The organism is Streptomyces sp. NPDC004065 (assembly GCF_044903565.1).
Classification (GTDB): domain Bacteria; phylum Actinomycetota; class Actinomycetes; order Streptomycetales; family Streptomycetaceae; genus Streptomyces.
The window spans coordinates 112,511-167,561 of the sequence record NZ_JBJDQT010000002.1 but is presented as its reverse complement, the minus strand read 5'-3'; the positions used below and the strand labels follow the sequence as shown (position 1 = coordinate 167,561).

54 protein-coding genes and 2 pseudogenes (2 of these 56 cut by a window edge) are annotated in these 55,051 nt (G+C 75.5%); 28 read left to right on the top strand and 28 right to left on the bottom strand.

Annotated features, from left to right (window positions below):
- Positions 1-315: the 5' end (the start) of a cytochrome P450 gene (locus ACI2LW_RS04685; protein WP_404729954.1), read on the bottom strand. It extends 1,263 nt beyond the left edge of the window; only the first 315 of its 1,578 coding nucleotides appear in the window; the start codon lies at positions 313-315; its stop codon lies off the left edge, out of view.
- Between the two features lie 97 nt (positions 316-412).
- Here ACI2LW_RS04685 and ACI2LW_RS04680 point away from each other — a divergent pair, with 97 nt between their 5' ends.
- On the top strand, positions 413-1,027 hold the full coding sequence (locus ACI2LW_RS04680) for a TetR/AcrR family transcriptional regulator (RefSeq protein ID WP_404729673.1): 615 nt from the start codon (positions 413-415) through the stop codon (positions 1,025-1,027).
- A 90-nt stretch (positions 1,028-1,117) separates the two neighbouring features.
- A complete protein-coding gene (locus ACI2LW_RS04675) occupies positions 1,118-1,861 on the top strand; it encodes a DUF2470 domain-containing protein (RefSeq protein WP_404729672.1) in 744 nt (247 codons plus the stop codon).
- Here ACI2LW_RS04675 and ACI2LW_RS04670 read toward each other — a convergent pair.
- From ACI2LW_RS04670 to ACI2LW_RS04655, 4 genes are all read right to left on the bottom strand, one after another.
- A complete protein-coding gene (locus ACI2LW_RS04670) occupies positions 1,829-3,037 on the bottom strand; it encodes a lactonase family protein (protein ID WP_404729671.1) in 1,209 nt (402 codons plus the stop codon). The two genes, ACI2LW_RS04675 and ACI2LW_RS04670, sit on opposite strands and share 33 nt — an antisense overlap.
- A gap of 352 nt (positions 3,038-3,389) precedes the next feature.
- On the bottom strand, positions 3,390-4,484 hold the full coding sequence (locus ACI2LW_RS04665) for a hypothetical protein (RefSeq protein WP_404729670.1): 1,095 nt from the start codon (positions 4,482-4,484) through the stop codon (positions 3,390-3,392).
- A gap of 87 nt (positions 4,485-4,571) precedes the next feature.
- On the bottom strand, positions 4,572-5,825 hold the full coding sequence (locus ACI2LW_RS04660; protein ID WP_404729669.1) for an aromatic acid exporter family protein: 1,254 nt from the start codon (positions 5,823-5,825) through the stop codon (positions 4,572-4,574).
- A 141-nt stretch (positions 5,826-5,966) separates the two neighbouring features.
- Positions 5,967-6,461 carry an FBP domain-containing protein gene (locus ACI2LW_RS04655; protein WP_404729668.1) on the bottom strand — a complete coding sequence of 165 codons (495 nt, stop codon included), beginning with the start codon at positions 6,459-6,461 and terminating at the stop codon, positions 5,967-5,969.
- A 265-nt stretch (positions 6,462-6,726) separates the two neighbouring features.
- Between ACI2LW_RS04655 and ACI2LW_RS04650 the strand changes: the two genes are divergently transcribed.
- Together ACI2LW_RS04650 and ACI2LW_RS04645 are read left to right on the top strand one after the other, a co-directional pair.
- Positions 6,727-8,043, top strand: coding sequence for an ROK family protein (locus ACI2LW_RS04650; protein ID WP_404729667.1), 1,317 nt, complete (start codon positions 6,727-6,729; stop codon positions 8,041-8,043).
- A 16-nt stretch (positions 8,044-8,059) separates the two neighbouring features.
- The gene (locus ACI2LW_RS04645) at positions 8,060-9,271 is read left to right on the top strand and encodes a cysteine desulfurase-like protein (RefSeq protein ID WP_404729666.1); all 1,212 of its coding nucleotides are present in this window, start codon (positions 8,060-8,062) and stop codon (positions 9,269-9,271) included.
- A gap of 187 nt (positions 9,272-9,458) precedes the next feature.
- On the opposite strand, the gene ACI2LW_RS04640 is transcribed toward ACI2LW_RS04645, so the two are convergent.
- The 3 genes from ACI2LW_RS04640 to ACI2LW_RS04630 all read right to left on the bottom strand — a co-directional run bounded on the left by ACI2LW_RS04640 (position 9,459) and on the right by ACI2LW_RS04630 (position 11,470).
- Positions 9,459-10,268, bottom strand: a complete 810-nt coding sequence (locus ACI2LW_RS04640; RefSeq protein WP_404729665.1) for an SAM-dependent methyltransferase — start codon at positions 10,266-10,268, stop codon at positions 9,459-9,461.
- 123 nt (positions 10,269-10,391) lie between these two features.
- A complete protein-coding gene (locus ACI2LW_RS04635; RefSeq protein ID WP_404729664.1) occupies positions 10,392-10,646 on the bottom strand; it encodes a DUF397 domain-containing protein in 255 nt (84 codons plus the stop codon).
- Positions 10,647-10,648: 2 nt separating this feature from the next.
- On the bottom strand, positions 10,649-11,470 hold the full coding sequence (locus ACI2LW_RS04630) for a helix-turn-helix domain-containing protein (RefSeq protein ID WP_404729953.1): 822 nt from the start codon (positions 11,468-11,470) through the stop codon (positions 10,649-10,651).
- Positions 11,471-12,061: 591 nt separating this feature from the next.
- Between ACI2LW_RS04630 and ACI2LW_RS04625 the strand changes: the two genes are divergently transcribed.
- The 3 genes from ACI2LW_RS04625 (at position 12,062) to ACI2LW_RS04615 (ending at position 14,112) form a co-directional block, all read left to right on the top strand.
- A complete protein-coding gene (locus ACI2LW_RS04625; RefSeq protein WP_404729663.1) occupies positions 12,062-12,481 on the top strand; it encodes an ATP-binding protein in 420 nt (139 codons plus the stop codon).
- Positions 12,482-13,251: 770 nt separating this feature from the next.
- Entirely contained in the window at positions 13,252-13,764 is a 513-nt protein-coding gene (locus tag ACI2LW_RS04620) for a DUF6624 domain-containing protein (protein WP_404729662.1), read from the top strand.
- An 84-nt stretch (positions 13,765-13,848) separates the two neighbouring features.
- Positions 13,849-14,112 (top strand): hypothetical protein, encoded by a 264-nt coding sequence (locus tag ACI2LW_RS04615; protein WP_404729661.1) that lies wholly within the window; start codon positions 13,849-13,851, stop codon positions 14,110-14,112.
- Between the two features lie 265 nt (positions 14,113-14,377).
- Here ACI2LW_RS04615 and ACI2LW_RS04610 read toward each other — a convergent pair whose 3' ends face one another.
- Positions 14,378-15,406 carry an SDR family oxidoreductase gene (locus ACI2LW_RS04610; protein ID WP_404729660.1) on the bottom strand — a complete coding sequence of 343 codons (1,029 nt, stop codon included), beginning with the start codon at positions 15,404-15,406 and terminating at the stop codon, positions 14,378-14,380.
- A 171-nt stretch (positions 15,407-15,577) separates the two neighbouring features.
- On the opposite strand from ACI2LW_RS04610, the gene ACI2LW_RS04605 reads away from it, so the two are divergent.
- Together ACI2LW_RS04605 and ACI2LW_RS04600 are read left to right on the top strand one after the other, a co-directional pair.
- On the top strand, positions 15,578-15,856 hold the full coding sequence (locus tag ACI2LW_RS04605) for a helix-turn-helix domain-containing protein (protein WP_404729659.1): 279 nt from the start codon (positions 15,578-15,580) through the stop codon (positions 15,854-15,856).
- On the top strand, positions 15,853-17,766 hold the full coding sequence (locus ACI2LW_RS04600; protein ID WP_404729658.1) for a helix-turn-helix domain-containing protein: 1,914 nt from the start codon (positions 15,853-15,855) through the stop codon (positions 17,764-17,766). Before ACI2LW_RS04605 ends, ACI2LW_RS04600 begins: the two co-directional genes overlap by 4 nt.
- Positions 17,767-17,834: 68 nt before the next feature.
- On the opposite strand, the gene ACI2LW_RS04595 is transcribed toward ACI2LW_RS04600, so the two are convergent.
- The 4 genes from ACI2LW_RS04595 to ACI2LW_RS04580 form a co-directional block, all read right to left on the bottom strand.
- A complete protein-coding gene (locus ACI2LW_RS04595) occupies positions 17,835-18,806 on the bottom strand; it encodes an SDR family NAD(P)-dependent oxidoreductase (RefSeq protein WP_404729657.1) in 972 nt (323 codons plus the stop codon).
- Positions 18,807-19,233: 427 nt separating this feature from the next.
- Positions 19,234-20,490, bottom strand: coding sequence for an aromatic acid exporter family protein (locus tag ACI2LW_RS04590; RefSeq protein WP_404729656.1), 1,257 nt, complete (start codon positions 20,488-20,490; stop codon positions 19,234-19,236).
- Between the two features lie 340 nt (positions 20,491-20,830).
- Positions 20,831-21,487, bottom strand: a complete 657-nt coding sequence (locus tag ACI2LW_RS04585) for an HAD family hydrolase (protein ID WP_404729655.1) — start codon at positions 21,485-21,487, stop codon at positions 20,831-20,833.
- 69 nt (positions 21,488-21,556) lie between these two features.
- On the bottom strand, positions 21,557-22,594 hold the full coding sequence (locus tag ACI2LW_RS04580; RefSeq protein ID WP_404729654.1) for a PHP domain-containing protein: 1,038 nt from the start codon (positions 22,592-22,594) through the stop codon (positions 21,557-21,559).
- 128 nt (positions 22,595-22,722) lie between these two features.
- Between ACI2LW_RS04580 and ACI2LW_RS04575 the strand changes: the two genes are divergently transcribed.
- Genes ACI2LW_RS04575 through ACI2LW_RS04565 form a run of 3 tightly spaced genes read left to right on the top strand, consistent with a single transcriptional unit; the run spans position 22,723 to position 24,840 of the window.
- A complete protein-coding gene (locus ACI2LW_RS04575) occupies positions 22,723-23,532 on the top strand; it encodes an SDR family oxidoreductase (RefSeq protein WP_404729653.1) in 810 nt (269 codons plus the stop codon).
- A gap of 10 nt (positions 23,533-23,542) precedes the next feature.
- Positions 23,543-24,559, top strand: coding sequence for a DNA topoisomerase IB (locus tag ACI2LW_RS04570; RefSeq protein WP_404729952.1), 1,017 nt, complete (start codon positions 23,543-23,545; stop codon positions 24,557-24,559).
- A gap of 44 nt (positions 24,560-24,603) precedes the next feature.
- Positions 24,604-24,840, top strand: a complete 237-nt coding sequence (locus ACI2LW_RS04565) for a hypothetical protein (RefSeq protein WP_404729652.1) — start codon at positions 24,604-24,606, stop codon at positions 24,838-24,840.
- Between the two features lie 108 nt (positions 24,841-24,948).
- Here ACI2LW_RS04565 and ACI2LW_RS04560 read toward each other — a convergent pair whose 3' ends face one another.
- Positions 24,949-26,217: a ricin-type beta-trefoil lectin domain protein gene (locus ACI2LW_RS04560; protein ID WP_404729651.1), complete on the bottom strand. Its 1,269-nt coding sequence runs from the start codon at positions 26,215-26,217 to the stop codon at positions 24,949-24,951.
- A 135-nt stretch (positions 26,218-26,352) separates the two neighbouring features.
- Positions 26,353-26,898: a VanZ family protein gene (locus tag ACI2LW_RS04555; protein ID WP_404729650.1), complete on the bottom strand. Its 546-nt coding sequence runs from the start codon at positions 26,896-26,898 to the stop codon at positions 26,353-26,355.
- A gap of 248 nt (positions 26,899-27,146) precedes the next feature.
- Here ACI2LW_RS04555 and ACI2LW_RS04550 point away from each other — a divergent pair, with 248 nt between their 5' ends.
- From ACI2LW_RS04550 to ACI2LW_RS04525, 6 genes are read left to right on the top strand one after another with little or no spacing between them, the layout of a single operon-like run.
- Positions 27,147-27,329 carry a hypothetical protein gene (locus ACI2LW_RS04550; protein WP_404729649.1) on the top strand — a complete coding sequence of 61 codons (183 nt, stop codon included), beginning with the start codon at positions 27,147-27,149 and terminating at the stop codon, positions 27,327-27,329.
- A complete protein-coding gene (locus tag ACI2LW_RS04545; RefSeq protein ID WP_404729648.1) occupies positions 27,326-27,778 on the top strand; it encodes an MrpF/PhaF family protein in 453 nt (150 codons plus the stop codon). The genes ACI2LW_RS04550 and ACI2LW_RS04545 overlap by 4 nt, the downstream gene beginning before the upstream one ends.
- Entirely contained in the window at positions 27,771-28,118 is a 348-nt protein-coding gene (locus ACI2LW_RS04540; RefSeq protein WP_404729647.1) for a Na(+)/H(+) antiporter subunit B, read from the top strand. The genes ACI2LW_RS04545 and ACI2LW_RS04540 overlap by 8 nt, the downstream gene beginning before the upstream one ends.
- Positions 28,115-28,855, top strand: a complete 741-nt coding sequence (locus ACI2LW_RS04535) for an MnhB domain-containing protein (protein WP_404729646.1) — start codon at positions 28,115-28,117, stop codon at positions 28,853-28,855. The genes ACI2LW_RS04540 and ACI2LW_RS04535 overlap by 4 nt, the downstream gene beginning before the upstream one ends.
- 16 nt (positions 28,856-28,871) lie before the next feature.
- Complete coding sequence (locus tag ACI2LW_RS04530; protein ID WP_404729951.1) at positions 28,872-29,222, top strand: sodium:proton antiporter; 351 nt, start codon at positions 28,872-28,874, stop codon at positions 29,220-29,222.
- Positions 29,222-31,003, top strand: a complete 1,782-nt coding sequence (locus ACI2LW_RS04525; RefSeq protein WP_404729645.1) for a complex I subunit 5 family protein — start codon at positions 29,222-29,224, stop codon at positions 31,001-31,003. Before ACI2LW_RS04530 ends, ACI2LW_RS04525 begins: the two co-directional genes overlap by 1 nt.
- Before the next feature lie 20 nt (positions 31,004-31,023).
- On the opposite strand, the gene ACI2LW_RS04520 is transcribed toward ACI2LW_RS04525, so the two are convergent.
- Complete coding sequence (locus tag ACI2LW_RS04520; RefSeq protein ID WP_404729644.1) at positions 31,024-31,686, bottom strand: DUF4230 domain-containing protein; 663 nt, start codon at positions 31,684-31,686, stop codon at positions 31,024-31,026.
- A gap of 211 nt (positions 31,687-31,897) precedes the next feature.
- On the opposite strand from ACI2LW_RS04520, the gene ACI2LW_RS04515 reads away from it, so the two are divergent.
- Positions 31,898-32,869 (top strand): ribose-phosphate diphosphokinase, encoded by a 972-nt coding sequence (locus tag ACI2LW_RS04515; protein ID WP_404729643.1) that lies wholly within the window; start codon positions 31,898-31,900, stop codon positions 32,867-32,869.
- Positions 32,870-32,887: 18 nt separating this feature from the next.
- Here ACI2LW_RS04515 and ACI2LW_RS04510 read toward each other — a convergent pair whose 3' ends face one another.
- A complete protein-coding gene (locus tag ACI2LW_RS04510) occupies positions 32,888-33,268 on the bottom strand; it encodes an anti-sigma factor antagonist (protein WP_404729642.1) in 381 nt (126 codons plus the stop codon).
- A 291-nt stretch (positions 33,269-33,559) separates the two neighbouring features.
- Positions 33,560-34,510: an NADP-dependent oxidoreductase gene (locus tag ACI2LW_RS04505; RefSeq protein WP_404729641.1), complete on the bottom strand. Its 951-nt coding sequence runs from the start codon at positions 34,508-34,510 to the stop codon at positions 33,560-33,562.
- A gap of 71 nt (positions 34,511-34,581) precedes the next feature.
- Here ACI2LW_RS04505 and ACI2LW_RS04500 point away from each other — a divergent pair, with 71 nt between their 5' ends.
- The gene (locus tag ACI2LW_RS04500) at positions 34,582-35,529 is read left to right on the top strand and encodes a GlxA family transcriptional regulator (protein ID WP_404729640.1); all 948 of its coding nucleotides are present in this window, start codon (positions 34,582-34,584) and stop codon (positions 35,527-35,529) included.
- Between the two features lie 127 nt (positions 35,530-35,656).
- Positions 35,657-36,049 carry a VOC family protein gene (locus ACI2LW_RS04495; protein WP_404729639.1) on the top strand — a complete coding sequence of 131 codons (393 nt, stop codon included), beginning with the start codon at positions 35,657-35,659 and terminating at the stop codon, positions 36,047-36,049.
- A 599-nt stretch (positions 36,050-36,648) separates the two neighbouring features.
- Here ACI2LW_RS04495 and ACI2LW_RS04490 read toward each other — a convergent pair.
- Positions 36,649-36,948, bottom strand: coding sequence for a DUF4235 domain-containing protein (locus ACI2LW_RS04490; protein WP_404729638.1), 300 nt, complete (start codon positions 36,946-36,948; stop codon positions 36,649-36,651).
- Between the two features lie 80 nt (positions 36,949-37,028).
- Complete coding sequence (locus tag ACI2LW_RS04485; RefSeq protein WP_404729637.1) at positions 37,029-38,048, bottom strand: glutathione S-transferase family protein; 1,020 nt, start codon at positions 38,046-38,048, stop codon at positions 37,029-37,031.
- Between ACI2LW_RS04485 and ACI2LW_RS04480 the strand changes: the two are divergent.
- Positions 37,983-39,189: pseudogene (locus ACI2LW_RS04480) on the top strand (cation diffusion facilitator family transporter). The gene ACI2LW_RS04485 and the pseudogene ACI2LW_RS04480 sit on opposite strands and share 66 nt — an antisense overlap.
- Before the next feature lie 86 nt (positions 39,190-39,275).
- On the opposite strand, the gene ACI2LW_RS04475 reads toward ACI2LW_RS04480, so the two are convergent.
- Both ACI2LW_RS04475 and ACI2LW_RS04470 read right to left on the bottom strand, forming a co-directional pair.
- Complete coding sequence (locus tag ACI2LW_RS04475; RefSeq protein ID WP_404729636.1) at positions 39,276-39,725, bottom strand: nitroreductase family deazaflavin-dependent oxidoreductase; 450 nt, start codon at positions 39,723-39,725, stop codon at positions 39,276-39,278.
- 511 nt (positions 39,726-40,236) lie between these two features.
- Positions 40,237-40,872 (bottom strand): LysE family transporter, encoded by a 636-nt coding sequence (locus ACI2LW_RS04470; RefSeq protein WP_404729635.1) that lies wholly within the window; start codon positions 40,870-40,872, stop codon positions 40,237-40,239.
- Between the two features lie 576 nt (positions 40,873-41,448).
- Here ACI2LW_RS04470 and ACI2LW_RS04465 point away from each other — a divergent pair.
- From ACI2LW_RS04465 to ACI2LW_RS04450, 4 genes and pseudogenes are all read left to right on the top strand, one after another.
- Positions 41,449-42,669 (top strand): cytochrome P450, encoded by a 1,221-nt coding sequence (locus ACI2LW_RS04465; protein ID WP_404729634.1) that lies wholly within the window; start codon positions 41,449-41,451, stop codon positions 42,667-42,669.
- Between the two features lie 12 nt (positions 42,670-42,681).
- Positions 42,682-42,888 (top strand): ferredoxin, encoded by a 207-nt coding sequence (locus ACI2LW_RS04460; RefSeq protein WP_404729633.1) that lies wholly within the window; start codon positions 42,682-42,684, stop codon positions 42,886-42,888.
- A 228-nt stretch (positions 42,889-43,116) separates the two neighbouring features.
- The gene (locus ACI2LW_RS04455) at positions 43,117-43,578 is read left to right on the top strand and encodes a nuclear transport factor 2 family protein (RefSeq protein ID WP_404729632.1); all 462 of its coding nucleotides are present in this window, start codon (positions 43,117-43,119) and stop codon (positions 43,576-43,578) included.
- A gap of 29 nt (positions 43,579-43,607) precedes the next feature.
- Positions 43,608-44,132: pseudogene (locus ACI2LW_RS04450) on the top strand (flavoprotein); the annotation flags it as partial.
- Positions 44,133-44,302: 170 nt separating this feature from the next.
- Here the strand turns inward: ACI2LW_RS04450 and ACI2LW_RS04445 are convergent.
- Positions 44,303-45,160: a hypothetical protein gene (locus ACI2LW_RS04445; RefSeq protein ID WP_404729631.1), complete on the bottom strand. Its 858-nt coding sequence runs from the start codon at positions 45,158-45,160 to the stop codon at positions 44,303-44,305.
- A gap of 582 nt (positions 45,161-45,742) precedes the next feature.
- Here ACI2LW_RS04445 and ACI2LW_RS04440 point away from each other — a divergent pair.
- On the top strand, positions 45,743-48,598 hold the full coding sequence (locus ACI2LW_RS04440; protein ID WP_404729630.1) for a ricin-type beta-trefoil lectin domain protein: 2,856 nt from the start codon (positions 45,743-45,745) through the stop codon (positions 48,596-48,598).
- Positions 48,599-48,605: 7 nt separating this feature from the next.
- Here ACI2LW_RS04440 and ACI2LW_RS04435 read toward each other — a convergent pair whose 3' ends face one another.
- The 4 genes from ACI2LW_RS04435 to ACI2LW_RS04420 form a co-directional block, all read right to left on the bottom strand.
- Entirely contained in the window at positions 48,606-49,187 is a 582-nt protein-coding gene (locus ACI2LW_RS04435) for a universal stress protein (protein WP_404729629.1), read from the bottom strand.
- A 29-nt stretch (positions 49,188-49,216) separates the two neighbouring features.
- Positions 49,217-50,467, bottom strand: coding sequence for an SLC13 family permease (locus ACI2LW_RS04430; RefSeq protein WP_404729950.1), 1,251 nt, complete (start codon positions 50,465-50,467; stop codon positions 49,217-49,219).
- Positions 50,468-50,631: 164 nt separating this feature from the next.
- Positions 50,632-51,387: a DUF4232 domain-containing protein gene (locus tag ACI2LW_RS04425; protein WP_404729628.1), complete on the bottom strand. Its 756-nt coding sequence runs from the start codon at positions 51,385-51,387 to the stop codon at positions 50,632-50,634.
- Between the two features lie 172 nt (positions 51,388-51,559).
- Complete coding sequence (locus ACI2LW_RS04420; RefSeq protein WP_404729627.1) at positions 51,560-53,002, bottom strand: serine/threonine-protein kinase; 1,443 nt, start codon at positions 53,000-53,002, stop codon at positions 51,560-51,562.
- Between the two features lie 41 nt (positions 53,003-53,043).
- On the opposite strand from ACI2LW_RS04420, the gene ACI2LW_RS04415 reads away from it, so the two are divergent.
- Positions 53,044-53,598: an RNA polymerase sigma factor gene (locus ACI2LW_RS04415; RefSeq protein WP_404729626.1), complete on the top strand. Its 555-nt coding sequence runs from the start codon at positions 53,044-53,046 to the stop codon at positions 53,596-53,598.
- Positions 53,599-53,605: 7 nt separating this feature from the next.
- Here the strand turns inward: ACI2LW_RS04415 and ACI2LW_RS04410 are convergent, their stop codons facing one another.
- Positions 53,606-55,051, bottom strand: partial view of a SpoIIE family protein phosphatase gene (locus ACI2LW_RS04410; RefSeq protein ID WP_404729625.1) — the 3' portion only. The gene runs 927 nt beyond the window's last position; the window shows 1,446 of its 2,373 coding nt (coding positions 928-2,373); the start codon falls outside the window, past its right edge; its stop codon occupies positions 53,606-53,608.

Genomic DNA, 55,051 nt, shown 5'->3' with positions numbered 1-55,051 from the left:
CCCGGCGACCGGCCTGAGGTTGGCGACGCCGAGTCCCACGTGCTTGGCGAAACGGGTCTCGTCGGCGAGGTCGGCGGCCGGCCGCGCGCCCCAGACGAACACGAACTCCTTGCCGAACGCCTTCCGGCGGAAGACGGGGCCGAGTTCCCGGGCGTGGCGCATCGAGTCCTGCAGCGGAGTACGGGGGCGGGCGCCGAGCACGTCGCCGAGGAAGGGGAGGCGGTGCCGCGGATGGGGGATGCGGTGCAGTTCCGGCCAGCCCTGCTCCGCGTCGCGGAAGCCCTTCGGCAGCCCGGCCGTCGTCGTCTGCGCCATGAGGCGATCTCCCATACCCGCAGCGTGTTGTACGTGGGTTCAACAACGCGCCTCAGTGTGATCCGGTTGCTGAGCGCACGTCAAGTAGAGTGCGGGCATGGCCGCGAACCCGGGGGAGCAGCGCACCCGCCGCCGCCTCAGCACCGGCGAGCGCAGGGAGCAGCTGCTGTCGGTCGGGGCCCGGCTGTTCTCCGAGAGTCCCTACGACGACGTGTGGATCGAACAGGTCGCGGAGCGGGCGGGAGTCTCCCGGGGGCTGCTCTACCACTACTTCCCGACCAAGCGTGACTTCTTCGCCGCGGTGGTGGAACGCGAGAGCGAGCGGATGCTGCGGATGACCGCGGCGGTGCCCGGAGTGCCGGTGCGCGAGCAGCTGGCGGCGGCCCTGGACACGTACCTGGAGTACGTCGAGACCCACGCGCACGGCTACCGCGCCTTCCACCGCGCCGACGCGGCGGGCGACCAGGCCGTGCGCCGGGTCTACCGGCGGGCCCTGGCCGCCCAGGAGCGGCAGATCCTCGCGGCCCTCGCCGAGGACCCCGAGTTCGGCCCCCTGACGGCCGGCCGCCGCCCCGACCTGGAACTGGCCGTCCGCGGCTGGCTGGCGTTCACCACCGCGGTCTGCCTGGAGTGGCTGCGCGCGGGCAGGCCGGCCCGCGAGCAGGTCCGTGACCTGTGCGCCCGGGCGCTGCTCGGCGTGCTCGCCCCCTGAGGCGGCGCCCGTCCCGTGGAGGGGGGCGGTTGGCGTGCGCCCCGATCTTCGATAGGTTAGGCAAGCCTTACCTAATGAGGAGGTTCGGGGATGGATGACAGCGACACCTTCGGCGGCACCGGGACGGCGGCGCCGAGCGCGGCACAGCGCGCCCGCTCGGTGCTCGCCACCGCGTGGTCCTGCGCGGTGACCGCGGCCGGCGCACGGGAGGAGTACGCCGGTGCGCACACCGTCACCGAGGACGGGCGGATCCTGCTGCGCGCGCCCGACGACAGCGCCCTGACCACCGCGGCGCTGTGCGCGCCGCGCGGCGAGCCGTCCGCCGTGCTGGAGTTCGCCGACGTCGCACCCGTCCCGGTGCGCCACCGGATCCGGGCGCGGCTGTGGCTCGCCGGGTGGTTCGTCCCCGAGGACGGTGGGGACGGGCACCTGGCGCTCCGCCCCACGCGCATCGTGCTGCGCGAGGCGACCGGCGCGGTCACGGTGCCCCCCGCCGAGTTCGCCGCCGCCACGCCCGACCCGCTGGCCGGGGCGGAGGCGCGCCTGCTCACCCACCTGGCCGACGTCCACCCCGACGCGGTGCAGCGTCTCACCCGGCTTGTCGCGCCCGGCAGCCTGCACGGAGCGGTGCGGGTACGCCCGCTCGCCGTCGACCGGCACGGGCTGACGCTCCGCATCGAACGGGCCCGCACCCATGGCGACGTGCGCCTGCCCTTCCACGCGCCCGCCGACGACGTCGGCCTCCTCACCGAGCGGGTGCACGTCCTGCTCGCCCGGGCGAGCGCCCCCTGTGCGCGCGCCCTACAGCGGCAGCGCGCAGACGGCGACCGGTGAGGCGAACGGCCCGCCCGCCGGCCGCAGTGCCCCGCTCGCCCGGTCCACGTGGAAGACCGTGACCGTGCCGGACTTCTGGTTGGCGGCGAACAGCAGGGTGCCGTCCGGCGAGAAGGCGATCTGCCGGGGGAAGTCGCCCCCGACGGCAACCGTGTCCAGCAGCCGGAGCCGGGCGCCGTCCGCCTCGACCGCGAAGCGGGCCAGGCTGTTGTGCCCCCGGTTGGCGAGGTAGGCGAACCTGCCGTCGGACGTCACCAGGATCTGGGCAGGATAGTTGGTGCCGCCGCCCGAGCCGGTGGGCTGCGGCGCGCCGACGGTGAGCCGGCCGGTCGCGGGCTCGTAGGCGCAGACGGCCACCGTGTCGTCGACCTCGTTGGCGAGATAGGCGTACCGGCCCCCGGGGTGGAAGGTCAGGTGGCGCGGACCGGCCCCGGGACGCGTCCGCGCCCGGGAGACCTCGCCGAGCCGGCCCCGGCGGGTGTCCAGCCGGTAGGTGTGGACGGTGTCGGTGCCCAGGTCCACGGCGAGGACATGGCCGCCGTCCGGGCTGGTGACGACCTGGTGGGCGTGCGGCCCCTGCTGTCCCGGCCCCGGCGGGCCGGTGTGCGTGACGAGGCCGGTGCGCTCGCCGAGCGCGCCCGAGCCCTCGATCGGGTGCACGGACACGCTGCCGGACTGGTAGTTCGCGGTCAGCAACCAGCGCCCGGAGGGGTGCACGGACAGATGGCACGGGCCCGCCCCGCCGGTGCCGCGGGTCCCCAGCACCTTGCGGTCGGCCGTCCGTACGGCGGTCACGGCCCCCCGCGCGCTCTCGTCGACCGCGTACAGGGTGCGGCCGTCCGGGTGCACGGCGAGATACGACGGGTCGGCGACGCCGGTGAGGGTGCCCCGCCCGGTGACGGTGCCCGCCACCGGGTCGTACTCGGCCAGGCCGATGCCCTCGCCGCCGCCCTCGACGGAGGTGTAGGTGCCTATGTACAGCGGGCGGGGGCCGGACGGCGCGCGCGCCGCGTCCCGCGTGCTCGCACCGGCCTCGGGAGCCCGCGGCGCGGTGTCCGGCGCGGACTCGCGCCGGCACGCCCCGAGCGCCGGGACCGCCGCCGGTACGGCGGCCGCCGCCACCGCCCCGACGAAGCGGCGCCTGCTCCAGCCCTCCCGGGGACCTCGCTTGTCCATGCCCGCACCTCAGGTAGTCCGCCGTCACGGTCGTGACCGCCACCTTGACCCGGACCGCCCTCCCGGGGCAACAACGGACGACCTTGGCGTGGCAACGACGGACGACCTGCGTGACGACACGACCTGCACGTGACGACACGACCTGCACGTGACGACAAGGGACGGCCTTCGCGTGGCAACGACGGACGCCCCTCCCGGGCGACAGGCGACAACGGACCATCTTTCCCGGGCAACACGGTTGCGCTCACCGCGAGGCCGGGGACCGCGACCGCGACACCGACGGCGCGGACCGCGGCGCCTGCCGCGCCTCGCCGTCGAGCGGTGCCTCTCCGCCGCCCGGGCCCGGTGCCGCCTACCAGTCCCCGTCCTCCACCGGCTTGCCCGGCGCGTCCTTGAGGGGCCGCACCTGGTGCGCCGACGGGGCCTGCCACGGCTCGTGGTCCTCGCCGAGCCAGTCACCGACCGGCTTGACCCCGGAGAGCGTGCCGGAGGGGTCCAGGTCCTCGGCGTCCTGGTCGTAGTAGTCGAACCAGGGCAGACCCGCCCGGGTGTACGCGGCGCGGTCCACCGGCGACGGCGGAGGAGCCTCCCCGGTGATGCGGCGCCACTCCGGCGGCGTCACCAGGTGCACGAAGACGCGTCCGGCGGGCTTGCCGGCCCAGTCGCGCAGCGGCCGGTCGTCCCGGTACACCTCCTGGCGCATGGAGCCGCCCACGCCGAGCCCCATGGCCGCGGCGGCCCGGGGACGGGCCGCCGGCGCGCCGGGCGCGGGGGGCGGCGCGCCGAAGGCGGCGGGTGCGGGGGGCGGCGCGCCGTAGCCGCCGGGCGCCGCACCCGGCGCGGGCGGCGCCGCCAGGGGGAAGCCGGTGCCGCCGGCCGGGCGGGCCGCCGCCTGCCGCCGCAGCCGCTCCTCCTCCCGCCACCGGGCGAGCGCCGCGTCGTTCAGCGGGAACGTCTGCAGCTGTACGCCGCCCCACACCTCCTCGCCGGTGACCTGAGCCTCGACCGTCGCGCCGAGGCCGAGCGGCACGGCCACGAACTGGCGGACGGTGCCCTTGCCGGAGTTGATCCCGTCCAGCCAGGGCTGGCGCGGCAGCACCACGTAGTTCTGCGGCTTGCGCCGCAGGCGGTCGCTCCAGGGCCGGCCCGAGACCGCGCACACCTTGCCCACCCCGACCTGCAGGGCGGCCGGCTCGGTGGTGCCCGCGAAGCTCAGCCACATGGCCTCCCGCAGATACACCGGCAGCATCACCCCGCCGCGGGCCCGCCACTGCTCGGGCACCGTGTCCGCGTAGTCCGCCACGCGCCGTACGGGGAACTCGCCCAGCCCCGGCGGCAGCGGATGGGTGCCCGACTCCGGCAGCCGCAGGGTGCGCACGAACCGCACCGCCACCCCGCCCGGCAGCCGCAGAGTGTTCCCGTCGATCCGCACCGTGGTGTCCGTCATGCGCACGTCCCCCTCCGTCGTGGAACCCCGGTGCGGTGGCGCGCACCCCGCCCGGGCGAACGGGCACCGGGCGCGCGCCCGGTCCCCTCACCGAGAACGCCGCTCGAGGTACTGCCGGTTCCGTGCCGCGCCGACCGGCGCGCCGAGCCGGTCCGCCAGCCGGGTCAGCCGCGGCAGGCGCTCGAACTGCTCACGGGTGTGCCGGTCCAGCTCCTCCAGCAGCCGCTGCGAGCGGTGCTCGATGTCCATCTCGTCGAGGATGCGGTTGACCTCGGTGAGCACCGCGCCGTGCAGGTGCCAGTTGCCGGCGTCCTGCTGCACCTCCTCCAGCAGCAGCTGCGCCAGCTTGTCCCGGGTGGCCCCGGCCTGGCGCAGTTCGGCGGCCAGCCGCTCCTCGGCCGACTCGGCGCTCAGGCTGACGTCCGCGGTCACCAGCACCGCGTAGCTGACCACGGCGTCGGAGATCTCGCACAGCAACTGCTGCACCAGGGCGCCGGTCTGCGGCGAGAACAGCGGCTCGGGCGCGCGCTGCTTGGCCAGGTCCGTGAAGGTGCGCGCCAGCACCCGCAGCACGACCGTGCAGATCTCCAGCGTGTCCAGCCCGGTGCGCAGCACCACCCGGTTCAGCAGCCCCTCGCGCACCCGCGGGTTGAGCTTGAGGCTGTCCTCGGCCTGCCGCAGGGCGCTGTCCACGTCGGCGATGTCGTGGTCCAGGCGGCGCGCCTCGTGCAGCCGGGCGGCCGCCTGCTCCACCGGCAGGCCGCCGGTGATCTCGTCGCCCATGTGCAGCATCAGCTGCCGCATCCGGCGCGCCAGCCCCTCGATCGACTCGCCCGCCTGCTCGGTCCACACCGGCGGAGCCAGCAGGATGTTGCAGGCCAGGCCGACCGCCGCGCCGATCAGCGTCTCCACGATCCGGGCCCAGGCCGTGCTGCCCACGGTGGTGACGCCGAGGACCAGCATCGCGCTGATCGCCACCTCGGCCACGAACTCGTCCACCCGCACCAGGTGCCCGACGGCCAGCCCGGCCAGGATCACCAGCGCCAGACTCCACCAGGTCAGCCCCACCAGCAGTGAGAAGGCGATGGCCACGATCACGCCGGCCACCACGGAGTTCACCCGGCGGATGCTCGTCTTCAGGGTGGCGAACAGGGTGACCTGGACGACCAGCAGGGCGGTCAGGGGAGCGGTCAGCGGGGCGGGCTCGGGGCTCAGCCACTTGGCGATCACATACGCGATCGTCGCGGCGACCGTCGACCGCAGCGCCTGTACCACCAGGGGGTGACGGTGCCGTTTCACCAGCCCCATGAGGGACGAGGCCCACTTGTGTACAACGTGCATCTCTTCCGCTCTTCCCCGTTCACCGCCAGGCCGAACGTGCGGGTGTGCCGCGGCGTGCCGGAAGCACCGGGCGGGCGGAGGAGCGGGCGCGCGAGGAGTGCCGGGCGTACCGGGAGTGCCCGGCGTGCCGGGGGCGCCCGGTCAGGCGCCCAGCTTGTCCAGGAAGGCGGCCAGGTTGCCGGTCGCCCGGGCGATCTGCTCCTGAAGGGTCAGGCTCTCCTCGAAACGGGCGCCCGAGTCGGGCACCTTCTTGCCGCGCACGTACAGGGAGCAGGCCAGATCGCTGCACATGTACACGCCGACCGAGTTGCCCTCGCGGCCCGCCGCGCCCGCCTTGCGCGCGGTCATCAGCGACACCCCGCCGCCGCGGTGGGTGGTCAGGCACACCGAGCACAGACTGCGGTGCAGGAAACCGCGCTGGGAGGGCGGGAAGCGCAGCGCCACGCCCACCGGCCGGCCCTGGCGCTCGGTCACGAGATAGCTGCGGTCCGGGGCGCCCGGATCGCGCCAGCCGAGGAAGTCGAGATCGTCCCAGGGCCGCTCGCCCAGGTCGCGCGGCACGGCCAGGCGCTTGGCCTCGCCCTTGGAACAGTTCACGAAGGAGGCGCGGATGTCCTGCTCGGTCAGTGGTCTCATGAAAGCCTCCGGGGGAGTGCGTCGGTGCGGAAGGCGGAAAAGGAAGCGAAACCTAAGGGCATTAGCTTCAAAGCTAGGGTAGGCAGCTTGGCGGGCCGTGGGCCAACGGATTTCCGCCGCCGGGTCCCCGTGTGATGACGGAAAGCGGCTCAACGGAAGACTCACGGCTTAATTTATTGCGTGGTCTAAGTGAGGGAGGAAGTCGCGCACACGTGGCTCGCGACGGTATGTTGCAGCTCGGGAAGACGGTTGACAGGGGAGCCACATGGCGGGGCGGAACGGGCGCACGGTGCGCGATCTCAGGCGGGGCAACCGTACGGCCGTACTGCAGCGGCTGTACTTCGACGGTCCGCTCAGCCGCTTCGAACTCGGCCCGGCGACCGGCCTGAGTTCCGGCTCGGTCAGCAACGTGGTGGCCGACCTCGTCGCCGACGGCCTCGTGGAGGAGGCGGGCAGCGTCGACTCCGACGGAGGCCGCCCGCGCACCCTGCTGCGCGTCGCCCCGGGCAGCGGCCACATGATCGGCGTGGACGTCGGCGAGACCCGGGTGCGCGTCGAACTGTTCGACCTCGCCCTCACCGAGCTCGCCCGCACCCAGCGCCCGCTGGAGTCCCAGGGGTACGACGTCGGTGTGATCACCGGCCACGTACGGGACGGCATCGCCGAGGTGCTCGCCGCCGCCGGTCTCGCACCCGAGCTGCTCCTCGGCGTGGGCATCGGCGTCCCCGGCATCGTGGAGCGCACCCCCGACCGCGGCGCCGTGGTGCACGGGCAGACCATCGGCTGGGACGCCGTGCCCCTGGAGGCCCTGCTGCGCGCCGGCACCCAGCTGCCGGACGGCGTGCCGTACTTCATCGACAACGGCGCCAAGACGCTCGGACAGGCCGAGATGTGGTTCGGCGCCGGACGCGGCGCCGGCAACGCGGTCGTGGTGCTCTTCGGCTCCGGTGTGGGCGCCTGCCTGGTCACGCCCGAGGTCGAGCGCGGCCGGGCCGTCGAATGGGGCCATCTGACGGTACGGGTGCGCGGGCGCCGCTGCCGGTGCGGCGCGCTGGGCTGCCTGGAGGCGTACGCCGGCGCCGAGTCGCTGCTCGCCCGCTGGAGCGAGGGGGGCGGCAACCCGCCGCGGGACGCCGACGAGGAGACCGCGCTCACCGCCATGCTGGCCGCCGCGTACCCGCCCGAGGGCGCCGCCGCCGACCCGGTGGCGCTCGCCGTGCTCGAGGAGACCGCCGAGTACCTGGGCGCCGGCCTGTCGGACCTGATCAACCTCTTCCAGCCCGAGCGGATCCTCATCGGCGGCTGGGCCGGCCTCCAGCTAGGCGCCCGCTTCCTGCCCGCGGTGCGCCGGCACGCCACGGCCTACGCGCTGCGCCACCCGGCGCGGAAGGTGCGCATCGACCTCGGCCGCCTCGGCCCGGACGCCGTCACGGTCGGCGCCGCCATCCTCCCGCTCGCCGACTTCTTCGCCCGCGGCGGCCACCGCGCGGAACCCGCCCCCGAGGCCCGGCTCCCGGCATGGCAGGCTGCGCTGGAGGAGCGCAGATCGCCGAGCGCGCCGGGCGCCGGCGCGGTCCAGTGAGCCCGAGGAGTCCCAGGTGAGTCATGACATCGACGCCGTACGCGCGCAGTTCCCCGCGCTCAAGGCGGGCTGGGCCCACTTCGACGGCCCCGGCGGCAGCCAGACGCCCCAGCCGGTGATCGACGCGGTCGCCGACGCGCTGGCCGGCCCGCTGGCCAACCGGGGACAGTGCACGGAGGGGGAGCGCAACGCCGAGGAGTGCGTCGGCACGGCCCGGCGGGCCATGGCCGACCTGCTCGGCGCGGAGCCCTCCGGCATCGTCTTCGGGCGCAGCGCCACCCAGCTCACCTACGACTTCGCCCGCACCCTGGCCCGGACCTGGGCGCCCGGCGACGAGGTGGTCGTCACCCGGCTCGACCACGACGCCAACATCCGGCCCTGGGTCCAGGCCGCCGAGGCGGCCGGCGCCGTCGTGCGCAGGGCCGCCTTCGACCCGGCCACGGGCGAGCTCACCCCCGGCGACATCGCCGCCCAGCTGTCCGGCCGCACCCGGCTGGTCGCGGTCACCGCCGCCTCCAACCTGATCGGCACCCAGCCCGACCTCCCCGCGATCGCCGCCCTGGCCCACGACGCGGGCGCCCTGCTGTACGTGGACGGCGTGCACCACACCGCCCACGCCCCGGTCGACCTGGCACGGCTCGGCGCGGACTTCTTCGTCTGCTCCCCGTACAAGTTCCTCGGACCCCATCTGGGCGTGCTCGCGGCCCGGCCCGAGCTGCTCGGGACCCTGCGCCCCGACAAGCTGCTGCCCTCCACCGACGCCGTGCCCGAGCGCTTCGAACTGGGCACCCTGCCCTACGAGCTGCTGGCCGGCACCCGCGCCGCCGTGGACTTCCTCGCCGGCATGGACCCCGGGGCGCGCGGCACCCGGCGCGAACGGCTGCTCACCTCCCTGGCGTCCCTGGAGGAGCACGAGGACGCGCTGCGCCGCCGCATCGAGGAGGGCCTGGCCGGTTTCCCGGAGATCACCGTGCACTCGCGCGCGGCCCGCCGCACCCCCACGCTGCTGCTCACGATCCAGGGCCGGGACACCGCCGACGCCTACCGCCATCTGGCCGGACGGGCCGTCGCCGCGCCGTCCGGCTCCTTCTACGCCCTGGAGGCGTCGCGCCACCTCGGCCTGGGCGACACCGGCGGCCTGCGCGTCGGCCTGGCCCCGTACAACACCGACGAGGACGCCGACCGGCTGCTGGAGGCACTGGCCGACTTCCTGCGGACGCAGCACTAGGCGGCTGGGGGAGCGCGGCGTCGGGAGACGGCCGGGCGTCCGACGGCCGCATCGGCGGCCGGGATCGGGCGGCCGCCTCGGCAGCCGGGGATCGGGCGGCCGCGTCGCCCGCCGCGGCTCGGGGCCGGGCGCCGGGGACGGGCCCGCCGGAACGGGCTGGGCCGGCCCTCGATGCCCGGCCGCTCCGTCAGGGTTTGCGGGCCACGCCGCCGTAGATGTCCGTGGGCTCGGGTGCGCTGCCCGGCTCAGGGCGCCACAGGGGGCAGGAGACGATGCCGGGCTCGAGCAGTTCCAGGCCCTCGTAGTAGGCGGCCAGCTGTTCCGGGCTGCGCAGGACGTAGGGGACCGCGCCGGTGTCGTCGTAGCCCTGCTGGGCCTCCTTGAGGGACTGGTCGGTGTCGGTGCTGTCGTAGTGGACGAAGTAGCTGCCGGGGCACAGCGCCGCCTGCAGCCGGCGGACGATGGACTTCGCCTCCTCGTAGTCCTGGACATGCCCCAGGATGCCCATCAGCATCAGGGCGACCGGCCGGCCGAAGTCCAGGATCTTGCCCGCCCGTTCAAGGATCACCTCGGGCTCGTGCAGGTCCGCGTCGAGGTACTCGGTGACCCCCTCCGGCGTGGAGGTGAGCAGCGCCTCGGCGTGACGCAGCACCAGCGGGTCGTTGTCGACGTAGACGATGCGTGCACCGGGGGCGACGCGCTGGGCCACCTGGTGGGTGTTGTCGTAGGTGGGCAGCCCGGTGCCGATGTCGAGGAACTGGCGCACGCCGCACGCGCCGGCCACGTGCGTCACGGCCCGGATCAGGTACTGGCGCGAGGCGCGCGCCATGGTCTCGATGGTCGGCGCGTGCTCGCGGTAGGCGTCGCCCGCGATGCGGTCGACCTCGTAGTTGTCCTTTCCGCCCATCCAGTAGTTCCAGATCCGGGCCGAGTGCGGCACCGTGGTGTCGATCTTGGACAGGGCGTCCTGGTCGGTGGTGGGCCGGTCGTCTGCCATGGAGGTCTCCTGCCGTGCGTCACGCCGTGTGACTCCACGCTAGCGTCAACATCCGTTTCAGTGGCGTGAGTTGGGAATGCCGGGAGCGGGACGGCCGCGGGGCCGCCGCGCGAGGGGTGCTTTTCAGTCGACCAGGAAGTCCGCCAGGCCCGCCTTGGCGCCCCGGAGGAAACTGATCATCTCGTCGCGGGTGTAGACCAGGGCCGGTCCGTCGGGGTCGGTGGACTGGCGGAAGGCGACGCGGCCGTCGGGCAGCCGCTTGGCCTCGACGCAGGAGCCGCCGTTGGTGCCGCTCCAGGGCTTGTGCCAGCCCTCGCTGCCCAGGTCGCCGGCGGGCATGCCGTTGCGGACGGGGCCGTTGGCCGCGGTGAATTCCATGATCACAACTCCTTGCGCAGTTCGCTGAGGATCTCCCTGGTCCGTGCGACCGGCTCCGCCTGCACGGACATCCGGTCCAGTACTTCGAGATAGGCGACGACGTCCTCGGGGCGGTCGTAGTAGACCGAGCCCGCGAGGTTCTCCGTGTAGACGATGTCGGGCAGTTCGGAGAAGCCGAAGCGGAAGTGGTGGAAGGGGCCGTAGGCGCCCGGGTGCGCCCCGACGGAGAAGCGCATGACCTGGATCCGCACCTTCGGCATCTCCAGCGCCTCGGCCAGCCGGTCGATCTGGGCCCGCATCACCTCCCGGCCGCCGACGGGACGGCGCAGCACCGTCTCGTCGACGATGGCCCACACGGCCGGCGCCTCCGGTTTGGCCAGCAGTTCCTGGCGTCGGAGCCGCAGGTCCACGCGCCGGTCGATCTCGTCCTTCGACTCGTTGGGGAAGCCGACCCGCATCAGGGCGGCGGCGTAGTCGTGGGTCTGCAACAGGCCGGGGACGTAGTGGGGTTCGTAGAGGCGGATGACGCTGGCCTCGCTCTCCAGGCTCACGTACGCCTTGAACCACTCCGGCAGCACGTCGCGGTACTTGTACCACCAGCCCGGCCGGTTGGCCTCCCGCGCCAGCGCGAGGAAGTCCTCGGTCTCCGCCGCGGGCACCCCGTAGGTGCGCAGCAGCTCCCTGACGTACGGGATGCGCAGCCCGACCTCGGCCTTCTCTATCCGGCGGACCGTCAGCGGGGTCACTTCCAGTGCGCGCGCCGCCTCCTCGAAGGACACGCCGGCCTGTTCCCGCAGCTGCTTCAGGCGCTTGCCGAGGACCATCCGCAGGACGGTGGGCGCGCTGCCGCCGGAGCGGTTCTCCCTCACGTCCTGCCTCCCGGTGCGGCCGTCACAGCGTGCAGTCTGCCACGGCGCCGCCGACACGGACAGGGTGATGCGGGCGTTCTGAAATTATCAGAACGCAGGTTGCGATCCGCGTGTGTACGCGACCATAGTGACCGCAGGCGCTGCCGCGGGGGCCGTCGCGCCGACGGTCAACCGGGGGCACCGGCAACGGAACTGACGTTCCGGCAGACGCGGAACCCGTGGGGCGCCCGGCCCCGGCCGCACACCACCGCGAGCGAGACCTGGATGGCCACCGTGACCGACGGACAGCCGAGGAGCGCGTACCGCGCGGGAGCCCGCGCGCGGCTGCGCCGGCGGTCCGCCGCCGCCCCCGGCGCCGCATCCCGAGGAGGACCGATGACGCCTTCCTGGGCGTACCGCCGCGGCCCGTCGCCCTCAGGGGCACCGGCACCGGCACCAGCGGCGGCACGGGCGGCGGCACCGGCCCGGGCCGGGGACGGTACGGCGGGCGGCGCACCCGCCGGGCGGGCGGAGGGCGTGGGGTCCGCCGCCGGGGAACCCCTGCGCGTGCGCTCCACCGTGCCCGCGGACCCCTCCTGGGCCGCTGCCGTACGGCGGCTGGTGGCCGACCACCTCGCGGAGCTGCCGTTGCCGGCCGACGACCGCGACAGCGCGGTCCTCGCGACGGACGAGCTGTTCGCCAACGCCGTCAAGCACGCGGGCACCGGACCCGGCGACAAGGTCACCGTCACCATCGAGTGGAGTGCGGGCACCCTGCGCGTGACGGTCGCCGACCCTTCGCCCGGGTGCCCGTGCCCGGGTGCGGCGGACCCCGCCGACCCGGCCGCGGAGTCGGGGCGCGGACTGGCCATCGTCGCCGCGCTGACCGACGAGTGGGGGACGGCCCCGCCCGAGGACGCGGGCGCGGGTGCGGGTGCGGGCAAGAGAGTGTGGTTCACGTTACGGCGACGGGGTGCGGCACCATGATCGATCCGGCTGAGCGCCCCGGCGGCCGCCCGGCCGAGGGCGCGGGCGCGGGCGGGCACAAGGGCACGGCGCCCGGCGCGGACGCCGTGCCCGGGCGCGCGCCCGCCTCCTCCCGGACCCCGGCGGCGGCACCGCCGCACGGACAGGTGCCGCACACGGCCACGGCCACGGCCGCGGCCGCGGCGCCGAGGCCGGAACGGCCCGCGCGGGGCGTGCGGGGCGGTACGGGCATCGCGCCGGCGAAGGGTGCGGCGCGCCCGGCGCGTGCGGCGCACGCGGGGAGGACGGCGGAGGCGGAAGCGGAAGGGGCAGCGGCGGGTACGGCGACGGAGGCGCGCGGGCTTGCGGGCACCGCGCCGTCGCCGACCGCCGCGCCGTCGTCGGCCGTCGCGCCGTCGCCGTCGTCGTCGCCGGCCGCCGCGACGGTGGGCACGGCGCCTGGCGCACCCGTGGGCGAGGAGTCCCGCCCGCGCGGGCGGGAGGCGTCCTGTCTGCCCTGCCCGCCGGGGGAGGAGGCATCCCGGGGGGCCGGGCGGGAGGCGCCGTCCCGCCCGTCCAGTCCGCCCGCGGAGGAGGCGTCCTGCCTGCCTGAGCGGGAGGCGCCGTCCCGCCCGTCCCGCCCGCGCGGGCGGGAGGCGTCCTGCCCGCCTTGCCCGCCGGGGGAGGAGGCGTCCTGCGGGGCCGGGCGGGAGGCGTCCTGCCCACCCTGCTCGCCCGCAGGGGACGCGTCCTGCCCGCCCGTGGAGGAGGCCCCCCGTGGGGAGCGCGGCGTGTCGCCGCCGACGCGGGCGCTCGCCCGCGCCCTGGCGGCCGAGCTGGTGCGCAGGGCCGGCGAGGACCGCGATCTGGTCCGCGGGACGGCCGCCGCCCCCACGCCGGAGCGCCGGCGCGAGGTCGAACGCTGCCACCGGGACAACGCCGAGGCACTCGCGCTGATCGTGCGGCGGCACGGCTGGCCGGACGCCGAGCTCGTCGGCGCCGCCGCGTCCACGGCCGCGCTGATGATCCTGCTGCACGCCCCGGACCTGGACTTCCGGCTCCACTGCCGGGATCTGATCGCCCGGGCCGCGGCGGACGGCCGCTGCCCCCCGGTCCACCTCGCCTACATCGCCGACCACTGCGCCGTGGAACTGGGCGAGCCGCAGTTCTACGGCACCCGGATCGACCCGGCGACCCTGCGCCCGTACCCCGTGCGGCGACCGGAGACCCTCGACGAGCGGCGGCAGGACGTCGGCCTCGGCCCGATGGCGGAGCAGATGCGGGCGCTGCGGCTGCGTGGCTGACTCCGCGCGGCCGTCCGGCGCCCGGGTTTCGCGGGCCGCCCCGGAGGTACTCGCGCGTGGGCCGCGACCAGAAGGGAGTACGCCGTGACCGATCACCGCCGTGAAGCACCCGGCGAGAACGGCGCGCCCGTTCCCCGGGACATGCCCGACCAGCAGGTCCGCGAGGGCGAGGACCCCTGGGACGCCGCCCCGGTGCGGGAACCGGACGGGGGGAACGGCTCCGAGGACGACGGGTCCGGGCCGGACGCCGCGCCCGGCACCGACGAGGCGGGCAGCGGGCCGCGCGGCGCCCCGGAGCAGGGGACCGTGCACCCCGAACACCCCGTCCCGCAGGAGCCGTCCGACTGACGGCCACCGTCCACTCCCGACCTCGGTCCGCGACCGGTCCCTGGGCCCGCGACCGGCCCCTCGGCCTGTGACCGATCCGCGATGTCCGGCTCCCGACCCCGCGCGGCAAAGGCCGGCCGGCGGCCAACGGTCTCCCGACCCCGAAGGCCGTGGTCGCCCTGAAGGAGGCCGGTGGTCGTCGCGAAGCCAGTGGTGCCCGCGGCGGCCGGCCGGCGGCCACCGGCCGGCCATCGTCGCGACCGCCGTCGCCGGAAGCCCGGCCTCCTCAGCCGACCTTGCGGCCCCGCAGGGGTTCCGTGTCCGCGCCCTCGCCCTGCCGCAGGCCCTCCAAGAGCTCCTGCAGCACCTCGGTCGCCGTGCGATCCGGGGTCCAGCCCAGCTCGGTGCGGGCGCGGGTGCAGTCCAGCAGCGGCAGGCGCAGGACCGCGTCGAACAGGTGGGGCGAGGCGGGGAGCAGGTGCAGCCCCCACGCCGCGGCGATCGCCGAGCGGACCGCGCCGCGCGGCAGACGCACCGGCTTCGCGTCCAGCATCTCGCTCAGCACCCGGGCGTCGAGCGGCGGGTCGGCGGCCAGGTTGAAGGCCCCGCGCACCTCGTGGCGCAGGGCGAGCTGGTAGGCCCGCGCCCCGTCGTCCGTGTGCAGCACCTGCACCCGCAGACCCGGGATGTCCGGCAGGAACGGCAGCAGTTCGGGCCGCGCCAGCGGTCCCGGCAGGAACTTGCCGCCGAAGATGCGGCGCTGCTCGCTCGCCGACTCCCGTTTGAAGAGGAAGCCGGGACGCATGCGTACCACCCGGACGTCCGGGTGGTCCCGCTCGAAGACGTCCAGGACGCGTTCCAGATACGCCTTCTCCCGGGTGTAGGCGGCGTCCGGCCAGCCGTGCGTCGGCCAGGACTCGTCGACCGGGCGGTCCTTCGGCCCCGGGGAGTACGCGCCGACGGAGGAGGCGTGCACCAGGACCGGCACCCGAGCGGCGGCCACCGCCTCGAACACGCGGATGCTGCCCAGCACATTGGTGTTCCACGTCGTCGCCGGATCGTGGGTCGGCTGGAACGCCCAGGCGAGGTGGATCACCGCGTCGGCGCCCTCGAACTCCTCGGCCAGCGGGGCCTGCTCGGACGCCACGTCCACCGCCGCCCACTCCGTCCGCGGCGGCGACCACCGCGGGATCCGGCGGGCCAGACCCCGCACCGAGGCCACCTCCGGATCCTCCGAGAGAAGGCGTACGACACTCGTGCCCACATTGCCGGTGGCGCCCGTGACGACCACCCTGCTGCCCGACGCGCTGCTCACCTTCGGCTCCTTTCCCGACGGCTGCCCGTGCGCGGCCCGAGTACCCGGTGGGCGCCGGCTGAACGCGGCCGGCCGTGCGCGGTCCCGGACATGCGCGAGCGGGGCATGCGGGGCATGCGTGAGCGGCAAGGTCCATGCGGATGGCGTATGCCGCCAGGTAGAGTGCGCGCTGTGGGACTGTCCTTGGGAGAACGGGTGAGGTCGTCGGTCGCGGCCCTGATGCACGCCACGGGTGAGTCGCAGGCGGACCTCGCCGTGGCGCTCGGGGTGAGCCAGGCCCAGGTGAGCCGCCGTCAGTCCGGCAGCGCTCAGTGGAGCCTCGCCGACTGCGACGTCCTCGCCGCGCACTTCGGCATCGACGTGCTCGATCTGCTGGCCGGACCGACCCGGGCCTACGAGTGCCTGCCCGCGCGGCGGCGCCGCGACGACCGGGGGAGGGCGGCCCGATGAAGGACTTCGACGCGATCGACGCGCTGCTGGCCGGCGCCCGCCAGGAGGTGCCGCTGCCCGCGGCCGGGGAGCGCCGGGACCTGCGCGAGCGCCTCGGGCTCTCCCGCGCCCAGGTGGCCCGCGCCCTCGGGGTGAGCCCGTCCACGGTGGGCGGCTGGGAGGCCGGCCGGGACCCGGCGGGCGAGGCACGCGAGAAGTACGCGTACTTCCTCGAGGGGGCGCGCACCCGGCTTGAGGAGCGCGCCGCCGGTCCGGAGAAGCCCGGCGCCCGGGCGACGGCCGAGGCGGACGCGGAGGCCGGGGCCCAGGCACAGGCGAGCACGGAGGCCGTAGTCGGAACCGGAGCCGTAGCCGGAGCCGGAACCGGTGTCGGACCGGGAGCCGAGTCCGGGGCGGGGACGAAAGCGGCACAGACGGACGCGGCAGGGACGGCCGGAACAGGAACAGCCGGGACCGGGACAGCCGGGACCGGGACGGCCGGGACCGGAACAGCCGGCACCGGGACGGCCGGGACAGGGACGGCCGGGGCTGGAGTCGGGGGCCCGGGGGCCGGGCGGCCGCCGTGGGTGCCGGACGCGGCCGTCCCCGACGACGTCGAGGTGCTCGCCGCCCCCCGCCCCTGCGTGCTCTGCGGCGCCCCCGCACACCACCAGGTCGCCGGCTTCCCCCAGCACCTGGACCCCGCCGAGTGCCGCACCCCCGCCCCGCCGGCCTCCCAGCCCTCCCAGGCCCCGGCGGCCCCCTCCGTGCCGTCCGCACCGTCCTCCGGGACCGCCTCCCCCGGCCCGTCCGCCCGGACCGCCCCCGCCGCCGGGGCCGCACGGCGGGGCCGGCCCGCGACCGCGGGGATCGGCGGCCGTCCGGCAGGGCCGGGCGGGCCGGCCCGGTCCGGCGGGCCCGTCCAGGTGGTGCCCGCCGGGCGCCGTCTGCGGGCCGCGTCCGACAGCCCCGACCTGATCGGCCAGGCGGTCGCCGCCGCGCTGGCGCGGCACGAGGGGGACATGGAGGCGGCCACCGCCGAACTGGTCAGGCGGGCCATCCCGGACGCGATGGCGCTGCTGGACGAGACCCGCAAGGGCGGCCGGTACGACGTCGTCGCGCACCCCTGGCTGCCGGACGTGCTGCGCAAGCAGAGCTCCCGCGGGGCGGACCACATCTGGGAGGCCCGGCCCAAGTGGGCCCGGCGCGAACTCCCGCCCGGCAGCCACCTGGTGACCGCGCTGGACGTCAACGGCGCCTATCTCTCGGCGCTCAAGACCCATCTGCCGATCGGGCAGCTGGAGCACTCCACCGGGTTCGCGCACGACCGCCGCCGGGCCGGCGTGCACCTGATCACGCCGCCGGTCTGGGAGCACGACGCCGACCTGCCCAACCCGATCGGCAGCCGCGACGAGCCCGGCCCGCTGTGGGTGACGGAACCGACGCTGCGGCTGCTGCTGCGGCTGTCCGGACCGAAGTACGGCCTGTGCGAACCACCCGAGATCCACGAGTCGTTCACCTCCGGCGCGACGGAGAACCTGCTGGAGAAGTTCCGCGTCGCGCTCAAGGACGCGCGCGACCGGGCGATCGCCGAGGACGACGAGGTGACGCTGGAGTACGTCAAGGCGATGTACTCCAAGTTCGTCTCGACGATGGGGGAGTCCCACTACAACCGGGAGCTGTACCGCCCCGACTGGATGCACCTCATCCGTTCCCAGGCCTTCGCGAACCTCTGGATGAAGGCGTACAAGGCGTACGAGGCGGGTCTGCTGCCGGTGCGCGCGATGGGCACCGACGAGCTGCACGTGATCGGGGACTGGCGCCAGGTGTTCGCCGAGGGCCGCGGGGTGTCCGAGGTGAAGGTCAAGGACACGTACACGGTCGGCGAGGAGGACCCGGCTCCCGCCGCACCGGACGACGGCGACGACTGAGGCCGGCGTCGTCCGGTGCGGCCGGCGCGGCCCGCGCGGTCCGGGGCGCGGCCCGCGCGGACGGGCCGCTACCGGCCGGCGAACGCGTCCACCCCGGTCAGTTCGGCCGACAGCTCCCACAGGCGGGCGGCCTGGTCCGGGTCGGTGGCCCAGGACTTGACCCCGGACCGCCCCTCGTCCCCCTCCCGGGTGGGCTCGGTGATGTCGCAGTCCTCCAGGTAGACGCCGCCCAGTCCCTCCAGCTGCGGGGAAGTGGCCGCCCAGACCTGGGTGGCGGCGCCCTGCTCGGGCGTCTTGAACCCCTCCGGGTTCAGCGGCTCGCCGCTCTCGTCGATCCAGCCGCGCTCGACCATCTCCTCCTTCGCCAGGTGCCGCTGGAGCGGGGTGAGGATGCCGCCCGGGTGGAGGGCGAAGGCCCGCACACCGGCGTCCCGGGCCAGCCGGTCCAGGTGGACGGCGAACAGTACGTTCGCGGTCTTGGCCTGGCCGTAGGCGGCCCACTTGTCGTAGCCCCGCTTCCAGTGGACGTCGTCCCAGCGGACGCCCGAGATGTGGTGGCCGCGGGAGGAGACCGAGACCACCCGGGCGCCGCCCGGCTCGATCGCCGGCCACAGGCGGTTGACCAGGGCGAAGTGCCCGAGGTGGTTGGTGGCGAACTGGGCCTCCCAGCCGGGGCCGACCCGGGTCTCCGGGCAGGCCATGATCCCGGCGTTGCCGATGAGGAGGTCGACGGTGCGGCCGGAGGCCAGGAACCGTTCGGCGAAGGCGCGGACGCTGTCCAGGTCGCCGAGGTCGAGTTCGTCCACCTCGGCGCCCTCGATCCCGGCCAGCGCCTCGCGGGCGGCGCCGGGCCGGCGGGCGGGGACGACGACCCGGGTGCCCGCCTTCGTCAGCGCACGGGTGGTCTCCAGGCCCAGCCCCGAGTAGCCGCCCGTGACGATCGCGAGCCTGCCGGTGAGGTCGATGCCCCGGAGTACGTCGTCGGCGGTGCTGGTGGCGCCGAAACCCGAACCGATCTTGTGCTGTGGCGTAGTGCTCATGTCCGGAACGCTACGAATTGGAGTGCTCTCGAAGTCAAGCGCCCGCCCCGGCGGGTCGACACCCGCGGATCGACGGCTCGCGGGTGGACCGCTCGCGGGAGAACGGCCCGCGGGTGGACGGCTCGCGGGTCGACGGGTGGGGCCGTATACGAAGAAGGCCGTATACGAAAAAGAGCGAACGGACGGGCGGGGCCGTGGACGAAAAGAGCCCCGGCCGCGACGGGGGAATCACGGCCGGGGCGGCATGGTGTGGGCGCCGATGGCGGTCGCCTCTCGGCGATGGGCTCCACAGGGCTTCAGCCGAACGATCTTCCCTGTGGGCGATAGGTGAGGCCCGGGGACACTGTCCCATCCGCACCCACGGTCTGTTCAACGGAGAACCACCTGCGGATGTTCCGCCGGAGGCCCGCGCGTGCGGTGACGCGCGTCACTGCCGGACGGCGCCGGGGACGACCTCCGCCCACACGTTCTCCGCCTGCAGCAGCAGCGAGCCGAGGACCGTGGCGCGGGCCGCCTCGCGCCCCGCGTGCTCGCGCAGCGCCTGCTGGACGTGGGCGTGCAGGTCCGCCATCTCGCGCGGTTCCCGCGGCCCCTCGCCGCCGGGACCGGGGCCGGGACCTGGGCCCGGGGTCCGCCCGTCGCCCGGCCTGTCGCCCGGTCCGCCGCCCAGGAGGCGCCCGGCCTCCGCACGGCACGCCTCGGCGAGCAGCTCCAGCAGCCGGCCGTACGTCCGCAGGACGGCGCCCTCGGGCGGGCTGGGCTCCCGCGCGTCGTCGGTGGCGACCGCCAGCGTGCGGGTGAGCGCCCTGATGTGGCCGGTGATCCGGCCCCAGCGCTCGTCCTCCTCCTCGGGCGGCACCGCGGCAGGCGCACGGCGCAGCCTGCGCAGAGCGCGGCCGGTCAGACGCAGGCTCTCCCGGCTCCAGCCGCGGGCCGAGCGCAGCGCCGCCATCCGCTGCTCGAGCCGGTCCGAACGGCGCGACCAGCCGGCCGCCGTGCCCTCGTCCCAGTCCTCCCCGGCCAGGTCGGCGGCGATGCCGTGCAGGACGTCCGCGGCCTCGCGGGCCAGCGCGGCCAGGTTCTCCCGGACGTCGCGCAGGTGGATCGGCGGCAGGACCAGCGCGTTGACGGCGACCCCGATCACCGCGCCGAGCGCCGCCTGCCCCAGCCGGTGGCCGACGGCCGCGGCGGACACGCTGCCCGTGGCGAGCGTGAACACGGCCGTGGTGGCGCCGTACACCCCCTGGTCGCCGAAGCGGGACCAGTTCGCCAGCAGCATCAGGACCGGTACGCACAGCGCCAGGGCCGCGGTGGTGCCGCCCGCGACCGCCTGCGCGAAGGAGGCGAGCAGCGCCCCGGTACAGATCGCGGCGAACTGCTGCACCGCCTGCCGCAGCGAGCTGAAGACCGTCGCCTGCACCAGGACCAGCGCGACCCACGGCGCCATCAGCGCCATCGGGTCGCCCAGCCAGACCCTGGCCACGAGCCAGGCCAGCAGCGCCGCTCCCGCCGCCTTGAGCGACTGGATCACCGTGTCCCGCTCCCGGCCCGGCCCCCGCCAGGCGGCCCGCACCGAGCGCCCGACCGCGCGGGCCTCCTCGCGCACCGCCCGGACCGGCCCCACCCCGGCAGGCCGGTCCGCCGCACGTGTCTGCTGTCCCGAAGCCTTGGTCGCGCATGCCATGCGGTGGGGGTATCCAGGGATCACGCCTCCTGCGCCGCACGTGACGCACCTCTCACGCGCCGGCCCTCTCACGCGCCGGCTCCCTCAGGCGCCGGCCGCGCCTCCCCACGCCCGCCCGCGTCCACCGCTCGCCGTGCGACCCGCGTCCACCGTTCGCCGTGCGACCCGCGTCCACCGTTCGCCGTGCGCGACCCGCACCCTCCGCCCGCCGGACGCGACCCGCACCCACCGCCCGCCGGACGCGACCCGCACCCTCCGCCCGCCGGACGCGACCCGCACCCACCGCACCCCGCGCACACCCTGCGGCGGGTTCCCGGGCCCGCGCCGGGCCGGACGGGTCTCAGGCCAGCGGGCTGTCCGCCAGCGACGCCAGCAGGTGCGCCGGGTCGTCGTAGACCGCCCCCGCGCCCGCCTCCTCCAGGTCGGCGCGGGGGATGCCGCCGCACAGCACGCCCACACAGCGCACCCCGGCCCGGGTGCCGGCCCGCATGTCCCACACGGTGTCGCCGACGAGGACGGCCCGCTCCGCGGGCACCCCGGCCAGTTCCAGGGCGTGCTCCACCGGCTCGGGCGAGGGCTTGCCCTCCGCCACGTCGTCGGCGCTCGCCGTGGCGGCGATGGCGTCGTCGGCGTCGATGGCGCGGCGCAGCGCGCCCAGCTCGGCCCCGCTCGCCGAGGTGGCGAGGACCACCGTCCAGCCGTCCTCGTGCAGGTGCCGCAGCAGCCGGCCGGCGTCCCGCAGGGCGGGCAGCCGGTCGAAGTACTGGGCGTACAGCGTCTTGTGGGCGGCGCTGAGCGCCGCGTCCCCCTCCTGGTCGCGGTCCTCGCCGAGCAGGTGCGCGATCAGGTCGGTGGAGCCCAGACCCACGGACCGGTGGATCGCGTGCATGGGCACGTGGTGCCCCGCCTGCCGGAAGGCCTCCCACCAGGTGATCACATGGAGGTGGTTGGTGTCGACGAGGGTTCCGTCGACGTCGAACACGGCGGCACGGTCCATCCTGGTTCCTTTCGCTCCGGGCCCCGGCGGCCCTCCCGGGACCTTTCCCGGCCCGTACGGGTACCGCGTTCAGGCGCTCGTCACTCCGGACGGCGTACGGCGCCGGCGCGCCCAGTCCAGCAGCTCGTCCGCGGACCAGGTGGTCACCACGCGTTCGGGCGGCACCCCGCACTCCTCGGCCCGCGCGCATCCGTGGATCTGCCAGTCCAGCTGGCCGGGCGCGTGGGCGTCGGTGTCGACGGCGAACAGCACACCCGCCTCGACGGCCCGGCGCAGCAGGCGCCGCGGCGGGTCCAGCCGCTCGGGGCGGCTGTTGATCTCCACGGCCGTGCCGGTCTCGGCGCAGGCCGCGAACACCGCGTCCGCGTCGAACTCCGACTCCGGCCGCCCCCGCCCGGTCACCAGCCGCCCGGTGCAGTGCCCGAGCACGTCGGAGTGCGGGCTGCGCACCGCGGCCAGCATCCGGCGGGTCATCGAGCGGGCGTCCATGCGCAGCTTGGAGTGGACCGAGACCACCACGACGTCCAGCCGCCGAAGCAGTTCCTCCTCCTGGTCGAGCGAGCCGTCCTCGAGGATGTCGCACTCGATCCCGGTCAGCAGCCGGAACGGCGCCCACGTCGCGTTGAGCCCCGCCACCACCTCCAGCTGCTCGCGCAGCCGCTGCGGCGACAGCCCGCGGGCGACCGTCAGCCGCGGCGAGTGGTCGGTGAGCACCGCCCACTCGTGCCCGAGGCGGGCGGCCGTGCGGCCCATCTCCTCGATCGGGCTGCCGCCGTCGGACCAGTCGGAGTGCAGATGGCAGTCGCCGCGCAGCAGGGCCCGCAGCTTCTCCCCGCCCCGGGCGAGCGGCTCGCGCGCCTCCTGCTGGAGCTTGACGAGGTATCCGGGCACCCGCCCGGACAGTGCCTCGCGCACCACCTCCGCGGTCCGCGGGCCGATGCCCTTGAGCGACTCCAGCGTGCCGGCCGAGGCCCGCTCGGCGACCTCCTGGGCGGGCAGCGCGGACAGCACCCGGGCGGCGGTGCGGAAGGCGCGCACCCGGTACGTCGGCGCCAGCGACCGCTCCAGCAGGAAGGCGATCCGGTCCAGTGCCTCGACGGGGTCCATGGCCACCTCCACCCCCAGGGTTCCCCGGCGGCACGCCCGCCGCACCGCGCGGCTCCGCGGTTTGCCCGGTACCGCCCCGGGTACCTGCGATGACCCGTCGGAAAGGTTCGTCCCCCAGGAGGCACGTCATGCCCGCCCCCACCTCCGCCACCCCCGGGGTGGCCGTGATCACCGGCGCGGACTCGGGCATCGGCCGCGCCACCGCCGTCCGCCTGGCCGAGGCCGGCCTGGACATCGGCATCACCTGGCACAGCGACGAGCAGGGCGCCGAGGACACCGCGCGGGAGGTGCGCGCCAAGGGCCGCCGTGCGCAGACCGCCCGGATGGACCTCACCCGGCTGCCTCAGGCCGCGGACGTCCTCGACGAGCTGTGCGAGCGGCTCGGCCGGATCGACGTCCTGGTGAACAACGCCGGGACGGGCACCGCGACGCCCTTCCTCGACCTGAACCTCGACGACGTGCGCGAGGTGCTGGACGTCGACCTGGTGGGGCCGTTCCTGTGCGGGCAGCGGGCGGCCCGGCGGATGACCGCGCAGGGCGGCGGCGGCCGGATCGTCAACGTCACCTCCGTCCACGAGCACCAGCCGCGGGTCGGGGCCGCGCCGTACTGCGCGGCCAAGGGCGGCCTCGGGCTGCTCACCCAGGTCATGGCCCTGGAGCTGGCCGAGCACGGCATCACCGTCAACGCCGTCGCGCCCGGTGAGATCGCCACGCCCATGACCGGCCAGGAGGACACGGACGTGCACACCGTGCACCGTCCCGGCGTACCGCTCGGCCGCCCGGGGGACGCCCGCGAGGTGGCGGCCGTGATCGCCTTTCTGGCCGGACCCGACGCCTCCTACGTCACCGGCGCGTCCTGGAGCGTGGACGGCGGCATGCTGCGGATGGGCCCGATGGCCGGCTCGCACCTGACCGGTGACGACTGGCGCCGTCCCTGAGCGGGCCGCCGTGCGACTGCGCACCAGCTCCTGCGACCGGCCCGGCTTCACCCGGATCCGCTGCGGCCGCGGCTTCCGCTACCAGGACAGCGACGGTCACCCGCTCAGGGACGCCGGGCATCTGGCCCGCATCCGCGCCCTGACCATCCCGCCGGCCTGGCGCGACGTGTGGATCTGCCCCTGGCCCAACGGCCATCTCCAGGCCGTCGGCACCGACGACGCCGGCCGCCGCCAGTACCTGTACCACGAGGAGTTCCGCGCCCGTCAGGAGGACGCCAAGCACGAGCACGTGCGGCAGGTGGCCCGCGCCCTGCCCGGGCTGCGCGCCGAGGTCGCCGGGGACCTGGCCGGCCGCGGCCTGAGCCGGGCGCGGGTGACCGCGTGCGCCGTACGCCTGCTCGACCTCGGCTTCTTCCGGATCGGCAGCGACCGGCACACCAGGCGCAACGAGACCTACGGCCTGACGACCATGCTGCGCGAGCACGTCAGCTGCGGCCGCGGCGAGATCGCGTTCAGCTACCCCGCCAAGGGCGGCACCGAACTCGTCCGGGCGCTGGTGGACGACCAGGCGCACGCGGTGGTGCGCGCGCTGCTGCGGCGCCGGCGCGGCGGGCAGCGGCTGCTGGCGTACTGGAACGGCGGCGCCTGGCACGAGCTGCACAGCGGCGACCTGAACGAGGCGCTGCGCCGGCTGTCCGGCGCCGACATCACCGCCAAGGACTTCCGGACCTGGCACGCCACCGTGCTGGCCGCGGTGGGGGTCGCCGTGACCGCCGAGCAGGCCCGGGCGACGGCCGCGGCCCGGCGCCGGCAGATCGCCCGGACCGTCCGCGAGGTCAGCCACTACCTCGGCAACACCCCCGCCGTGTGCCGGTCCTCCTACATCGACCCGAAGGTCTTCGAACTGTTCGAGCAGGGGGAGACGATCGCCCCCGTGCTGGCCCGGCTGGGCGAGCACGGGAGCTTCGGCCGCCCGGCCACCCAGGGGGCCGTGGAGGTGGCGGTGCTGGACCTGCTTCGGCGATGAGCGCCCGAGTCGCCGGTCCGGGTCCGCGTTCTACGCTGGAGTGCATGACCGAAGCCGCGTGCCCCTACATGTCCCAGCCGCGGATCCTGGTGCACGGAGTGCAGCCGGGCCCCCCGCCCTTCCGGATCGTGGAGATCGACGGGGAGGTGGTGGGGGAGGCGAAGAGCGTCACGGACGTCCTCCAGGCCGCCGCGCTGTTCGGCATCCGCGTGCACGACCTGGACGACCCGGACGTGGTCCGCTGGGTCGGCGGCGACAAGTTCACCTGGCGGGCGCACTGAGGCGCAGCACGCCCGGGCCCGGGCCCGGGCCCCGGCCGGGGCCGCGGCCGTGACCGCCCGCGGCCCCCGCGATTCCGCCCGCGGCCCCCGCGATTCCGCCCGGGTGCGTCAGCCCACCGTCCACTTCTGGTTGGCGCCGCCCGTGCAGGTCCAGATCTGCAGCCGGGTGCCGTTGGCGGAGTTGTTGCCGGTGACGTCCAGGCACTTGTCCGCCTGCGGGTTCACGATGTCGTGCGCGGCGGTGACGACCCACTTCTGGTTGGGGCCGCCCGTGCAGTCCCACAGCTGGACCGTCGAGCCGTCCGCGGTCCCGTTGCCGGTGACGTCCAGGCACTTGCCGAGCGCGCGGAGGGTGCCGTCCGGGGCCACCGTCCACCGCTGGGCGGCGGTGCCGTTGCAGTCGTAGAGCTGCACCGGGGTGCCGTTGGCCGGGTTCGCGGCGGCCACGTCCACGCACTTGCCGGCCGGCCCGCGGATCGCGGCCCCGGCGGGGGAGTCGCCCGTGGTGACCGAGACCGAGTCGACCACCAGCTGGGCCGGGAAGGCGGTGGAGCCGTCCGGGTCGCCCGGCCAGTAGCCGCCCACGGCGAGGTTGAGGATCAGGAAGAACGGCTTGTTGAACACCCAGGACCTGCCGCCCAGGTCCGCGGGCGTGCGCCGCTGGTAGACGTTCCCGTCCACCGACCAGGTGATCGAGTCGGGCGCCCAGTCGACGGCGAAGGTGTGGAAGGCGTCGGCGAAGGCCTGGCCGCCGGGCAGCGTGTAGCCGGCGCCGATGCCGCCGGAACCGGAGTAGCCGGGGCCGTGGAGGGTGCCGTGCACCGTCGAGGGCTCGAACCCGACGTTCTCCATCACGTCGATCTCGCCGGAGTCCGGCCAGCCGACCCGCCCGATGTCGGTGCCGAGCATCCAGAACGCCGGCCACATGCCCTGCCCGCGCGGGATCTTCATCCGCGCCTCGACGTGGCCGTACTGCGCGGCGAACTTCCCCGAGGTGTTCAGCCGGGCCGAGGTGTACTGGCAGGTGCCGTACCAGCACTGGTAGTTGGCCGGGTTCTCGCGGCGGGCGGTGATGACCAGGTGGCCCTGGCCGTCCAGGGCCGCGTTCCTGTTGCCCGCCGTGTAGTACTGCCGCTCGTGGTTGTTGACGTTGTCGCCGGTCTCCGTCTGCCACTTGGCGGAGTCGACGGCCGTGCCCGCGGGCCCGTCGAAGGTGTCGGAGAACGTCGTCACGGCGGCGGCCGCCCGGGGGGCGCCGGCCCGCGCGGAGACGTCGGCCCGCGCGGGGGCGGCGGCGGTCGCGGCGGCGGCCGAGCCGACGAGCGCGGCGGACAGGGCGGCGAGGAGACATCTGCGGAGCAGACGTGGAGAGGCCACGGCTCTCCCTTCCGTACGGCGGCCCGGGCGCGGGCACACCGCACCGTTGTGGGGGGTGAAGGGTGTCGCCTCTTTATTCAAGGAATGAACTAAGGCACCGTCAATACTGTGGTCCGTACCAATTCCCGCCGTCGTTCAGGACGCCTTGCGCGCGTGCACCGCGCGGCCCATCCGCCGGCCCAGGAGCAGGTAACCGGCCAGCGCCCCCGCGGTGTTGAGGATGACGTCGTCGATGTCGAAGGCCCGCCCGGTGATCAGCGCGCCCTGGGCGAACTCCACCAGCAGCATCACGACCGCGGTCAGCAGCAGCACGCGCAGCGCCCCGCGCGCCCGCGGGGCCACCACCGGCACCAGCACCCCGAACGGCACCCCGAGCAGCAGGTTCCCGCCGATCTGCTTGACCGTGTCCCGCAGCGCCGGCTGCTCCAGATAGGCCCGCAGTGAGTGGCCCGGACGCAGATTGGTGTGCGCGATGGCCGCCGAGGCGGGCGAGGGCTCCAGTGTCAGCCGGGCCAGGACCACGGCGAACGCCACCATGAACACGAAGGCGCACAGCATCGCCAGCAGCCGCAGCGGCCACGGCGCCGGCCGGCGTCCGTCCGCCGTCGGCCGCGGGGTGCGCCCCGGCCGTGCCGGGCGCGGGCGGAACAGGCTGCGCGGACGGAGCGCCACACGGGCCATTCGGTCCTCCAAGAGTCAACTCACTCGTGTGAGGGGCCGGTTACCCCCGAACCGTTCGGCGATGCCGTCGCGGGGCGGGCCCGAGGGCGGGGCGCGACGGCGGTTTCTCCCGCTGCTCGCGGGGCATCCGGGCAAAGACCCGCGCGCCGTCGCGGCCCGGCGGCCGGGGCGGTGCTTGGATGCCGGAAGGCGCCGCACGGGCGTGCGGCGCAGGCGCAGCGAACAGGTCCGGTCCGCGGAGGTGGCACGTGAACCCGCGTACGTCGCTCCTCGCCGCCGGCGAGGTGCTGGCCTGGTGGGCCGCGCTCGTCCTGCTGTGGCTGACGCTGATCAGCACCGTCGACACCCTGGAGTGGGTGGTCGGCGCGTGCGCCGCGGGCCTGGGCGCACTGGCCGCCCGGGCCGGACGGCGGGCGGTGGGACGGTGGTGAACGGCTGGCTCCTCGCGGCGGCCCTCGTGCTGGCCGTGGGCCTGGGCTCGACCCTGTGGGGAGTCTCCACCGGGCCGCTCGCGCGCAGGGTCACCGCCCAGAACCTGTCCACCGCCCTGGTCTGCCCCGGTCTGCTGCTGCTCGCCCAGGGCTACGGCCGCCCCTCCTACGTCGACCTCGCCCTGCTCCTGGCCCTGCTCGGACCGGTCGGCACCCTGGTCTTCGCCCGGCTGCTGGCCGAGGACCTGGCCGGCGAGCGGCCCCGCGGCCGGGCGGCGACCTGGGCGGCCGCCGCCACCGGCGCCGTCGTCGTCGCGGTCCTGTGCGCGGTCACCGGGCCGGGCCGCGCCATGGTGAAACTCCTCGTGGTCGGGGCGCTGCTGGTGGGCGGCAACCTGGTGGCCTCCCGCGCGCTGTCCGGCGGCTTCCCGGGGGTGGGCCGTGGCTGACGCCCTCGTCGTCATGGCCCTGCTCCTCGTGGCCGCCGCCGCCACGGCGGCCGTCGTCAACCGCGACCCGGTGCGCCAGGCCCTGGTGCTGGCCGTCCTCGGCACCGCCCTCGCCGTGCTGTTCACCGTCCTTCAGGCACCCGACGTCGGACTCTCGCAACTCGCCGTCGGCTCCGTGCTCACCCCGCTGCTGATCATGCTCTCGGTGCGCAAGGTCGGACGGCGCTCCGCCGACGGCGCGACCGGGGACCGGGACGGCGGCCCGGCCGCGGACCGCGACCGCGGCGCGGCAGGGGACGGGCACGGCCGCGGGGCCCGGGACCGGGACGGCGGCGCGTGAGCCGGCGGGCCAGGCTCTGGCTGCTCGCCCTGGGCGGGGCCCCACTCGCCGCCCTGCTCGTCGCCGCCTGTCTGCGGCTGCCCGCCTTCGGCGGCCCGCACCACCCCTACGGCGACCGCGCCGTGCGGGCGGCACTCGGCCGGCGTACCGCCAACACCGTCGCCTCCGTCAACTTCGACCAGCGCGCCTTCGACACCATGGGCGAGATGGCGATCCTCTTCGCCGCCGTCCTCGGCTGCGTCGTCCTGCTGCGCCAGGCCCGCGACGAGCACCGCGAACGTCCCAGCCCGGCCGAGGTGGCCCGCCCGGTACGCCGCTACGCGCTGATCGTGCTGCCCGTCGCCCTGGTCACCGGCCTGTATGTGATCGCGCACGGCCAGCTCAGCCCGGGCGGCGGCTTCCAGGGCGGCGTGGTCGCCGCCGGCGCGCTGCACCTGCTGTACCTGGGCGCCGACTACGCCGCCCTGGAACGCGTCCGCCCGGTCGAGACGTACGAGGCCGGCGACGCGCTGTCCGCCTCCGCCTATCTGGTCCTGGGCCTGGCCGGCCTCCTGGCGGGCACCGCGTTCCTCGCCAACACCCTGCTGCCGTACGGCACGTTCAACACGCTGTCCTCCGGCGGCACCGTCCCGCTGCTGAACGCGGCCATCGGCGTGGAGGTCGCGTGCGCGGTCGTGGTGCTGCTCGCCCGCTTCCTGGACCAGGCCGTCGAGATCGAGGAGGGGAACGGACCGTGAGAGCGCCGTGAGTTCCGTGACGCACGTCCTGCCGTACCTGGTGGCCGCGTGGGTGTTCCTGGCCGGCTGTTACGGGCTGGCCACCAGCCGGAACCTGATCCACGCCGTGGGCTGCCTGGCCGTGTGCCAGTCCGCCACCTACGTCCTGCTGCTGGCCGTCGGCTACCGCGACGGCGGCACCGCACCCGTCTTCTCCGACATCCGGCCCGGCGCACGGCCCGTGGTCGACCCCGTGGTGCAGGCCCTCACCCTCACCGACATCGTGGTCGGCGCCACGGTGACCGCGCTGCTGCTCGCGCTGACCGTGCAGATCTCCAAGCGGCACGGCACGGTCGACCCCGACGAGCTGAGGGAGCTGCGCGGCTGATGCACCATCTGCTGCCGCTGGTCGCCGCCGTTCCCCTGCTCGGCGCCGCGCTGCTGGCCGCGACCGGCCGGCACCTGCCCCGCCCGGCGGCCGAGGGGTTCGGCTGTCTGGTCTCGGCCGCGACCGCGGCGCTCGCCCTCGTCCTGCTGAGCCACTCCTCGCCGCCGCTGGTGGAATGGGTGGGCGGCTGGTTCCCGCGCGACGGCGCGAGCGTCGGCATCGTGCTCACCGGTGACGGGGCCGGGCTCGGCATGGCCGCCCTGGCGTCCCTGCTGACGCTCGCCGCGCTGGCGTACTCCTGGCACTACTTCGACGAGCCGCCGCGCGGCCACGCCGGCTCGTTCCCCGCGCTGATGCTGCTCTTCCAGGGCGGCATGTGCGGCTTCGCCGTCGCGGGCGACCTGTTCGACGCCTTCGTGTTCTTCGAGCTGATGAGCGTCGTCGCGTACGCGCTGACCGGTTACCGCATCGACGAGGCCAAGGCCGTGCAGGGCGCCCTGAGCTTCGGCGTGGTCAACTCGCTGGGCGCGTACGCCCTGCTCATGGGCATCGCGCTGCTGTACGCCCGCACCGGCGAGCTGGCGATGACGAGGATCGGCCACGGGCTGGACGCGGCGGCCGGGCACGGCGGCCCCGACGCGCTGACGCTGGCCGGCTTCGTGCTGGTGCTGACCGGCCTGCTGGTGAAGGCCGCCGCCGCGCCCTTCCAGTTCTGGCTGCCCGACGCGCACGCCGTGGCGCCCAGCCCCGTGTGCATGCTGCTGTCCGGAGTGATGGTGGAACTCGGCCTCTACGGCGTCTGGCGGGTGTACGGCACCGTCTTCTCCGGACCCGGCGGCATCCCCGCGTCCGGCTTCACCCGGGTCCTGGTGACCCTGGGCGTGCTCACCGGGGCCGTCGGCGCGGTCATGTGCTGGTACCAGCGGCACATCAAGCGCCTGCTGGCCTTCTCCACCATCGCCCACACGGGCCTGTTCCTCATCGGCGTCGGCGTGCTGAAGGCGGAGGCCGACACCGGGACCGCCCTTTACCTCCTCGGGCACGCCGGGGTGAAGGCGGCCCTGTTCGCCTGCGCGGGCGTCCTGCTCGACCGCTACGGCACCGTCGACGAGTACCAGCTGCACGGCAGGGCCCGGCCGCTGCGCGGTGTCGGCGTCATGTTCGCCGTCGGGGCGCTGGCCCTGGCCGGACTGCCGCCCTTCGGGACCGGGCTGGGCAAGGCCGTGAGCGAGGAGGCCGTGGGCCTGCCGCTCACCGTGGTGTACGTCGTCGTCCCGGCCGTCACCGGGGCCGCGGTGCTGCGGGTGGCCGCCCGCGTCTTCCTCGGGCTGGGCCCCCGCCCGGGGGAGCGCGAGGACCCCGGGCGCGACGAGGACAGGACGCCCGGGACCGGCGAGGAGCCGGAGACCGGGCGTCGGCTGACCCGCGTGCCCGTCACCATGCTGTCGGTCCCCGCGCTGCTGCTCGCCGCGGCGCTCGCGGTGGGGGCGGTGCCCGGCTTCGCCGGCGCGGTGGCCCACGCCGTGGAGGAGGCCGGGACCTGGGGGGTGTTCTCCTCGGCGCACTGGACGGCGGCCGGGGTGCTGTTCGATCTGCTGTCCAGCCTGCTGGCGGTGGCCCTGGCGGCCGTGGCGGTGGCCCGCCCGGGCCTGCCGGCCGCCCGGGGCTGGGCGCTGCCGCTCATGCGCCTGCAGTCCGGGCACGTCGGCGACTACGTGGCCTGGACGCTGCTGGGCATGACCCTGCTCGGGGCGCTGGCCCTGCCGGGCGTCCTCGGCTGATCAGGCCCCGTAGGAGCTGATCAGGCCCGGTAGGAGACGTGCACCTCCGTGAAGCCGAGGGAGCGAAGCAGGCCCTGGAGCATGCCGGTGGTGTTGGCCTCGGCCCGCGCGGTCAGCCCGCTGCCCTCGGCGGCCCGAGCGATGTGGCGCACCGCGAGCCGCTGGACGGCGTGCTCGCTGTTGGGGTTGTCGGAGAACAGGTCGCCGAGCCGGTCGAGCAGCCCGCGCTGCTTGGAGACGGCGTAGGAGTGGTCCGCGTCCAGCGCCGGCCTGCCGAGCCGGGCGTGCGGCAGCCGCAGCGTGGCCGAGGTGCGGTCCTCGTCGACCGTCACGTCCCGGTCGCCCACCTGCCCGAGGTCGACGTAGGCGTCCACGGTGCCGGCCCCGACGTACAGGGTGCGGCTGCCGCGCAGGGCGTCCGGCAGGTACTTGGCGTCCTTGTCCAGGTCCACCACGACCTGGAAGTTGCCGGAGGCGGCGTCGTAGCGGCTCATGTCCTGGATGGACTTCAGCAGCGCCGGACCCGAACGGTCCCTGGACTCGGTGCCGAACAGGTCCTTGATGCCCGGCAGCACCGCCAGCCGGATTCCGGCGAACAGCACCGCGAGCACCACGGCGAGCGCGGTCACGGCCTTCGCCCACCCGGGCATGCGCCCGGGCAGCCGCCTGATGGAGGTCGTCATGCGGCACTCCCCCTTCCTCTCCCAGCGGATGCCCGCGAAACGCCGTGCCAGACAACCCCGTTGGCTCCGACGTACGGCGGGCGACAGCACGCGGGGTGCAGGGGGGCGCCCGCGGCGGCGTGGCGCTCGGGTGACGGCGTGCCACGCCGCGCTGACGCACGGTCAGTAGCATGAGCCCGGCAGCCGGAAATGATCATGCGAGGAGCGGATCGTGCGAGACATCGCGGTGTTCAGCGGCAGCGCCCATCCCGAGCTGGCCGCGGAGGTGTGCGCGCATCTGGGCGTGCCGCTCAGCCCGACCCGGGTCAGCCGGTTCGCCAACGACTGCCTCGAGGTGCAGCTGCAGGCCAACTGCCGTGAGCGGGACGTCTTCCTGATCCAGCCGCTGGTCAGACCGGTGCAGGAGCACCTGGTGGAGCTGCTGCTGATGTGCGACGCGGCCCGCGGGGCGTCCGCGGGACGGATCACCGTGGTGATGCCGCACTACTCCTACGCGCGCTCCGACAAGAAGGACGCGCCGCGCATCTCGCTCGGCGGCAGGCTGGTGGCCGACCTGCTGGTGGCGGCGGGCGCGGGGCGCGTGCTGGCCATGACGCTGCACGCACCGCAGGTGCACGGCTTCTTCTCGGTGCCGGTCGACCACCTGCACGCGCTGCGCGAGCTGGCGGCGCACTTCTCCCAGTACGACCTGTCCCGCACCACGGTGGTCTCCCCGGACCTGGGCAACGCCAAGGAGGCCGCCGCCTTCGCCCGGCTGATCGGCGCCGAGGTGGCCGCCGGTGCCAAGCAGCGCTTCCCCGACGACCGGGTGACCATCAGCTCCGTCATCGGCGACGTGGCCGGACGGGACGTCATCGTGCTGGACGACGAGATCGCCAAGGGCAGCACGGTCCTCGAACTCCTGGACCGGCTGCGGGAGTCGGCACCCCGCTCGATCCGGGTCGCCTGCACCCACGGCCTGTTCGCGGCGGGGGCCCTCAAGCGGCTGGCCGAGCAGCCCGACGTGCTGGAGATCGTGTGCACCAACACCGTGCCGGTCCCGGTGGGCGGCCGGGAGGAGTGCCGGGCGCACGGCGACAAGCTGAAGGTGCTGTCCATCGCGCCGGCGCTGGCCGAGGCGGTGCGCCGGATCCACAACGGGGAGTCCGTCAGCGCCCTGTTCGACGCGCCGCGCGGCGAGTAGGGGCCACGGGCGGGAGGGTCACACGGAGCCCGGGGTGGGCTCGGGCTGCTCCAGGGCCGCGTCCAGCGTCGGATGCGGGGGCAGCAGCCGGGCCAGACCGGTCACCTTGAGGATGCGCAGGGTCAGCGGGTGGGCGCACACCAGGCGCAGCTCTCCGTCCTGCTCCAGGACGCGGCCGCGGGCGCGGTAGAGCAGGCGCAGCCCGGAGCAGTCCAGGAAGTCGATGCGGCTCAGATCGATCACGATCCGGGCCCCGGGCCGGGCGGTCACCCGGTCGAGGTACGGCACGATCTGCACCGCCGCCGCGATGTCGATCTCACCGTGGAACTCCAGCACGGTGTGCCCGCGGTCCCGCCGGACGCGCAGATGCCGGTTGAGCGGCGCGGGTTCGTGCGGCACGACGACATCGCCTCCAACCGGCTGCTGCTGCGGCGGGGTTCACGGGCCGCCGGGCCCAACGCCCCTCCCCGCCCTGCAAGTTACCCTCGTTGGAGTGAATTCCAGCATGTTCGATTGACATATGTCTCTGAATTGCGGCCGTGTCTTCCTGTGAGGTGGGGGACGGGCCGCCGTCGCCGCGTACGGGGGAGCCTCCGTGCCGGGCCGCCGCACGCCGTCCACCGTACGCCGCACGCCGGCGCCCCCGCGTCGTCGCAGGCTCCGGCGTACGGCGTGCTCGGGGCCGGCCGGTCAGTCGACCACCAGCACCAGCTTGCCCGTGGTGCGGCCGGTCTCGCCGAGCTCGTGCGCCCTGGCCGCGTCGGCCAGCGGGAACGTCCCGGCGATGGTGGCGCGCAGCCGCCCGGACTCCACCAGCTCCGCGATCGTGTTCATCCCGTGGTGGTCGGCGTCGACGAGCATCCGGATCGCCCGCACCCCGAGCCGCTCCGCCTCCCGGTACAGCTCGTCGGAGCCCACCGGCAGGATCGACACCAGCAGGCCGCCCGGGCGCAGCACCCGCAGCGAGCGCAGGCCGGTGTCGCCGCCGATGGTGTCCAGCACGACGTCCACGTCCCGCACGGCCTCGGCGAAGTCGGTCGTCCGGTAGTCGATCGCCTCGTCCACGCCGATGCCGCGCAGGAAGTCGTGCTTGCCCGCGCTCGCGGTGCCGATGACGTAAGCGCCCCGCGACTTCGCGATCTGCACGGCCACATGGCCGACGCCGCCCGCCGCCGCGTGGATCAGCACCCGCTGCCCGGACCGCAGGTCCGCGCGCTCCACCAGGGCCTGGTACGCGGTGAGCGACACCAGGGGCAGCGCGCCCGCCTGGACGTGGTCGATCCCGGCCGGCTTGAGCGCGAAGGTGCGCGCCGGCGCGGTGACGTACTCGGCGTGGGAGCCGTGGCCGAACGGGTAGGACAGCATGCCGAAGACCTCGTCGCCGGGCCGGAACATGGCCACCCCGATGCCCACGGCCTCGACCACGCCGGAGACGTCCCAGCCCAGGACGAAGGGCGGCTTGCCCAGGAAGCCGCCGGTGGCCCGGTGCTTCCAGTCGGTGGGGTTCACCCCGGCGGCCCGCACCCGGACCAGTACCTCGTTGGTACGCGGCTCGGGCCGCTCCATTTCGATCTCCTTGAGGACCTCGGGACCGCCGAGGACGTCCTGACCGATCGCGCGCATCGTCTTCACATCGCTCATGGTCCACCAGCCTGCCCCGGTCCGCCCGCCGGGGAAATGGCATGATTGCCAACAACCGATAGGATCGTGCCATGCAGCGCGCACACCGGGTCGTGGTCCTCGCTCTCGAGGGCGTCTACGCGTTCGAACTCGGCATCCCGAGCCGGATCCTCGGCGCGGCCGACGGCCACTACGAGGTGCTGACCTGCACGGTCGACGGCGGACCGGTGCGCACCGAGGCGGACTTCACCGTCAGCGTGGAGCACGGCCCCGAGGTGCTGGAGAGCGCGGACACCGTGATCGTCACCTCCATGCCGGTGGACCGCATCCCCGACGGACTGCCGCCGCCGGTGGCCGCGGCGCTGGCCCGGATCCCGCCGCACGCGCGCGTGGTCTCCATCTGCACGGGCGCCTTCGTGCTCGCCGCCGCCGGCCTGCTCGACGGGCGCCGGGCCACCACGCACTGGCACGTCGCCGACCGCTTCCGGCGCGCCTTCCCGCGCGTGACGCTCGACCCGGACGTGCTGTTCGTCGAGGACGGCCGCTTCCTCACCTCGGCGGGCGCCGCGGCCGGCGTCGACATCTGCCTGCACCTGGTGCGCCAGGACCACGGCAGCGCGCTGGCCAACTTCGTGGCCCGCTGCTGCGTGGTCCCGCCCTTCCGCGACGGCGGCCAGGCGCAGTACATCGTCCGGCCGGTGCCCGAGAACGGCGGCGCGAGTACGGCCGCCACGCGCGCCTGGGCCCTGGAGCGCCTGGGCGACCCGCTCACCCTCGCCGACCTCGCCGCCCACGCCCGGATGAGCCCGCGCACCTTCGCCCGGCGCTTCGGCGAGGAGGTGGGCCTCAGCCCCGGCCGCTGGGTCATCCAGCAGCGCGTCGCCCGCGCCCGCGACCTGCTGGAGACCAGCGACCTGACGGTCGACCAGATCGCCGGCCAGGTCGGCTTCGCCACCGGCGCGTCCCTGCGCCAGCACCTGCACGCCGCGATCGGCGTCTCCCCCCAGACCTACCGGCGCACCTTCCAGACGGCACGCTAGGGACAGCCGGGGCGGCGGCACGGGAGGGCCCGCCCGCGCCCGGTGGCCGACTGAATCCGCCGGCCGGGGAAAGGAGAAGGGGAGGGCGGCCGGGCACTTCCCGCCGCCGGGACCCCTCGGAGGAGACATGCCGCTGGTGACCGCGGGCGTGGTGGTGCTCGACTGCGCCGAGCCCGAGAAACTCGCCGTGTTCTACAAGGAGTTGCTCCAGGCGGAGGAGACGGAGGCGACGGCCGACCTGGTGGAGATCCGGGCCGTCGGCGGACTGCGGCTGGGTTTCCGGCGCGACGCGAACGCCACCCCGCCGAGCTGGCCCCGCCCCGAGAACTCCTTCCAGGCGCACCTGGACTTCCTGGTGGAGGATCTCGACGCGGCCGAACGCAAGGTCGTCGCACTCGGCGGGCGCACCCTGGAGGCCAAGGAGGCGCCCGGCCCCTACGAGGAACGCGGCTGCGCCGACCCGGCCGGCCACACCTTCACCCTCCGCCGCACCCGCCAACGGGGCCCGAAGCAGGGCTGACCCACCCGGGACACCGCGCGCCCCGACCCCGGTACCGGCCCGCCCGCGTCCCCCGGGCGGGCCGGGCAGGCCGCCCCGGCCGCCCGGGGCGGGGGTACGGGGACTGCTCGTCCCGGAGTCCCGGGGCGGGTGGGGGTGAGGCCCCGGAGCGCGGGCGGACCGCAGGGCCGTCCGCGGGCCCGGGGAGCGCGGGGGCGGCCGGTCCGTGGGCCCGGGGAGCGTGGAGGGCGGGCCGGAGCCGCCGGTCCGAGCCCCGGAGCCGGAGGACGGGCGGAGGTGCACGTACCCGGGGAGCACGGAATGCGGACGGTGCGGGGTTCTGGGGCATCAGGCACCTGGGCCGCGGTGGCGGTCGTGGCGGCCGGTCGCGCGGGCGGTGACTGCCGGTCCGTATGTACCGGGAGGCGCGGGCGGGACCGCTCGGTCCGGGGGCCTGTGCTGCGGGTCCGGGACCGTCGGCCGCGGTCCGGGACGGGGCAGGAATGCGGGGGTGGCGTGGCGTGCCGGCCGGGAGGGCCGGTGGTGGGGGCGGCGGGGACAGGAACGGGGCGGGGCCGCCCCCCGGCAGAAGGGGGCGGCCCCGTGCCGCGCGGTCGGGGTCAGTCGCGGCCGCCCTTCTCCTTGGCGGGCCAGACGCCCGTGGAGCGTTCGATGGCCTTGGCGCCCGCGCGGTCCACCGCGCTGCGCACCACCGCGAAGATGGCGCCCTGGACGGCCGCGGCCACCAGGACCTCGCCCCAGCGGCGGTCCTGGTCCAGCGCGTCGGGGGCGTCGTCCTCGTGCCGGATCGCCTTCCATGTGGCGCGGAACGCCATTCCGGCCAGTGCCCCGCCGGCCCAGCCCAGCACGAAGCCGATGGGCTGGTAGGCGAGCGGGAGCTTGTGCTTCTTCTTGGCCACCTGTGTCTCCTTCTGAGGGCCGCGGCCCGCGGGCCACGGCTCCACGGGTCGAAAACGGGTCGGGCGGTAAGGTGCGGGGGTCAGGGCCTGCCCCGCGGCGGGACCTCCTCGCCGGGCGGCACGGGCCCCGGCGGCGTACCGCCGCCGAAGGGCCGGCCGCCGAGCTTCTCGCGGTGATGCGGCGTCAGCCAGCCGGACAGGTCCGGCCCCAGGGGCACGATGCCGGTCGGGTTGATGCCCGTGTGCACCTGGTAGTAGTGCCGCTTGATGTGGTCGAAGTCGACCGTGTCGCCGAAGCCGGGCGTCTGGTAGAGGTCGCGGGCGTACGCCCACAGGACCGGGTTCTCCGCCAGCTTCCAGCGGTTGCACTTGAAGTGTCCGTGATACACCGCGTCGAAACGGACCAGGGTGGTGAACAGCCGGATGTCCGCCTCGGTGATCGTGTCGCCCACGAGGTACCGCTGCCCGGCCAGACGGTCCGCAAGCCGCTCCAGCCGCCGGAACACTCCCGCGCACGCGGCCTCGTACTCCTCCTGGCCGGTGGCGAAGCCGGCCCGGTACACCCCGTTGTTGACGTCCTCGTAGACGTCGGCCATCACCTCGTCGATCTCGTCGCGCAGCGCCCGCGGGTACAGGTCGGGCGCCCCGGGCCGGTGCAGCGCCCTCCACTCGGTGGCGAGGTCCAGAGTGAGCTGCTGATAGTCGTTGGTCACCAGCTTGCCGCTGGGCACGTCCACCACCGCGGGCACGCTCACCCCGCCCGGGTAGCCGGCCTCCCGCGCGTCGTAGGCCTCGCTCAGGAAGCGGATGCCCAGTACGGGGTCGCGGCCGCCGGGGTCGAGGGTGAAGCGCCAGCTGCGGTCGTCCTGGACCGGATCGACGACGGCGAGCGACAGGGCGTCCTCCAGACCGAGCAGCCGGCGCGAGACGAGCGCCCGGCTCGCCCACGGACAGGCCCGGCTGACCACCAGCCGGTAGCGCCCCGCCTCCACCGGCCATCCGTCCCGGCCGTCGGCCGTGATCCGGTCCGCGAAATGGCTCCTGGACCGCTTGAAGGGCTTGTGGCCGTAGGCCCGGTTGCCTCCGCCACCGTCGGTCATCCGTCCTCCCGTCCCGACCGGCGCCCCGCCGGCGCTCGTACGCCTCGCGCGCACCCGCCGCACGGGTGCCCTGGTGAACGCGTTCCCCGAAATCCGCCGAGGGCACGGGTATGAGCCGCACTGGCCGGGGCAGTCGGCGAACGTGAGCGGGACACAAGAGGAGCCTACGAAGGATCACCTGGCTGAGGACCGGCGCGCCGACCGCCGGACCCGCGTCACCGTACTGGTGGCGCTGGCCGCGAATCTCGTCATCGCGGTCGCCAAGGCCGTCGGCGGCCTGATCGCGCACTCGCCGGCGCTGCTGTCGGAGGCGGCGCACTCCGTCGCCGACAGCCTCAACGAGATCTTCCTGCTGGCCGCGCTGCGGCGCAGCCGGCGCCCCGCCGACCGGCGCCACCCCTTCGGCTACGGCAAGGAGCGGTTCTTCTGGTCGCTGCTCGCCGCCGTCGGCATCTTCGTCATGGGCGGCTGCTTCTCCGTCTTCCAGGGCGTGGAGGCGCTGCGCGGCGACGAGCAGGAGACGTTCAGCGGCTATGTCACCGGCCTGGTCGTGCTCGGCGTGGCCCTCGTCGCCGAGGGCCTGTCGCTGCTGCGGGCGGTGCACCAGGTGCGCCGGCAGGGCGGCGCCGGGAGCGGACTGCGCGACCCGGCGCTGCGCACCGTCGTGGCCGAGGACGGCACCGCGGTGCTCGGCGTGACCCTGGCCATCGTCGGCATGGCCCTGCACATGATCACCGGTCAGGTGGTGTGGGAGGCCTCCGCGTCGCTCGCGATCGGCGCGCTGCTGGTCTACGTGGCGTACCGCCTGGGCCGCGACGCACGCGACCAGCTGATCGGGGAGGCCGCCGACCCCGAGCTGAGCGGCCGCATCCAGAGCCTGCTGGAGGCGCAGCCCGAGATCGACAGCGTGGAGGCCCTGCTCACCATGAAGCTCGGCCTGGACTCGATGCTGGTGGCCGCCCGGATCGACCTCGTGCCCGGCCTGGACAGCGAACGGGTCGAGGAGGTCGCCGTCCGCATCAAGCGCTCGATCGCCAGCATGGTCCCGACGGCGCACCAGATCTTCCTCGACGTCACCGACCGCCGGGCCGGGCGGGCACAGGAAAGCCCCGCCGCGACGGGGGAGCGCGGCGGGGCCTGAGGCACGGGTGCCCGGGCGGAGGCGGCTTCATGCCCGCGCCGCCCGGATTCCCTCCGCCGGCTGCCGGCAGCCGGGCGGTGCGCGGCTCAGTGCCCGTCGGCCGCCTCGAGCACGAAGACCGGGATCTCCCGCGAGGTCTTCTCCTGGTACTCGGCGTACGGCGGGTACGCGGCGACGGCCCGCTCCCACCACTCGCGCTTCTCGTCGCCGGTGACCTCGCGCGCCGTCATGTCCTGCTCGACCGGTCCGTCCCGCAACTCCACCCGCGGGTCCGCCTTGAGGTTGAAGTACCAGAAGGGGTGCTTGGGCGCGCCGCCCTGGGAGGCCACCACCGCGTACTTCCCCTGGTGCTCCACGCGCATCAGCGGCGTCTTGCGGAGCTTGCCGCTGCGCGCGCCCCGTGTGGTCAGCAGGATCACGGGCAGTCCCGTGTCCAGGAGCGTGGTGCCCTTGGTGCCGCCGGAGCTCTCGTACAGCTCCACCTGGTCCCGCACCCACTGGGCCGGGCTGGGCTCGTACTCGCCCTCGAGTGGCATGGTGCCGGTCCTCTCGTCGCGTTCGGTGACTGCTCGTGCACCACCGTCAACATCGGCGTCCGCACGGTTCATCCCTACCGCTTCCCCCCGGAGCCCCGCCCGCAGCACGCCGCGGGGCACAGGCCGAAAGCCGTCCGGCCGGCCGTGCGCGGCGAAGCGGGCGCTGAGCGAGTGAGCGGGTGAGCGGGCGGCGGGACGCGGCGGCCGGCGCGACGCGACGCGATCCGGCGCGCCACGGCGGCCGCCGGACGTCGGGATCGGGCCAGTCGGGCCGGTCGGGCCGGTCGGGCCGGTCGGGCCGGTCGGGCCGGTCGGGCCGGTCGGGTCTGCAGGCCGTCCGGTCGGCCCGGCCGGTGGTTCCGCCGGGCCGGACCGGGCGGTCGGGCCCCGGCGGGCCGCACCGCCCGTCCGGTGGTCACTCGGGCCGGCCAAGATGCTCCTCCTGCCGGGTACCGGGATGCTCCTCCCACCGGGCGGGCGGTGCCGGCCGGGCACCGCCTCGCCCGGCGGGTCACGCCGCGGACGCCACCATCCGCAGCGCGAGCGCCGTCATCACGGCACTCGACACCAGCGCCGTCGCCAGCCGCCCCCGGCGGCCCGTCAGGGCCCGGCCCAGCAGCGCGCCGCCGCCGGCGAGCAGCAGTTGCCAGCTCGCCGAGGCGGCGAACGCGGCCAGTACGAACACCCCCTGTTCCGCGGGCGGCACGGCGGAGCCGGTGGCACGGGCGCCGATGACCAGCGCCGCGAAGTAGATCACGGTGGTCGGGTTGAGCAGGGTGATCCCCAGCAGGCCCAGGTAGGCGCGGCCCGGGCCCGGTGGGGGCGGTTCGGGCCGGGTGGCGAGCCGGTGGCCGCGGTACCGGCGCAGCGCGGTGACCGCGCCCCACACGGCGAGCACGGTCAGCACCGCGGCCGAGACCCAGCGCAGCGGCAGCAGCACCGGCCGCAGCGCACCGGCCAGGGCGGCGCCACCGAGCGTGGCCAGCAGGGCGTAGAACCCGTCCGCGGTGGCCACGCCCAGCGCGGCGCAGCCTCCGGTGCGCAGGGACGTACGGGCGGTCAGGGACACGAGGTAGGTCGCGACGGCCCCGACGGGCATGGCGATGCCATAGCCCGCGAGCAGGCCCGCGACGAGCGCGGCGGTCACGGCCGCGACGGGCCGGGCCTCCGGGGGCCGCCGGGCTGCTGTCGGCGCGCCGGACGGGCGGCGGCGGACAGCAACAGCGGGAACACGTCGATCGTGGGCATGGCCGGATCCTCCAACCCGGACCCCCGCCCCGGCAACCGGATTAAGCACCACCACTCACCGGCCTGCCCACGGTCACGCGAAGCATCGGCACACGGTCACGTGAAGCACCGGCACACGGCCGCGCGGGGCACCGGCACACGGGTCACGCAACGCACCGGCACACGGGTCACGCAACGCACCGGCACACGGGTCACGCAACGCACCGGCACACGGGTCACGCAACGCACCGGCACACCGCCGCGCGAGGCACACTGGATCGCGGACGGCGGCACGCGGGACACGGCCGGGGCGCCGGACGCGGCCACGGGGAGGGCGGGGCGCCGGACGCCGTGCGGGGCACGCCGCGCCGCGCAACAGCCGCTTCCCGGCCAGATCTCCCGCTGCGGCGATCCGGCCGAACTTCGCGTCGCACCATGGATGCCTCGGGCATCCAATGGGACCGGCACGACGCACCCTTCGTCTGCGAGGTCTTCCATGACGGACCCGACCCACTCGGCCGCCCCCGCCGCACCCGTCGCCTTCCCCCAGGACCGCACCTGCCCCTACCACCCGCCCGCCGGCTACGACCCACTGCGCGCCGCCCGGCCGCTGGCCCGCGTCAGGCTCTACGACGGCCGCCCGGCCTGGCTGGTCACCGGGCACGCCCTCGCCCGTGAGCTGCTGGCCGACCCGCGCCTGTCCACCGACCGCACCCGCACCGGCTTTCCCGTGACCGCGCCGCGCTTCGCCGTGGTCCGGGACCGCAGGGTCGCCCTGCTGGGCGTCGACGACCCCGAGCACCGCGCCCAGCGGCGCATGATGATCCCGAGTTTCACCGTCAAGCGGGCCAACGAGCTCCGGCCGCGCATCCAGCGTGTCGTCGACGGCCTGCTGGACGCGATGACCGACCAGGGGCCGCCCGCCGACCTGGTCGGCGCCTTCGCGCTGCCCGTGCCGTCCATGGTGATCTGCGAGGTGCTCGGCGTCCCCTACGCCGACCACGAGTTCTTCGAGGAGCAGTCCCGCCGCCTGCTGCGCGGCCCCACCGCCGCCGACGCCCAGGGCGCCCGGCAGCGCCTGGAGGAGTACCTGGGCGGCCTGATCGACCGCGAGCGCGAGGAACCCGGCGGCGGCGACGGCCTGCTGGGCGAACTCGTACGGCGGCAACTGCGCGAGGGGAGCCCGGACCGGACCGAGCTGGTCTCGATCGCGCTCATCCTGCTCGTGGCCGGCCACGAGACCACCGCCAACATGATCTCGCTCGGCGCGTACACCCTGCTGCGGCACCCCGAGCGGCTGGCCGAGCTGCGCGCGTACCCGGCGCTGCTGCCCGCCGCCGTCGAGGAGCTGATGCGGATGCTGTCCATCGCGGACGGCCTGCTGCGGCTGGCCACGGAGGACATCGAGGCGGCCGGCACGACCATCCGGGCGGGCGACGGCGTGCTCTTCTCCACCTCCGTCATCAACCGCGACCAGGACGTCCATTCCGACCCGGACACCCTCGACCTGCACCGCCCCTCCCGCCAGCACCTCGCCTTCGGCTTCGGCATCCACCAGTGCCTGGGGCAGAACCTCGCCCGCGCCGAGCTGGAGATCGCCCTCGGCACGCTGTTCCGGCGGCTGCCCCGCCTCCGTCCGGCCGTCGCCCCGGACAAGATCCGGCACAAACCGGGCGACACGATCCAGGGGATGCTGGAACTCCCCGTGACCTGGTAAGAGGCTGCCGTCATGCGCATCGACATCGACAGGGACCGCTGCATCGGAGCCGGCCAGTGCGCCCTGGCCGCCCCGGGTGTGTTCACCCAGGACGACGAGGGCTACAGCAGCCTGCTGCCCGGCCGGGAGGACGGCGGCGGCGACCCGATGACCAGGGAGGCGGCCCGCGCCTGCCCCGTCGGCGCCATCACGGTGTCCGAGGCGGACCGGCCCGCGTGAACCCGCCGCGGCGGCCCGCCGCGCCCGGGCAGCGGGCGGCCGGCGGTGAGCGGGTCCGCCGACGGCCCGCCGCCCGCCACCCGCCGCCCCGCTGCCCGGGACAGGCCCGCCCCGGCGTGCGGGTGAGCCGCCTCCCGGGCCGGGCACACCCGTCCAGCTCTCCGCGGACGGGCGTCCACCCGCGTCGACCCGGGCGCACCCGCGAAATCCCGCCACCGAGGAGTACCCGTGACCGAAGACCGTCCGCCGCTGCCGCCGTTCACCCGCGAGAGCGCGGCCCGGAAGGTCCAGGCCGCCGAGGACGCGTGGAACACCCGGGACCCGCAGCGGGTCGCGCTCGCCTACTCGGAGGACTCCGTCTGGCGCAACCGGGACACCTTCGTCACCGGGCGCGCCGAAATCATCGGGTTCCTCACCGCCAAGTGGCAGCGCGAGCTGGACTACGCGCTGCGCAAGGACCTGTGGGCCTTCGAGGGAAACCGCATCGCCGTGCGCTTCCAGTACGAGTCGCGCGACGTCCACGGCCAGTGGTGGCGCTCGTACGGCAACGAGCTGTGGGAGTTCGACGAGCACGGTCTGATGACCCGGCGCGAGGCGAGCATCAACGACGTGCCGATCGAGGAGAGCGAGCGCCGCATCCACGGTCCGCGCCCCGAGTCCGAGCGCGGACGCACCTTCCCGCTGCGCTGAGGCCCGCGGCCGTTCAGTAGGGTTGCCGGGTGACCGAACCGGCCCCGAAACCCTTCCTGTACGTCGTGGTGTGCGCGGCGGGCACGGCCGCGGGCGTCGGCGACCTCGTCGGCGCCGCCCAGCGGCGCGGCTGGGAGGTCGGCGTGATCGCGACACCGGTCGCCATGGGCGGCTTCTTCGACACCGCCGCGATCGAGACCCGCACCGGCCGGCCCATCCGGTCCGCGTGGCGCACCCCGGGCGATCCGCGGCCCTTCCCGCCGCCGGACGCCGTGGCCGTCGCCCCCGCCACCTTCAACACCATCAACAAGTGGGCCGCCGGAACCGCCGACACCCTCGCCCTCGCCACGCTGTGCGAGACGTACGGCCTCGGCGTCCCGGTCGCCGTCCTGCCGTGCGTGGCCGGCACCCTGGCCGCCCACCCCGCCTACCGGGAGAGCGTCGCACGGCTGCGCGGGATGGGCGTGCGCTTCGGTGAGCCGTACTCCGGCGAGCCCGCGGCGGACGGCTCCCGGCCCGCGTTCGGCTGGGAGCGGGCCCTGGACCTGCTCGACGGACCGGGGACCCCGCACCCCCGCGACCCTGCCCGCGTCACCCCGCGCCCCGGGGACTCCGCCGGTACGACCTCGCACCCCGAGGACCCCTCCGGCGCCACCTCGCACCCCGAGGACCCCTCCGGCGCCACCTCGCACCCCGAGGACCCGTCCGCCACGGCCCCGCACCCCTAGGAGCAGCTCACCGCCGGCCCCGGTTGCATGCCGCCGGTGTAGAGCTCCTGGCCCCTTGGCATCCAGTAGCCCAGCTTCGAGACGACCGTCGAACAGGCGGAACCGAGCGTGACCCGGACCCGCACGGTCTCGGGGTGGCCGGGCTGGAGGCCGGTCAGGGAGCAGTCGAGCGCGTGCCGCAGCCGCGTCCGGGAGGGGTGGCGTCCCACCAGCGGGTTGACGCAGCGGGGGTCGTCCGTGCTGATCCTCGCCCCGGAGTCCTCCCGCGCGATCAGGCCGAGGCGGCCGTTGCCGTCGCCCTCGTCGCTGTCCCGGTACACCCGGTAGGTCAGCGTGGTCGTGGCGCGGGCGCGCAGCACGGCACGGTCCACCGTGACGCGGTGGGTGGGCTTCGGCCGCGGGGCGGTCAGGGTCAGGGGGGTGCGCACGGTGCCGGTCAGGTCGACGCCCGCGGGGGCGGAGCGCACGTGCACCGTGGCCGTGAACTCGTACGTACCCGGCCCGGGATACACCCCCGAGCCGGGGAGCGTCCCGGAGGCCACCGTCACACCGTCCCGGGTGGCGGTCCACGAGCCCGAGGTCTGGCAGGCGTAGCGCACCTTCGTGGAGGGGTACCCGCAGCTCGCCGGGGCGGAAACGGCCATCGCCGGGGTGCCGTTGCCGGCGCACAGGCCGATCTGGGCCCACTGGTGGTGGCTGCCGCGCAGCACGCCGGCCGTGGCGCACAGGGTGGCCGGCGCCTCGGGGAGCGCCCTGCGGGGCGGGTCGGGCCGGGCCCAGGCGGGCGTCAGCAGGGCCAGGGGCAGCACGGCCACCGCGACGAGGGTTCTGAGGATGGTCGGACGTGTCGGCACCGCGTTCCTCCCGCACGGCCAGGACCGGCGTGACACCGGTCGCCTGCGCCGAGGATGCGCGACGGGCCGCCCCGCCCGGCCGCTCCCACGCCGGGCGGTCACCTGCGGGCAGCAACCGGGCAGCAACCGGGCGGCAACCGGGCGGCAACCGGGCAGCAACCGGGCGGCGCCGCGCCGGTCCGGCCCGGTCCGGGGTGACGGCGCCGATCGTCGGCGTGTCCCGGCCCGGGCACCTGCGGGACGCGGTGGCGGCCGTGGATCTCCGACTGAGCGACAAGGAGATCGAGGAGCTGCGGCGGCCGCACGTCCCGCACGCCGTCAGCGGCCACTGGGAATTACGCCGCCACAATTCTCACGGCCTGAATTGACAATTCGTCAACAGGGTTGAGGCGAAAGTGCTGTGGGGAAAAGCGGGTGATCTCTTGTTGTCCCCGCTGACCTGTGCAAAGGTGTGGGTTGTCGGCGTGCTGACTATGGGTCTTCCCTTTGTGCGAAGGCCGTTCGATTTGCCCCGGCACCCCCCACTTCTGGTACGGACGAATCCGCGGTGTATGGAGGAATGCGGCCGTGAAGGACCCAGGCATGCCGGATTCCCCCGGGCCCGCCCCTCTTTCCGGCGGACCGGGCACGCCCGGCCCGTCCGGCGTCTTCGGCGCCTCCGGAAGGTACGGCACGACGGACGAGGAGCTGAGCGCCGAGCTGAGGAAATGGACGGGCGCCTCTCCCGCACCGCATCCCGTCGGCGAACTCCTCGACCGGCACTGGGAGGCCGCCTTCGCCTACGCGCGGCTGTGCACCGACGGGACGCAGGCCGCCGGCATGCTCACCACCGCGGCGTTCACCCGGCTGTTCGGCGCCTCCCTGCGGCAGTCCGGGCCGACCGCCGCGTGGCGGCCCCAACTGCTGGTCACCGTGCGCCGGATAGCCGCCGAGTGGAGCACCGACCACCGGCACGAGATGCTCCACCCCGACCTGCGGGCCGCCGCCGGCGGCGACCGGATCGCCCCCCTGCTGCTCCCGCCGGGCGGCCGGCGCGTCCTCTCCGGGGCGTTCCAGCGGCTGCCCCAGACCGCCCGCGCGCTGCTGTGGCACGCCGAGGTCGAGGGCGAGCCGCTGGCCGCGCCCGCCCGGCTGCTGGGCATCGACGAGGAGCACGCCCACACCGAACTGCGGCGCGCCCGTGAGCGGCTGCGCGAGGAATGCCTCCAGGTCCACCGCGAAACCGCCCCCGAACAGGACTGCCTGCGCTACTTCAGGCTGCTGGACGTCACCTACCGGCGCGGCGGCGTCGACATCGACCCCGACCTGCGCGGGCACCTGGCCGGATGCACCCACTGCCGCAACACCGCCGACCAGCTCGCCCACTTCAACGGCGACCTCGGCACGGCACTGGCCGAGGGCGTGCTCGGCTGGGGCGCGGCACGGTACCGGGAGACGCGCCTGCGGGCGGCGAGCGAGGAGCCGGCCGGGACGGCCGGGAACCCGTGGGCCGGGACCGGGGCGCCCGCGGGCGGGGAGCCGTTCGCGCCGCCCGCGATGCCGCCGGGCCCTCCGGTCGCCGGCGAGGACTTCACCTCGCCCTCCACCGGGGAGCCGGCCAACGGTCCGGGCACCGCCCCGTGGAGCGGCGGGGCGTCCGCGGCCACACCCACACCCATACCCATACCCATACCCGCACCCGCACCCACACCCACACCCATACCCGCACCCGTCCGCGGTCGCCGTGCCGGCAAGGCGTCCGGGCCGGGCCGGGCACGTCGTGGGGGTGCGGTCTCCGGTCCGGGTGCCGCCTCCGGCCCGGATCCGGTCGGCCGTCCGACCGGCGCCGAGGGACCCGTGTCCGGCCCGCCCGGTACGCCCACCGGGGGCGCGGCCCCCGCGCCGGCCGCCTTCGGCGCGCCCCCGGGCGGCGAGCCGTTCGGGGCCGCGGTGACCGATTGGGAGGGGCCTGGCGAGTCGTTCGGGGCTGCGGCGCCCGGTGCGGAGGGTCCTGGTGAGGCCTTCGGGGCCGCGGCGCCGGGTGCGGGCGCTGCCGGCGAGGTCTTCGGAGCCGGCGTGCCGGGCGGCCCCGCCGGCCCCGGTGCACGGTTCGCCGCCGCGTCGGCGGATCAGGACGGTCCGGGGGAGGGGCTCGCGCCGGCCGCGTCGAGTGCGGGCGGCCCGGCGGCTCCAGGAGCGGCCGACCCGGCCGCCTCCGCCGGGCCGGGTGCGGGCGGCTTCGGCGGCCCGTTCGGCGCGGCCGTGTCATCCGCGGCGGGCGGTCCGGACGCCCCCTCCGCGACCGCCGGGCCCGGCCGGACACCCCGGTCCGGCGGGCGATCGGGGTCGGGCGGGCGATCCGGGTCCGGTGGTGGATCGGGTACCGGCCGGTCGCCGGAACCCGGCGGTCCCGCCGCGGACGCGACGGCGGCCACGACGGCGGCCACGGCGGCGGCCACGGCGGGCGAGGGACCGGGTGCCTCTCCCGGGCCGCGCGCGGCCGGCCGGCGTTCGGCGCAGCGGGCGGCCCGGCGCTCCGCCCGGCAGCGCAACCTCGCCATAGCGGTGGCCACGGTCGGCGGACTGGTCGTGGTGCCACTCGTGCTGTGGGCGGTCCTCGGGTCCGGCGACGGCACCCCGCCGCGCGCCGGCGGGCAGCCCTCCGGCCACCCCGCCGGTTCGGGCGCCTCCTCCGGGCCCTCCCGGACCGGCTCGGGCGCGGACGCGAAGGGCACCCTGCGCGGCCGGCTGCACAACGTCGCCTCCGGCCTGTGCGTCGGCGTGGTCGGCGGGAAGGCCGTCAAGGGCGCGGAGACCGAGCTGGCGACCTGTTCCGGGGCGGCCGGCCAGCAGTGGGCGTACGAGGCCGACGGCCTCCTGCGCAGCGTCGCCGCACCGCGACTGTGCCTGGACTCCCACCTCGGCTACTCCGTCCAGCTCGCCCCCTGCGTGCCCGCCTCCCGCAAGGGCGGCAAGGACATCCGCTACGACTTCACCCTCCAGGGCACCCTGGTCCCCCGGTTCGACCAGGACCTGGCCCTGACCCCCGCCGCCACGAACGGCGCGGGCGCCCTCGTGCTCAAGACCCGGGCGAGGACGGACACCCAGCGCTGGACCATCGACACCTCCCAGCCCAGCCTCCAGATGGCGGCGGTCGACTGGGACACGGACGGCGGCGCCTCGGCGTACCCGTCGCAGCGAGCCACCCCGGCGTCGCCCGGCGCCTCCGGCCGGCCCGCGTCACCGGGCGCCTCCGGCTCGCCGGCCGCACCGGCCCCCTCGGCGACGGCGTCCGCGGGCGGAACGGCCCCGCAGCCCTCTCCCACCGCCGGCTGCGACGTCGCAGGCCGTCCCTGCGCCGGCGACGGACACCACCACCACAGGCGCGGCGGCGGGTACGGCGGCTACGGCGGTGGCTACGGCGGCTATGGATACGACGGCTACGACTACGCCCCCTGAGCCGCCCTCACCGATGCCCGGGTGGATGCGGATGCGGGTGGGGACGGGCATGCGGGGGCGGTGGCGGGGCCGCGTCGGGGCCCGGAGGCGGGGGAGGGAGCGTGGTGAGGTCCGGCGCCGTCTCCGGCCACACCAGCAGCACCGGGCACGGTGCGTGGTCGACGGCGAACCGTACGGCGGGCCCCAGGCTGTGCGGGCCCAGCCGGGCCCGGTCGCCGTCGCGGGCCAGGACCAGCAGATCCGCGTCCTCGCAGGCGGCCACCGCCTCCCGTTCCGGCCGCCCAGCGCGCTCCAGCCGGGTGCACGGCCGCCCCAGCCGCTCCGCCGCGGCGTCCAACAGCTCGGCCGCCGACGTACCTTCGAGGTCGGCCACCCGGTCGCCGGGGTCCCGGCCCCACCCCTCGGCCGGGAGGCGCCCCGAGGGATGGCCGCGCCCGAGCAGCCCGGCGAACGCCCCGTGCGCCACACCGGGCACCTCGGGTCCGCTGACGTGCAGCAGCACCACCTCGGACGCGTGCGGCGCATGGGTGCGCACCGCGTCCACGCAGGCGGGCCAGGTGCCCTCCACGAGCCAGGCGATCACACGCATCGGTCGGCCTCCCTCGGCGACACGGAACCTCACAGCACCCGCAGCGACCCCCACAGTGCCACCACGGCGGGCACCAGCGCGGCCGGCACGGTCAGCAGACCGAGCCGGGTGAACTCCCCGAGGTCCACGCCGTGTTCGTGCTGGTGCACGATACGCCGCCAGAGCAGGGTGGCCAGCGACCCGGCGTAGGTCAGATTGGGGCCGATGTTCACGCCGAGCAGCACGGCGAGCACGGCCCCGGGCCCGGCGGGGGCGGCCAGCGGCAGCAGCACGAGCACCGCGGGCAGATTGTTGATCAGGTTGGCCAGCACGGCGGCCAGCGCCGCCACACCGAGCAGCGCGGGCAGCCCGGTGCCGCCGGGCAGCACCCGCCCGAGCGCGTCCGCGAGCCCGTTGTCGACCACGGCCCGCACGACGACGCCGAGCGCCAGGACGAACGCCAGGAAGGCCGGCGCCGCCGCCCGCACCACGGTCACCGGGGTGGCCGCGCGCCGCAGCAGCGCCCGCCCGGAGAGCACCAGCGCCCCCGCCAGCGCCGCCCACACCGGGTCGGCGCCGAACGCGGAGGCGACCACGAACCCCGCGAGCGTGCACGCCACGGTGACGAGCGCGAACAGCGGCAGCCCAGCCGGCTCGCCGGTGGACCGGGCGGGCGCCGCGGCCGCCAGGTCACGGGCGAAGAAGCGCCGGAAGACCAGGTACTCGGCCCCGATCGCGGCCAGCCACGGCAGCGCCATCAGCGCGGCGAACCGGGTGAAGCTCAGTCCGCTCGCCGCGAACGCCAGCAGGTTGGTGAGGTTGGAGACGGGCAGCAGCAGCGACGCCGTGTTGGACAGATGCGTGCAGGCGTACACATGCGGCTTGGGCCGCACCCCGGTGCGCGCGGCGGTGGCGAACACCACCGGCGTCAGCAGCACCACGGTCGCGTCCAGGCTCAGTACCGCGGTGATCGCCGAGGCCAGCGCGAACACCGCGGTCAGCAGCCGTACCGGGCGGCCGCCCGCCCAGCGGGCCGTCCAGGCCCCGCACGCCCGGAACAGCCCCTCCACGTCGCAGAAATGGGCGAGCACCAGCACCGCGGCGAGGAACCCGACCACGGGGCCCAGCCGCAGCGTCTCATCCCGCGCGTGGTCCAGGGAGATCGCCCCGGTGGCCACGGCGACCCCGGCGGCGGGGACGGCCGGCACCGCCTCGGGCAGCCCGAAGGGCCGGATCACGGCCCACGCGAGCACGGCGGCGAGCAGCACGACCGAGAGGGCCTCGGCGAGCGGGGTGTTCAGGGTACGGCCCTCCGGACGCGGGAAACAGGTGCGCTCCGCGTGCGCGGACGGTGCGCGCGCAGGCGGAGCACCGCCATCGAAGCAGACGGTTGGCACGGCCCCGCCAGGGGCACCGTGCCGGGGCTCAGGGCGCGGTGCCGGGGCTCAGGGCGCGGTGCCGGGGCTCAGGGCGCGGTGCCGGGGCTGAACACGGTCAGGAACACCGAGGAGGCGTTGCCGCCGACCGGGACCGGCCCGGCGGTCCACCGGACCGTGAGATGGTCGCGCTCGTCCGGGGGCGTGACGAGCAGTGCGGCCGGCTTCGCGCTGCGCGCCCCGCTCACCTCCGGGTTGGAGAAGGACAGTCCCGCCCAGGCGCTGCGGCCCGGTCGCAGCGTCACGGTGGCGGGGGTGCCCGGTGAGCGCTTCGGGTCCGGGCCCAGCTGCCGGCCGGCGGCGTCCACGAAGGCGGCGCCGGGGTATCCGCGCACCGTGCAGGTGCGGCCGGAGACGTTGGTCAGCACCACCGGGAAGTTCTCCTGTCCGGCGCCCGGGTCGTTGCGGCCCACCGACGCCCTGAGCTCGGAGGTGTGGCAGCGTGTTCCCCCGCCGCCGCCGGTGTTGCCGCCGCTGCCGCTGCCGCTGCCGCTGCCGCTGCCGCTGCCGGTGGTGGCGGTGGTGCCCGGGCCGGTGGCCGGGCCCGTGGTGGTGTGCGTGCCGGTGCGGCCCGCGGCGGTGGCGGCGGCGCCGGGTGTGCCGCTGCGGGCCGGCGGCGGTACGGCGGTGGTGTCGGACGCGGGGGCGGCGGTGCCGGACACTTTCTGCGGGGCGCTCGCCGCACCGCCGCCGGCGCCGTCACCGCAGCCGGTGAGCAGACCGACGACGGCGACCGCGCCCACCAGCAGGGCGGCCCGGTTCGCGGACGGGGATGTGTACGCCATGTTCCACACCTCTCACGTTGCCTCGCACGCGGCCGGCGCGTGCGCACGGCGCCCGGTGCGCCGTCATGAGTGTCCGATGCACCCACCGGGCGGAAAGTTCGCCGCGGGCCGCGGATTCCTCCCGGGGAGTCGTTCCCGTCCGGCCGCCGCGCGGTGTTCACCCGTACGGGGGTCAGGTGACCCGCAGCGAGCGGAGTATGCGGTCGGTCGCGTCGGCGCCCTCCCGCTGCCGGATCTGCACATACACCTGGGGCCGGGCCCGGCCGTCCGGGACCAGCCCGGCCTCCGTCAGCCGGCCGCCGCCGGGGCAGTCGCTCCAGACGCGGACCCGGCCGTGCCAGTACGGGCCCGGGGCGGCCCGGCTGCCGTCGTAACGGCAGCCGGAGTGGACAAGGGCGTTCACCCGGGCGGTCACGTCGCCGTGCTTGCTCAGGCCGGCGAACACGCCCCGCGCCTCCGTACCCAGGTCCGGCCAGCGGGACAGGTCGTCGGCGACGGCCAGCCCCGGCTCGTGCCCGGGCGGCAGCCCCAGTGCGGCCGGGTCCCAGCCGGAGTCGCGCAGCCCTCGTGCCCAGGCGCCCGGCACCCGCAGCGCGATCCGGCCGGTGGCGTCCTCCACCCGGACGTCCGGGGGCGCGGAGGTCCGCAGCGCCGGGGCGAGGGCCAGACCGCCGGCCGCGAGCCCGGCCGCGGCCGCGGCCACCACGGCGGCCACGGCCAGGGGCCTGCGCCCCGCGGGGAACCGGGCGGCGGTCCGGGATGCGAACCGGACGGCGAACCGGACGGCCGGCCGTGCGGCGGACGGCCGGGCGGCGGCCGGTCGCCCGCCGCCCGGCCCCTCCAGCTCCTCGGCGAACGCCAGGGCCGTGGGCCAGCGCCGCTCGCGGTCCGGCTCCAGGGCCCGCATCAGCGCCCGTTCGACGCCCGGGTCCAGCCCGCCGGGAACGAGCCGGCCGGGCGGTACGACGCTGCCCGGCGCCGCCGGGACCACGCCGGTGACCAGCCGGTAGCCGACCGCGCCCAGGGCGTAGACGTCGGCCCGCGCGTCGATGCCCGCTCCCGGCGCCGCCTGCTCGGGCGGCCGGTAGCCGGCCGAACCCGCGGCCAGGGTCAGCCCCGACGCCTCGGCCAGGCTCTTGGCGAGTCCCAGGTCGGCGAGCAGCACCCGGCGGGTGCCGTCCGGCGCGGTGCGCAGCAGCACGTTCCCGGGCTTGACGTCCCGGTGCACGATGCCCGCCTCGTGCAGGGCGTGGGCGCAGCGGGCGGCCAGCGCGGTCAGCCGCAGCGCCTCGGGCACCGGCAGCGGGCCGTCGCCGGCCAGGTCGGCGAGGGTACCGCCGTCGGCGTACTCCATCACGAAGTAGGGCCTGCCGTCGGGCAGTTCACCGATGTCGTAGACCTGCGCCACCAGGGGCGAGCCGGCCTTGCGCAGCAGCCGGGCCTCGGAGAGGAACCGCTCCCGGACGTCCAGGCGGTGGGACCAGTTGTCGGCGAGCACCTTCACGGCCACCGGGGCCTCCAGCACGTCGTCGTGGGCGAGCCACACGGTGCCGAAGGCGCCCGATCCCAGGCGCCCCTCGAGGCGGTAGCGACCGATCCGCTCCAGGGAGGGCATACCTCCATCATGCCCGTCCGAGATCGGCTCCTGGGGGACCCGTGGCACTGAACACCGCACTGACCGACGACCTCGCCCGCCGCGCCGCCGCCGGTGACGCCGCAGCGCTTGAGGAACTGCTGCGCGAGGTGCGGCCCGAGGTGCTCCGGCGGTGCGGGCGCTTCCTGCCCTGCCGGGAGGACGCCGAGGAGGCCGCCCAGGACGTGCTGCTGCGGCTCGCGCGCCGCATCGGCACCTTCGAGGGCCGCAGCGGCTTCGGCACCTGGCTGCACACGGTGGTCGCCAACTGCTGCCGCCAGAAGTACCGCGAGCTCAGGCGCCGGGCCGCGGAGCGGCCCGCGGCCGTCGAGCCCGTCCAGTGGGCCGATCCGCGCACCACCAGCGTCATCGCCGGCTCCCGCGTCGACCTGCTGGAGGCGCTGGACCGGCTGGAGGCGGAGCGTCCGCACCTGGTGGCGCCGCTGGTGTACCGGGACATCTGCCGGCTGGAGTACGCGGAGGCGGCCGAGCGGATCGGCATTCCGCTGGGCACGCTCAAGTCGCGGCTGCACGAGGCGCGCCGCCGGGTCAGGCCCTGGCTGGCCGAGCTGTCCTGACGCGCCGTCAGTCCGCGTCCCGGTCCAGGCTCAGCTCGGCCCAGATCGTCTTGCCCTCGCTCGTGTGCCGGCTGCCCCACCGCCGGGTGAGCTGGGCGACCAGCAGCAGACCGCGCCCGCCCTCGTCCCAGGTCTTGGCGCGGCGCAGGTGCGGGGCGGTGTGGCTGGCGTCGGAGACCTCGCAGATCAGTTGCGCCTCGTCGTGGATCAGACGCAGCCGGATGGGCGGGAGGCCGTACCGGATGGCGTTGGTGACCAGCTCGCTGACCACCAGTTCGGTGATGAACGCGACCTCCTCCAGCCCCCACTCGGCGAGCCGGTCCAGGACCTGCTTGCGGACCGGGGCGACCAGGGCGGGGTCGGCGGGAATGTCCCACGTCGCCACCTGGGAGTCCGGAAGCCCGCGGGTGCGGGCCACCAGCAGGGCCACGTCGTCGGCCGCACCGCCGGCCGGCAGCAGGGTTTCGATCACCCGGTCGCAAATCTCGTCGAGGGAGCCGGAGTGGGCGGTCAGGGCCTCGCACAGCAGCCGGTGCCCCGCGACGGCGTCCCCGTCGTGGCTCTCCAGCAGTCCGTCGGTGTGGAAGGACATCAGGCTGCCCTCCGCCAGGTCGAGCACGGCCGACTCGAAGGGCAGTCCGCCCGTGCCCAGGGCCCGGCCGGAGGGCAGTTCGACGCTGCGAGCCGGGCCGCCGGGCGGCACGAGCACCGGCGCTGGATGGCCGGCCCGGGCCAGGGTGCAGCGGCGCGAGATCGGGTCGTACACGGCGTACAGGCAGGTGGCCCCGACCGCGGCGGCGGAGGAGGTGTCGCCGGCCTCGCCGGACATCCGCACCACCAGGTCGTCGAGGTGGGTCAGCAGCTCGTCCGGGGCGAGGTCGATGTCGGCGAGGGTGCGCACGGCGGTGCGCAGCCGGCCCATGGTGGCCGAGGCCTGCACCCCGCGCCCGACCACGTCCCCGACGACGAGGGCGACCCGCATCCCGGACAGCGGGATCACGTCGAACCAGTCGCCGCCCACCCCGATCCGGGTGGCCGGCAGATAGCGGCAGGCCGCGTCGACGGCGGCGGTCCGCGGCAGGTGCTCGGGCAGCAGGCTGCGCTGGAGGGCGAGGGCGGTCTCGCGCTCGTGGGAGTAGCGGCGGGCGTTGTCGATGCAGATGGCGGCCCGGGCCGTGACCTCCTCGGCCAGCAGGACGTCGTCGGCCGTGAAGGGGGCCGACTGCCGCCACCGGACGAAGACCGTGACGCCGAGGGCCGTGCCCCGGGCCCGCAGCGGCACCGCCATCATCGAGTGGATCCCGAGCTCACTGGCGAGCGAGCCGAGCCGGGGGTTCCAGGCGAGCCACTTCTTCGGGTCGTCCAACTGCCGGGACAGCAGCAGCGACCGGCCGGTCGTCAGGCAGACGGCCTCGGGCGAGGAGGCGGGATAGACCTCCACCTGTCCGGGGCC

What these genes read in the sequence shown, in the direction of transcription:
- ACI2LW_RS04505 (WP_404729641.1), bottom strand. Translation starts at nt 34,510, where the DNA reads ATGAGCGATGTGAAGACGATGCGCGCGATCGGTCAGGACGTCCTCGGC.
- ACI2LW_RS04435 (WP_404729629.1), bottom strand. Translation starts at nt 49,187, where the DNA reads ATGCGTGTGATCGCCTGGCTCGTGGAGGGCACCTGGCCCGCCTGCGTG.
- ACI2LW_RS04590 (WP_404729656.1), bottom strand. Translation starts at nt 20,490, where the DNA reads ATGGCATGCGCGACCAAGGCTTCGGGACAGCAGACACGTGCGGCGGAC.
- ACI2LW_RS04660 (WP_404729669.1), bottom strand. Translation starts at nt 5,825, where the DNA reads ATGCACGTTGTACACAAGTGGGCCTCGTCCCTCATGGGGCTGGTGAAA.
- ACI2LW_RS04680 (WP_404729673.1), top strand. Translation starts at nt 413, where the DNA reads ATGGCCGCGAACCCGGGGGAGCAGCGCACCCGCCGCCGCCTCAGCACC.
- ACI2LW_RS04665 (WP_404729670.1), bottom strand. Translation starts at nt 4,484, where the DNA reads ATGACGGACACCACGGTGCGGATCGACGGGAACACTCTGCGGCTGCCG.
- ACI2LW_RS04650 (WP_404729667.1), top strand. Translation starts at nt 6,727, where the DNA reads ATGGCGGGGCGGAACGGGCGCACGGTGCGCGATCTCAGGCGGGGCAAC.
- ACI2LW_RS04565 (WP_404729652.1), top strand. Translation starts at nt 24,604, where the DNA reads ATGACCGAAGCCGCGTGCCCCTACATGTCCCAGCCGCGGATCCTGGTG.
- ACI2LW_RS04460 (WP_404729633.1), top strand. Translation starts at nt 42,682, where the DNA reads ATGCGCATCGACATCGACAGGGACCGCTGCATCGGAGCCGGCCAGTGC.
- ACI2LW_RS04555 (WP_404729650.1), bottom strand. Translation starts at nt 26,898, where the DNA reads ATGGCCCGTGTGGCGCTCCGTCCGCGCAGCCTGTTCCGCCCGCGCCCG.
- ACI2LW_RS04575 (WP_404729653.1), top strand. Translation starts at nt 22,723, where the DNA reads ATGCCCGCCCCCACCTCCGCCACCCCCGGGGTGGCCGTGATCACCGGC.
- ACI2LW_RS04630 (WP_404729953.1), bottom strand. Translation starts at nt 11,470, where the DNA reads ATGGTCCTCGGCAAGCGCCTGAAGCAGCTGCGGGAACAGGCCGGCGTG.
- ACI2LW_RS04500 (WP_404729640.1), top strand. Translation starts at nt 34,582, where the DNA reads ATGCAGCGCGCACACCGGGTCGTGGTCCTCGCTCTCGAGGGCGTCTAC.
- ACI2LW_RS04585 (WP_404729655.1), bottom strand. Translation starts at nt 21,487, where the DNA reads ATGGACCGTGCCGCCGTGTTCGACGTCGACGGAACCCTCGTCGACACC.
- ACI2LW_RS04595 (WP_404729657.1), bottom strand. Translation starts at nt 18,806, where the DNA reads ATGAGCACTACGCCACAGCACAAGATCGGTTCGGGTTTCGGCGCCACC.
- ACI2LW_RS04475 (WP_404729636.1), bottom strand. Translation starts at nt 39,725, where the DNA reads ATGCCACTCGAGGGCGAGTACGAGCCCAGCCCGGCCCAGTGGGTGCGG.
- ACI2LW_RS04635 (WP_404729664.1), bottom strand. Translation starts at nt 10,646, where the DNA reads ATGGAATTCACCGCGGCCAACGGCCCCGTCCGCAACGGCATGCCCGCC.
- ACI2LW_RS04675 (WP_404729672.1), top strand. Translation starts at nt 1,118, where the DNA reads ATGGATGACAGCGACACCTTCGGCGGCACCGGGACGGCGGCGCCGAGC.
- ACI2LW_RS04600 (WP_404729658.1), top strand. Translation starts at nt 15,853, where the DNA reads ATGAAGGACTTCGACGCGATCGACGCGCTGCTGGCCGGCGCCCGCCAG.
- ACI2LW_RS04670 (WP_404729671.1), bottom strand. Translation starts at nt 3,037, where the DNA reads ATGGACAAGCGAGGTCCCCGGGAGGGCTGGAGCAGGCGCCGCTTCGTC.
- ACI2LW_RS04485 (WP_404729637.1), bottom strand. Translation starts at nt 38,048, where the DNA reads ATGACCGACGGTGGCGGAGGCAACCGGGCCTACGGCCACAAGCCCTTC.
- ACI2LW_RS04420 (WP_404729627.1), bottom strand. Translation starts at nt 53,002, where the DNA reads ATGCCCTCCCTGGAGCGGATCGGTCGCTACCGCCTCGAGGGGCGCCTG.
- ACI2LW_RS04425 (WP_404729628.1), bottom strand. Translation starts at nt 51,387, where the DNA reads ATGGCGTACACATCCCCGTCCGCGAACCGGGCCGCCCTGCTGGTGGGC.
- ACI2LW_RS04655 (WP_404729668.1), bottom strand. Translation starts at nt 6,461, where the DNA reads ATGAGACCACTGACCGAGCAGGACATCCGCGCCTCCTTCGTGAACTGT.
- ACI2LW_RS04640 (WP_404729665.1), bottom strand. Translation starts at nt 10,268, where the DNA reads ATGGCAGACGACCGGCCCACCACCGACCAGGACGCCCTGTCCAAGATC.
- ACI2LW_RS04520 (WP_404729644.1), bottom strand. Translation starts at nt 31,686, where the DNA reads ATGACGACCTCCATCAGGCGGCTGCCCGGGCGCATGCCCGGGTGGGCG.
- ACI2LW_RS04525 (WP_404729645.1), top strand. Translation starts at nt 29,222, where the DNA reads ATGCACCATCTGCTGCCGCTGGTCGCCGCCGTTCCCCTGCTCGGCGCC.
- ACI2LW_RS04495 (WP_404729639.1), top strand. Translation starts at nt 35,657, where the DNA reads ATGCCGCTGGTGACCGCGGGCGTGGTGGTGCTCGACTGCGCCGAGCCC.
- ACI2LW_RS04465 (WP_404729634.1), top strand. Translation starts at nt 41,449, where the DNA reads ATGACGGACCCGACCCACTCGGCCGCCCCCGCCGCACCCGTCGCCTTC.
- ACI2LW_RS04580 (WP_404729654.1), bottom strand. Translation starts at nt 22,594, where the DNA reads ATGGACCCCGTCGAGGCACTGGACCGGATCGCCTTCCTGCTGGAGCGG.
- ACI2LW_RS04440 (WP_404729630.1), top strand. Translation starts at nt 45,743, where the DNA reads ATGCCGGATTCCCCCGGGCCCGCCCCTCTTTCCGGCGGACCGGGCACG.